This is a genomic window from Haemophilus sp. UMB1048 (assembly GCF_030218125.1).
Classification (GTDB): domain Bacteria; phylum Pseudomonadota; class Gammaproteobacteria; order Enterobacterales; family Pasteurellaceae; genus Haemophilus_D.
In genome coordinates this window covers 1-57,671 of record NZ_JASOPB010000001.1, presented here as the reverse complement: position 1 = coordinate 57,671, position 57,671 = coordinate 1, and the positions used below count along the sequence as shown (strand labels likewise).

The following is a 57,671-nucleotide window of genomic DNA, read 5'->3' as shown; positions in this document are numbered from 1 at the left end:
TAAGCTACAAGGCGACTCTATCGGCACGAAGATCGCTCAATTATTCGTATTAGATTTGATTTACGCTTTATTAGTACAGGCATCACAGGAAAGTGCGGTCAAAATAAAGCAAAAAACATTAAATGTCATTTTAGAACAACGTATCAAATAGGAGAGAAAAATGCGTAACTTAAAAGGTATTTTTAGTGCGTTATTAGTATCATTCAATGAAGATGGCTCTATCAATGAAAAAGGTTTGCGTGAAATTATTCGCTATAACATTGATAAGATGAAAATTGATGGTTTATATGTAGGTGGTTCAACAGGTGAAAACTTCATGCTTTCTACGGAAGAGAAAAAACAAATTTTCCGTATCGCGAAAGATGAAGCAAAAGACCAAGTTGCGCTAATCGCACAAGTGGGTAGTGTGAACTTACATGAAGCAGTGGAATTAGGTAAATATGCAACGGAATTAGGCTATGACAGTCTTTCTGCAGTAACCCCGTTCTACTATAAATTTAGCTTCCCTGAAATCAAACATTACTATGACACTATCATTGCTGAAACAGGCAATAACATGATTGTGTACTCAATTCCGTTCTTAACAGGCGTGAATATGGGGATTGAGCAATTCGGCGAACTTTATAAAAACCCGAAAGTGCTAGGTGTGAAATTTACCGCAGGGGATTTCTATCTATTAGAACGCTTGAAAAAAGCTTATCCAAATCACCTCATTTGGGCTGGTTTTGATGAAATGATGGTGCCGGCAGTATCTCTTGGTGTAGATGGTGCTATCGGTAGTACATTCAACGTAAATGGTGTGCGTGCAAGACAAATCTTTGAATTAACCAAACAAGGTAAATTGGCTGATGCGCTTCAAGTTCAACACGTGACCAATGACCTTATCGAAGGCATTTTAGCAAATGGCTTATATCTCACTATCAAAGAGTTATTGAAACTAGATGGTGTGGATGCAGGTTATTGCCGTGAGCCAATGACAGCGAAAGCAACACCAGAGCAATTAGCGAAAGCGAAAGAGTTAAAAGCAAAATATTTATAAATTAATGGAAAAGTGACCGCACTTACTTCTTTCCTCCCTCTTCAATGGGGGAGGAAAAAATGTCGGTGTAGTACTGATAAGGAAGGTTATTATGCGTCTCATTCCTCTGAACAATGAACAACAAGTCAGCCGTTGGGCGGCGCGTCATATTGCTGATCGAATTAATCATTTTAAACCTACAGCAGAACGTCCTTTTGTATTAGGTTTACCAACAGGCAGTACACCACTTAAGACCTATCAAGAATTGATTAAATTAAATCAAGCCGGAGAAGTGAGTTTTAAACATGTGGTGACCTTTAATATGGATGAATATGTGGGTTTGCCAAAAGAACATCCAGAAAGCTATCACAGTTTTATGCATAATAATTTCTTCAAACATATTGATATTCAACCGCAAAATATCAATATTTTGAATGGTAACACCGATGACCATGATGAAGAATGTCGTCGTTATGAAGAAAAAATTAAATCTTACGGTAAAATTCATTTATTTATGGGCGGCGTAGGTGTTGATGGCCATATTGCCTTTAACGAACCTGCTTCTTCTTTAAGTTCGCGTACCCGTATTAAAACCTTAACGCCTGATACCATTATCGCGAATTCTCGTTTCTTTAATAACGATGTAAATCAAGTACCAAAATATGCTTTAACAATCGGCGTGGGTACATTACTTGATGCAGAAGAAGTGATGATTTTAGCTACGGGCCATAATAAAGCCTTAGCCGTACAAGCTGCAGTAGAAGGCGGTATTAATCACCTTTGGACGGTAAGTGCCTTACAGCTCCATCGCCATTTTGTTTTAGTATGTGATGAGCCTGCTCTGCAAGAATTAAAAGTGAAAACAGTGAAATATTTTACCGAATTGGAAGGTCGCGCGATTCATAGTGTGTTATAAGTGCGGTTAATTTTAATTTGATTTTAGGAAGGTATGATGAAGTATGCATTAATTAACAGCGTAATCTACACCAAAAATGAGGTGTTAAGAGATTATGCGGTGGTTATTGAAGGGGAATATATTCAATCCGTTATTCCACAAAGCGAATTAGAGAGTGGGATTAAAACCATTGATTTAAAAGGGCATAATCTCACAGCGGGCTTTATTGATCTGCAGTTAAATGGCTGCGGTGGCGTGATGTTTAACGATCAAACAAGCGTAGAAACATTAGAAATTATGCAAGCGACTAATTTGAAATCAGGCTGTACTAGTTTCTTACCAACGTTTATTACTGCACCAGATGAAGATATCAAACGCGCAGTAAATATTATGCGTGAGTATTTGAATAAGCATAAAAATCAAGCGCTTGGCTTACACATCGAAGGGCCTTATTTGAGCTTAGAGAAAAAAGGCGTGCACCGCCCGGAATATATCCGTGAAGCGACGCCAGAGATGAAAGATTTCTTATGTGATAATGCGGATGTTATCACTAAACTGACCATTGCCGCTGAAAACTCAACGGTGCAATATATTCCTGACTTTGTAAAAGCGGGTATTATCGTATCTATAGGTCATTCTAATGCGACTTATGAAGTAGCAAAAGCCGCCTTTCATAAAGGGGCAACCTTTGCGACACACTTGCATAATGCGATGTCGCCGATCAGTTCTGGACGTGCAATGGGCGTAGTTGGTGCAGTGTTAGACTCCGATGTTTACACCGGCATTATTGTAGATGGCGTGCATGTGAATTTTGGTAACGTTCGCTTAGATAAAAAAGCGAAAGGTGACAAACTTTGCATTGTAACCGATTCTCTTGCTGCTGCAGGTGCGCCACCAGAATTGGAAACGTTTACTTTTGTAGGTAAACCGATTTATGTGAAAGAAGGTCGTTGCTACGATGCAAATGGCACGATCGCAGGTGCATCAATTACCATGATTGAATCCATCAAAAATGCCGTGGAATATGTGGAAATTCCATTAGCAGAAGCGATTCGTATGAGTAACCTTTACCCTGCGAGAGCAATCGGTGTAGATGATCGTTTAGGCTCAGTTGAAGCGGGTAAAGTAGCAAACTTGGCGGTGTTCACAAAAGATTATGATGTGATTGGTACCGTATTGAATGGTGAATGGAAACCCAACTAAAGTGCGGTCAAAAATAGTATTATTTTAAACGTAATCCGATCCTTAAGCAGATCGGATTATTTTTTATAGTTGCAATTCTGTGATCTTACCGGTATCTACTTGGAATAACTTTCCTTTTCCCACTTGCATTTCTTTCAGTTGGCCTTGAGTAATAGTCGTGACAAAAACTTGAGAACCACTTTGTTGTAAGCGTTCAGCAAGCAGGACGCGTTTATGTTGATCCAATTCAGAGGCAAAGTCATCAATTAAAAAGATACAATGACGTTGCTTTTGAATCATTAAGTGTTCACCTTGTGCTAAACGGAGTGCACACATCAATAATTTCAATTGACCACGAGAGAGTACATCTTCTACGGGGAGTCCATTGGCTTTAAAGCGGAAATCCGCTTTTTGTGGACCAGAAACCGTATAACCAATGGCTTTGTCTCGCTCAAAGTTTTGCGCCAGTAATTCACCATATTCTGTCTCTTTCTCCCAACCTTGATGAAAGCTGACAGTAATTTCTAATTCAGGTAAAAATAACTGGCAGGTCTTTTCAATTTCTGGGCGCAAGGCTTCGGCATATTCAGCCCGCCAATCACTCACTTGGTTGGCTAATTTAGCTAATTCAATATCCCATATTTTTATTGCAGAATAAGGCTGATTTTGACTTAATGCGGCATTTCGTTGTTTTAATAAGCGGTTTAATGCGACCCAAGAGGAATGAAAACTGTTATGGTGGTGGAATAAGCCCCAATCTAAAAATGCGCGTCGAAAACTTGGCCCACCATTTAGTAGGGTCAGCCCTTCAGGCGTAATTAATTGCATCGGTAAAAGGTGAGCGAGATCGGCAATTTTATTGCCGTCTTCACCGTTTATTTTTGCAATGGTATTACCTTGACGAAGTTTTTGTAAGCCAACAGACCATTGATGCTGACTTTCTTGAATTTGGCCAAAAAGCGTGAAATGAGGTTCGTCGTAAGAAATGATGCGATTTGCGACCGCACTTTTGAAAGAGCGTCCATGCCCGAGATAAAAAATTGCTTCTAATAAGCTCGTTTTTCCGCTGCCGTTGTTGCCGACTAAAAAGTTAAAGCCGTGATCAAATTCAAGATCCACGGCATTTAAATTTCTAAATTTTTCAACAATTAAGCGAGAAATGGCCATTATTCTTAGAGGCGCATTGGCATAATGACGTATTCTGCGCTTGCATCTTCGCTGTTTTCAATTAAGCAGCTTGATGACGCATCAGTGAGGCGAATACGTACTTGTTGGCATTTTAAGGCGTTCAATACATCTAAAATGTAAGTCACATTAAAGCCCACTTCCATTTCTTCGCCTTGATAATTCACATCCACGATTTCTTCTGCCACTTCGTGTTCTGGGTTAGATGCGGTAATTTTAAGTTGGTTTTCACTTAAGTTTAAACGCACGCTACGTACACGTTCATTTGAAAGAATAGATGCACGTACAAAGGCTTGTTTTAAGGTTTCCCAGTTACCTTCTACGATACGAGTTGCATTACGTGGTAATACACGACGGTAATCCGGGAAGCGACCATCAATGAGTTTTGAGGTAAACACAATGTGGTTTAAGTGGATACGAAGATTATTCGTGCCGATTTGCAAACGAGCAAGTTCGTCACTGCTTTCTAATAAACGATTCAGTTCTAATACACCTTTGCGAGGGAGAATAACTGAATGGGTTTGCAGATCTTGATCTAATTCGATCGTACAAACGGCAAGACGGTGACCGTCAGTTGCAACAGTACGTAATAAATTACCTTCCGTTTCAAATTTCATGCCGTTTAAGAAATAGCGGGCATCCTGGTTTGCCATTGAAAATTGGGTGGCTTCAATTAAGCGACGCAAGGTGCTTTGCGGTAACGCAAAATCCACTTCAGATTGCCAATCCGTTAGATTTGGATATTCTTCAGCGGGCAGAGTAGTGAGATTAAATTTACTGCGACCTGATTCTACAATGGCGCGATCTTCTTCAAAGGTAACTGTAATTTCAAATTCATCTGATAATGTACGGCAAATATCTAAGAATTTTTTAGCCGGAATGGTGAACGCGCCATCTGCCGTTGAAGAAGAAAGTTGAGTATAGCTAGAAAGCTCAACTTCAAGGTCTGTACCTGTAATAGTCAAACGGTTATCTTCAATTTGTAATAACACGTTATTTAATACAGGAATATTCGGACGATTGCTCAATACGCCACAAACTTGCTGTAAGGGTTTTAATAGATTTTCTCTTGAAATGCTAAATTGCATCATTGGCTCCTTATGCAGATAATGTGCGAATTAAATTCGCCCAATCTTCTTGAATACTACTGTCTTTTTCACGGAATTTTGGCACTTCACGACAAGCATTTAAGACTGTTGTATGGTCGCGTTCAAAGGCACGGCCAATTTCCGGTAAGCTTTTATTGGTTAATTCTTTTGCTAATGCCATCGCAACTTGGCGTGGGCGAGTGACTGATCTCGCTCTGCTTTTTGATTTTAAATCCGCCACTTTAATTCGATAGTATTCTGCCACGACTTTTTGAATGTTTTCAATGGTGACCAAACGTTCTTGTAAGGCGAGAATATCTTTTAATGTGTCACGCACAAAATCAATATCAATGTGACCACCTTTGAAGTCTTGCATCGCTTTCACACGGTTTAACGCACCTTCTAATTCACGAACATTGGTGCGTAAGCGTTGGGCAATAAAGAATGCCACTTCTTCCGGCAGCTCCATATTATGTTCTTCTGCTTTTTTCAGCAAAATCGCAACACGAGTTTCTAAATCAGGTGGTTCAATCGCAGTGGTTAAACCCCAGCCGAAACGAGATTTTAGGCGTTCTTCAATTTTCTCAATTTCTTTTGGATAGCGGTCAGAGGTCAAAATAATTTGACGACTAGTTTCAAATAAACTATTGAAAATATGGAAAAACTCTTCTTGTGTTTTTTCTTTCTCTGCAAAGAATTGAATATCATCCACTAATAATGCATCAAGAGAACGATAGAATTTTTTGAATTGATCCATTTTATTATCACGCATTGCTTTTACCATGTGCTGCATAAAATTATTAGCATGGATATAAAGCACGCGGGCATTCGGTTTATTCGCTAAAATGCCATTACCGATTGCGTGTAATAAGTGTGTTTTACCTAAACCTGTACCCCCATATAAAAAGAATGGGTTTGCCGTTGGTTCACCTGGTGCAAGAGCAAGTTTTTGACCTACAGCACGGGCGAGTTGGTTTGATTTACCTTCAACAAAGTTTTCAAATAAATGCTTACGATTTAGATGTGATTCAAATTTAGTTGGCGCATCAGATTCTTGCTGAAAACTCACCGCACTTTTTTGATGATTAGCTGTTTGAGTTGAGGACGGTTCAACAGCTTTTGGAGCTGGTTTTACCCCTTCTTTTACGATAATTTGTAAATTTGGATTTTTAGCGAGGACTTGGCAAATTTGATGAATTTGAGCCAAGTAATGATTTTCCACCCAGCTTTTCACAAACATATTGGACGCATATAACACTACTTGATCTTGCGAGATGACATCCGCTTGTAATGGGCGTAACCAAGTGCTGAGATCCATCGGAGAAACCTGATCTTGTAGTTGAGATAAGCAATCTTGCCATAGGGTAGAAAGGCTCACGATAAATTATCCTTATGTTATATGCGTATAAAATAAAAGCCGCAAAAGTGCGGTTAAAAATCGAAGAGAATTTTACAATAATTTAGGTAAAAGATCTTCTGTTGCTCATCAAAAAAAGACAAAAAGGTTGCTTGAGATTTTGCCCAAAATCCGTATAATCCCCACGATTTTAGAAGAAACGGAAGATTATTTCGGAATTTTCTCTTTTCTTATTTGACGAAAGCCCAATTTATGATTAAAATTGCGGTCTATTTTTTATAACCCTTGTTGTGTTTTGAATATCAAAACAGTAAACCATTTTGATTTAGGTAGATTACAATGAAACGTACATTTCAACCTTCTGTATTAAAACGTAGCCGTACTCACGGTTTCCGTGCTCGTATGGCAACTAAAAACGGCCGTCAAGTTTTAGCTCGTCGTCGTGCTAAAGGTCGTAAGAGTTTATCTGCATAATCACCTCTTTTAGTGATTAAGCTAAACTTCTCTCGGGAGTTACGATTGTTAACTCCCACTCAATTCAAAAATGTCTTCGAACAACCGTTTCGAGCAAGCACCCCTGAAATTACCGTTCTCGCACGCAAAAATAATCTTGAGCATCCACGCTTAGGTTTAACCGTGGCTAAAAAACATCTTAAACGAGCGCATGATCGTAATCGTATCAAACGTTTAGTTCGTGAAAGTTTTCGTTTATCCCAACATAATTTGCCTTCTTGTGACTTTGTCTTTGTAGCGAAACGTGGCATTGGTCAGCTTGATAATAAAACGTTTTTACAAACTTTGGATAAATTATGGGCACGTCACATTCGTTTGGCACAAAAATTCTCATCGCTTTAATTAAGTTTTATCAAGTAGCGATTAGCCCTTTAATCGGGCCCCGTTGTCGTTTTGTGCCAACCTGTTCTTGTTATGGTGTTGAGGCGTTAAAAACACATGGATTGTTAAAAGGTAGTTGGCTTACGCTAAAACGTGTATTAAAATGTCACCCCTTAAGCGCCGGTGGATTCGATCCTGTTCCGCCGAAAAAGATTAATAATAACGATGAGAAAAAATAATGGACTCAAGACGTAGCCTATTAGTGCTTGCACTACTCTTTATTTCTTTCCTTGTTTATCAGCAATGGCAACTTGATAAAAATCCACCGGTTCAACAACAGACCACGGAACAAACCACAACCGCCTCTTCTGATGTACCGGCAAGTTCTTCTTCATCTGCCGAAGTAGTGGCAGACTCACAAACCAAAGGTCACATTATTACATTAGAAAATGATGTATTCCGTTTGAAAGTGGATACATTAGGTGGTGATGTAATCAGTTCTGAATTATTAAAATATGATGCAGAATTAAATTCAAAAGAACCTTTCGTTTTATTAAAATATACAAACGAGTATGTTTACATTGCACAAAGCGGCTTAATCGGTAAAAACGGGATCGATACAAAAGCAGGTCGCGCGCAATATCAAGTTACGGGTGATAATTTCAAATTAGCAGAAGGTCAAAATGAACTTTCTGTACCACTAACATTTGAAAAAGATGGTGTCACTTATCGTAAAATCTTTGTATTAAAACGCGATAGCTATGATGTAGGGGTTAACTTTGAAATTGTGAACCAAAGTGGTAGTACAATTGAAGTTGAACCTTACGGCCAATTAAAGCATACATTAGTTGAAAGCAGCGGTAACGTGGCAATGCCTACTTATACCGGTGGTGCATATTCTTCTTCTGAAACAAATTACAAAAAATATAGCTTCAGCGATATGAAAGACAAAAATCTTTCTATCGATACCAAAGCAGGTTGGGTTGCTATTTTACAGCACTATTTCGTATCAGCTTGGATCCCAAATCAAGATGTAAATAACCAACTTTATAGTATTACAGACAGCAAAAATAACGTTGCGTCTATTGGTTATCGTGGTCCAGTAGTGTCAGTACCAGCAGGTGCAACAGAAACAATTACCAGCTCATTATGGACAGGTCCAAAATTACAAAACAAAATGGCTGAAGTGGCTAACCACTTAGACTTGACTGTAGATTACGGTTGGGCATGGTTTATCGCGAAACCATTATTCTGGTTATTAACTTTTATTCAAAGTATTGTATCTAACTGGGGTGTGGCAATTATTTGTGTCACCTTAGTGGTGAAAGCGATTTTATATCCGCTCACAAAAGCACAATACACTTCTATGGCGAAAATGCGTATGTTGCAACCGAAAATGCAAGAAATGCGCGAACGTTTTGGTGATGATCGCCAACGTATGAGCCAAGAAATGATGAAACTTTACAAAGAAGAAAAAGTAAATCCACTTGGCGGTTGCTTACCATTAATCCTTCAGATGCCAATTTTCATCGCATTATACTGGACGTTTATGGAAGCGGTTGAACTTCGTCATGCGCCATTCTTTGGTTGGATTCAAGATTTATCGGCACAAGACCCTTACTACATTCTCCCAATCTTAATGGGCGGATCAATGTTCTTGTTACAAAAAATGTCACCGACACCAGTTGCAGATCCAATGCAACAAAAGGTGATGAACTTTATGCCGTTGATCTTCACGTTCTTCTTCCTCTGGTTCCCAGCAGGTCTAGTACTTTACTGGTTAGTGTCTAACTTAATCACTATCGTACAACAACAAATGATCTACCGTGGTTTAGAGAAAAAAGGGTTACATACCCGTAAAAAATAATCACTAACCGCACCTTTGGGTGCGGTTTTTACATATGTTAATAATGTTCAATACAAGACTAAAAGTCATTTCGTTATTTATTTTAATTGGGTTAATTATATATCCTACGTTTTCGGATAAGACCCTACTTCCTGGTGCACGTCTTGATGTTTATGTTTCCCTTGTATTAAGCATTCTTCTTTTTTTTGTCGTGATTTATTGGGAAGTGGAAAATGTCCTTTTACAAAGAAAGGCAAAGCCTAAAAGAGCTTCCAATAAAAAGAAACCCAAAGAAAATATTTTTTATCACATACTCATGAAAGTATTGGGGTATATTATTATGTGTAGTGGTTTTTTTTGTTGCTTTTTCTTACTTTCAAACACTTTCTTAACGTTCTATGTTTCCATTTGGGGACAAGAAGAAAACTATATAGCCGAGGTTACTTATAAGCGTAAAAACAAATCGATATATAGTATTAATATTTCATCTAATCAATATGGAAATGAAAGATTCACTTCTAAAAAGGTTTATAATTCGGTAGAGAATGGGCAAATACTCCAAATTTATAAAAAAAGAACGAGCTCGCTCTCCTATATTGATGCATCTGAAGTAATGAAACTTAATGCTCTTTCCAATTAATTTTTCCTCAAGATAACCGCAATATTAGAGCGGTCAATTTTTAGTGAGTTTTTATGAAAGAAACAATCGTCGCACAAGCGACAGCGCCAGGACGTGGCGGTATTGGTATTTTGCGTGTATCCGGCCCAAAAGCGGTTGAAGTAGCACAAGCGGTACTAGGTAAATGTCCTAAACCACGCATGGCAGATTATCTACCTTTTAAAGATGCTGATGGCACAGTATTAGATCAAGGCATTGCGCTTTATTTTAAATCGCCGAATTCCTTTACCGGTGAAGACGTATTGGAATTGCAAGGCCATGGTGGACAAGTGGTATTAGATTTATTGCTAAAACGAATCTTACAACTTGATGGCGTTCGTCTTGCGCGTCCAGGTGAATTTTCTGAACAGGCTTTTTTAAACGATAAATTAGATTTAGCCCAAGCTGAAGCCATTGCCGATTTGATTGATGCCACTTCGGAGCAAGCTGCTCGTTCAGCATTAAAATCATTACAAGGTGAATTTTCTAATAAAGTGAATCAGTTAGTGGATTCTGTGATTTATCTGCGTACTTATGTGGAAGCGTCGATTGATTTCCCCGATGAAGAAATTGACTTTTTGGCAGACGGTAAAATCGAAGCAAAATTACGAGAAATTATTGATCAACTTGATTTAGTTCGTAGCGAAGCGAAACAAGGCTCGATTTTGCGTGAAGGGATGAGAGTGGTGATTGCCGGTCGTCCAAATGCGGGTAAATCCAGCTTACTGAATGCTTTAGCGGGCAGAGAAGCAGCCATTGTGACAGATATTGCAGGAACCACTCGTGATGTGTTGCGTGAGCATATTCATATTGATGGCATGCCTTTACATATTATTGATACCGCAGGCCTTCGAGAAGCGACAGATGAAGTTGAACGTATCGGGATCTCGCGTGCCTGGACGGAGATTGAGCAAGCTGATCGTATTATCTTAATGTTAGACAGTAGCGATCCTGATAGCCAAAATATCGAAAAAGTGCGGTCAGAATTTTTATCAAAATTGCCAAATAATATGCCAGTGACCATTGTTCGCAATAAAGTAGATTTAAGCGGCGAGGCAGTTGGGCTAAAAGAAGAAAATGGAACAACGACCGTTTGTTTATCCGCCCAAACACATCAGGGTGTAGATTTATTGCGTGAGCATTTAAAACAGGCTATGGGCTTCCAAACAGGGATGGAAGGTGGTTTCTTAGCACGCCGTCGTCATCTTGATGCCTTAGAAAAAGCGGCCGAACATTTACAAATTGGGTTAGTCCAATTAACTGAATTTCATGCAGGTGAATTATTGGCGGAAGAACTTCGTTTAGTACAAGCTAACCTAAGTGAAATTACGGGGCAATTTACTTCGGATGATTTGCTCGGCAATATTTTCAGTTCTTTCTGTATTGGAAAATAAACTTTAGTTTATGACTTTTCATATGGTGTGGGTCATTGCTCTTGGTCTTTCGATGGATGCCTTTGCAGTTTCCATCTCTAAAGGCTTAGCAATGCGCGCTTTTCGATGGAAACAAGCATTAGCTATTGCATGCTGCTTTGGGTTATTTCAAGGCATTATGCCTGTTATAGGCTATGTTGTCGGGCTGCAATTTAGTCAGATGATTCAAAATTGGGATCATTGGATTGCCTTTGTTTTGCTTGCGCTCATCGGTGTGAATATGATTCGAGAAGGGCTTAGCTCGGATGATGAACCCGCTCCCTCATTGATTAGTTTAAAACACTTGCTAACACTTGGTGTGGCAACGAGTATTGATGCATTAGCCGTCGGTATCTCTTTTGCTTTTCTTTCCGTGGACATTTTATTGGCTGTCTTCATCATAAGTTTAACAACCTTCGTCATCTCTTTTATTGGTGTAAAGAGCGGTCATTTTTGAGGGAAAAAATTCAAAAGCAAAGCAGAGATTTTTGGCGGTTTAGTGTTATTAGTCATGGCTGTGAAAATCCTACACGAACATGGTGTTTTTTAAGTGCGAATTTTCGCCTTTTAGATTATAATCTTACGAACTTTGTCTTTTTTAAAAGGGTAATAATTGAATGTTAATTGAAAAAATGCATGGCATCGCCCATAGCTTTATCGGAAAAGCGATCTTTGCTTTAATTCCAGTTTCATTTTTGATTGGTGGGATGTCAGGTTATCTGTATAGCAGCAACGATAGTTTTGCGGCAAAAGTAAATGGCGAGACTATCTCTCAACAAGATTTCTTAAATCGTTATAACCAAGAGTTTGAAGCGCGAGCTCAACAAGAAGGCGAGAGCTTCCTAGCAAAAACTGACTCTGTGGAATTTGTGACTGCACTTCGTCAAAATTTAATTCAACGTTTGGTGGATCAAGAATTAATCCGTCAATATGCGAAAGAATTAAAATTAGGTGTAAGTGATGAGATGATCAAACGTGCGATTGTAAGCGATCCTAACTTACAATCTAACGGTAAATTTGATAACGCGCGCTATCAACAATTATTGACTCAAAATGGTCTAACGTCAGATACTTATGCGGCTATTTTACGTAATGCATTAACACTTGAACAAATGCAAAACGGTTTGGCTGACAGTGAATTTGTTGTGCCGGCTCAAGTAAAAGATAGTGCACAAACCTTTTTCCAAAAACGTATCGCTCGTCTTGCAACCCTTCCATTAGCCGATGAAGTGGCAAAACAAAAGGTGACAGAAGAAGAAATTAAAGCGTATTACGATGCGAATGCGAAATCACTTGTTCAACCTGAACAGGCGAAAGTGCAATATATTCGCGTTTCAGCGAACGAATTAGGTAAATTACAACCTGTCACTGAAACACAAATTGCACAATATTATCAAGAAAATAAAGCGCAATTCATTAGCCAAAAATTAGCGCATATCCAATTAGCCACTGAGAAAGAAGCGGATGCAGTTTATCAAGAACTGCAAAAAGGCGCTGATTTTGCTGAGTTAGCAAAAGCGAAATCTGTGGATAAACTTTCTGGTGCACAAGGCGGCGAATTAGGTTGGGTAAAAGACAACGAATTACCGAAAAACTTTGAAGATGCCGCATTATTATTAAATGTTGGTCAATATAGCACACCAGTTAATGTAGATGGGGCTTACCATATTATTTTAGTGCAAGATCGTAAAGAACGTACGTTAGATGAAGTAAAAGAGCAAATCGCGGATACCGTACGTAAAAACTTAGCAGGAAGTCGTTTCCAAGCGGTAGAAAAAGCGGTTCGTGCAAAAGCAGCAGAAAGCAGTGATTCTTTAGCTGCGGTAGCAGAAGCAGCAGGCGTGAAAATGGAAGAAACAGATTATTTCGGTAAAAATAATGTCCCTGCGGCATTAAATTTCCCAAATGTGACTTCTGCCATTTTTGAATCAGATATTGCAAACGGCGGTGCAAATTCTGAGCCATTAACGGTTGGTGAAAATGAATTTGTTGTGGTACGTGTCGTGGATCATAAAGCTGAAGGTTTACAAAGCCTTGATGAAGCGAAATCAACGATTGAGCAGTTCTTAAAACGTGAAAAAGCCGATAAAGTATTAGCTGAAAAAGCAGAGCAAGCGGTCAAAGCGCTATCTGCCGATCCAACCAAATTACCTGCCGGTATTAGTTTTAGTGAGCCACAAACCTTTACGTTAGTGGATAATAAAGATCCAGTGCTTTATGAAGGTGTATTTGCCATTGGAAAACCACAAGATGGTAAAGTGGCTTATCAAGTTGCTCGTAACAGCAAAGGTGATGTGGTTGTGGTTGCCCTTGAACGTGTAGAAGAACCTACTTTAAATGAGCAAGAGTTAGCGAAATTTAGCACTCAACTTGTTCGTGCACGTCAAGGCGAATTGCAAGGACAGTTAATGCAAGCATTACGTGAAAAAGCACAAATCGAGATTAATACCAGCTTTATTAATCAAGATGATTCAGAAGAAGGTGCGGCTCACTAAGCTGATTGAAATGTCATTCATCATCAATTTCTGATGGAAAATAAAAGCAAAGTGCGGTAAATTTTGACCGCACTTTTTTATATAAAACAAGGAGAAGACTATGGCTCAAGAAACTATTTTCAGCAAAATTATTCGTAAAGAAATTCCGGCCAATATTGTTTATCAAGATGAATTAGTGACCGCATTCCGAGATATTTCACCTCAAGCGAAAACCCATATTTTGATTATCCCAAATAAAGTCATTCCAACGGTTAATGATGTGACAGAACAAGATGAAGTTACCTTGGGTCGCTTATTTACTGTCGCGGCTAAAATTGCTAAAGAAGAAGGCATTGCCGAAGACGGTTACCGTTTAATTGTGAACTGTAATAAACACGGTGGACAAGAAGTATTCCATATTCATATGCATCTTGTTGGTGGTGAACCTTTAGGTAGAATGTTGGCGAAATAATGAAAAAGATCCTAATTACAGCAACGGTATTATTTTTAACGGCTTGTTCATCTGCACCAAATATTGTAGGAACCAATAAGCCAATTTTAAATATGGCGGCAAATTTAGAACCGGCTTTAGATGTTGATTTGTCTGATAATACCGCAGCCTTAAAAAATAAAACTACGCAACAACTCAATGTGCTTTACCATCTTTATTGGTATAACACACAAGGTGTAACGCAAGTTTGGCCTAATCAGCAAGAAAGCCAATCAGGCAATATTTTATTGCAACCACAAGAAAAGAAAGTGTTTGAGATACTAAAACCAAGCACAGAAAGTAGCAATTATCGTCTTTACTTACAATAGTTTATGTCCACATTATTAATTGACCTTGAAGGTCATGAGCTCAAACAAGAAGAAGTTGAATTACTGGAACATCCTTTAGTTGCTGGTTTGATTTTATTTACCCGCAATTTTTATGATCGTCAGCAAGTTCAAGCGCTAATTAAATCCATTCGTCAACGAGTGAAAAAGCCTTTATTGATTACAGTCGATCAGGAAGGTGGTCGCGTGCAACGTTTCCGTGAAGGTTTCACTCAGCTCCCTGCGATGCAGGCTTTTGCTGCATTAGTTGAGGACTCAGCTCAGCAACAGCAAATAGCAAAAGAAGCGGGTTGGCAAATGGCGGCTGAAATGGTGGCGTTAGATATTGATTTGAGTTTTGCTCCGGTGTTGGATTTAGGTCACGAATGTCGTGCGATTGGTGATCGTAGTTTTGGCTGTGATGTAAAAAGTGCGGTCAATTTAGCAGCAGCTTTTATTGATGGTATGCACCAGGCGGGCATGGCAACAACAGGAAAACACTTCCCGGGACACGGCCATGTTTTAGCTGATTCTCATCTTGAAACCCCTTATGATGAGCGCGCAAAAGAAGTGATTTTTAATCATGATATTTTGCCATTCCAGCAATTAATTCAACAGAGTAAGCTTGATGCGATTATGCCGGCTCACGTGATTTATACACAATGTGATAGCCAGCCAGCAAGCGGTTCGAGTTATTGGTTAAAAGAGATTTTGCGTAAACAGTTAGGCTTCCAAGGAGCGATTTTCTCTGATGATTTAGGCATGAAAGGCGCAGGCTTTATGGGCGATTTTGTGGCTCGCAGTGAAAAAGCCTTGAAGGCTGGTTGTGACTTATTATTGCTTTGTAATGAACGTGAAGGTGTTATTCAAGTGCTTGATAATCTGAAGTTAGAGGAAGCAACAGAGCATTTCGCAGCACGCCAAGCTCGCTTGAAATCGCTCTTTAAACAAAAATCCTTTGATTGGTCAGAACTCACAAAAACTTCGCGTTGGATTGAAAATCATCAAAAACTGACCGCACTTCAACAAGAGTGGCTTGCTTCTAAATGATTGATTGCCATCATTATCAAAAAGGCGATTGCCGTTCTTGTCAATGGCTTGAAATGCCTTATGAACAGCAACTCGCCAAGAAAGAAGAGCATCTAAAACAACAACTTGCCAAATTAGATTGTGATAATTTAATTTGGCATCCGCCTTTTTATTCCTCCGAGACTGCCTTTCGTAATAAAGCGAAAATGGTTGTAAGTGGCGCGGTGGAACGTCCCATTCTAGGTATTTTACAAGACCCGAATGATCCACAAAGTGCGGTGGATTTATGTGATTGCCCGCTTTATCCACAACGCTTTGCTGAACTCTTTCCGATTCTAAAAGATTTTATTGGACGTGCGGGTTTAGTCCCTTATAACGTGGCTAAGCAAAAAGGTGAGCTCAAATATATTCTGCTTACAGAAAGCCAACATACAAAAAAATTGATGTTGCGTTTTGTATTACGTTCAGAAACTAAACTATCGTTAATTCAACGTGAATTTGCAGGGTTATTGGAAAAATTACCACAACTTGAAGTGGTGAGCGTGAATATCCAACCTCAACATGCGGCGATCTTAGAAGGTGAGAAAGAAATCTTTTTAACGGACCAGCACACCTTATCAGAGAGCTTTAACGGTATTCCGCTATTTATTCGCCCTCAAGGTTTCTTCCAAACGAATCCACTTGTAGCACAAGGGCTATATGCAACGGCACAAGATTGGGTGCAAGATTTGCCGATTACTAAACTTTGGGATCTCTTTTGTGGCGTTGGAGGTTTTGGACTGCATTGCGCTAAAGCTTTACAGGATAAACATCAGCAAGAAGTGGAATTGACCGGGATTGAAATTTCCCCATCAGCTATTCAAGCGGCGACTCTATCTGCCCAGGTGTTAGGGTTAAACAACGTTAAATTCCAATCTTTGGATGCGGCTAATTTTGCTTTAACACAAGATGAAAACAAACCCGATTTGGTGATCGTCAACCCGCCTCGTCGAGGTATCGGAAGGGAACTCGCTGAGTTTCTCAATGAAATGCAACCGCACTTTATTCTTTATTCCAGCTGTAACGCGATTTCCATGGGAAAAGATTTGCAGCACCTAACCAGTTATAAGCTTACTCAAATTCAATTATTTGATATGTTCCCGCATACAGCGCATTATGAAGCACTGATATTATTAAAACGCAATGGTTAACAAAAAAGCTAACAGAAATGTTAGCTTTTTTATTTAGAAATTTAACCGGACTTTTATTTTGCTATAAATTAATGCTATTAAGAAGAATGCTGCTTGTAGCAAAATAATACACGCACCCGTAGACGCATCAAAATGATAGCTAAGTAGCACGCCTAGTAGACTTGCAGTTACAGCGCTGATGATTGCGATAATAAGCATCTTATCGAAGCGATTGGTCAGTGTTAGCGCAGTGATGCCCGGTGCAATTAGCATCGCTACGACCAAAATAACTCCAACGACTTGCATCGTACTCACAATAGTGAGCGCGAGTAATGTGAGTAAGCCATAATGTAATAATTTAGGCGAGAGACCTGCAACGCGAGCATGGCTAGGATCAAAGCAATAAAGCAGAAAATCACGACGCTTTAATCCAAGTAAAATAAAAATGATTAAGGCGATGATTGCCGTTTGAATCAGCTCTTGTCGGCTTACACCCAATACGTTTCCAAATAAGATATGTGTGAGATGTTGTGAGGTTTGGATTTTAGTGAACAGCACCAAACCAATGGCAAACATCCCCGAAAATACAATCCCCATCGCGGTATCTTCTTTGATACGGCTATTCTCTTTTAAATAACCCACCCCTAAGGCACAGGCAATACCTGAGACAAAGGCTCCAATGACTAATGGAATACCAGCTAAAAAAGCTAAGACAATGCCAGGTAGGACAGCATGAGAAATGGCATCCCCCATCAATGACCATCCTTTCAACACCAAATAGCAAGAGAGTAGTGCACAGATGACGGCAACCACTAATGCCGTGAGTAACGCATTTTGCATGAAGGCAAATTGAAATGGCTCAACGAAAATGGCGAACATCTCAGTCATAATCCACCACCTTACGTCGTTTTTGACTGATTAATCCGTATTTGGGCGAGAATAGAAAAGCCAATAAAAATAACAAGGTTTGTAATGTTACGATGACACCACCTGTTGCGCCATCCAGATAATAGCTTAAATAAACGCCGACGAAACCAGTGATTGCGCCCAATGCTACGGCAATTTTGATAAGAGTTTTGAACTTGTCAGTAAGTAAATAGGCGGTTGCACCTGGCGTGATTACCATCGCAATCACTAAAATCGCTCCGACAGTTTGCAATGCGGCAACAACACAAGCACTCAAGAGTGTAAAAAAGAGAACTTTGTAAAACAGTGGTGAAAGTCCAACTGTAATTGCTTGCGTTTCATCAAAGAAAATCAGTAATAGATCCTTCCAAAAAATCAGTAATAAAACTAAGCAGATCAGCATAATAATTGCGACTTGATAAATATCTTCATCAGCAATACCAAGGATATTACCGAGAATGATGTTTTGCACATTTATTGAAGTTGGATTCAGAGAAATAATCAACAATCCCAAGGCAAAGAATGTGCTGAAAATAAAGCCGATAACAGCATCTTCTTTGAGTTTAGAAATGGATTTGATCCATAAAATGGAAAGTGCGGCCAAAATGCCGGCAAAAAAAGCACCTAAAGCATAGGGGAGTGAAAAGGCATAAGCTATCGCCACACCCGGAACCACGGAATGAGAGAGCGCGTCGCCAATTAATGACCAACCTTTCAACATTAAATAGGCAGAAAGAAAGGCACAAATGCCACCAACTGCGGCACTTATCCACATGGCTTTTTGCATATATTCATAGGAGAAAGGTTCCAGTAAATATTCAAGCATGACTTATTCCTTGTCAGACGGAGGCAGACGACAGGATTTTACAGCCGTTGCAGGCGGATCATTTTTGGTTTCGCCATAGAAGACAACAGGGCGTTCATCATCTGTGAGAACGGTTACCGCACGTTTATCTTCATCATTATGCAGATCTTCACCTAATAATTTGATGTGTCGTAATACACCACCAAAGACTTTTTCCAAATTATGCTGATTGAATGTATCTTCCGTTTTACCGGCAGCAATCACAGTACGGTTAATCATCACCACTTGATCACAGAAATCTGGTACAGAGCCTAAGTTATGAGTAGAAACTAAAATTAAATGGCCTTCAGCACGTAATTGTCGAAGGAGTTCCACAATCGCATTTTCAGTTTTAACATCCACACCCGTAAAAGGCTCATCGAGTAAGATAATTTTACTTTGTTGTGCTAACGCGCGAGCTAAAAATACGCGTTTTTTCTGCCCACCAGAAAGCTCACCGATTTGTCGTTCAGCTAAATGCTCGATGTTTACTCGCTGCATCGCTTCGAGCACTTTTTGTTTGTCTTCAGCCTTTGGAATGCGTAGGAAATTCATATAGCCGTAGCGTCCCATCATGACAACATCATAAACGGAGACGGGAAATTGCCAATCGACTTCTTCCGCTTGCGGCACATAGGCAACCAAATTTTGTTTCAACGCTCGATTAATTGGCAAACCACAAAGCGCAATATTGCCTTGTTGTGGTTTAATTAAGCCCATGATGCTTTTGAATAGCGTTGATTTTCCGCTCCCATTTACGCCAACAAGAGCACAGATTGTTCCCCCTTGTAATGCAAAGGTAACATCATAAATTGCAGTGTGCCCGTTGTTGTAACGCACGGTTACGTCATTAACGGAAATAGAAGCGGAAAGTGCGGTCATTATTTTTCAAATCCTTTGACTATGGTGGATACAGTGACATTCAGTAAGTCAATATAAGTCGGTACAGGGCCATCAGCAGCAGAAAGGGAATCGACATAAAGTACGCCGCCGTACTTAGCACCGCTTTCTTTCGCTACCTGTTGAGCAGGTTTGGCTGACACGGTACTTTCACTAAATACCACTGGAATATGATTTTTTTTCACTAAATCGATAAGTTTACGTACTTGTTGAGGCGTACCTTGTTGTTCAGCGTTAATTGGCCATAAATAGCCTTCTTTGAGATCGTAATCTTTCGCTAAATAACTAAAGGCGCCTTCACTAGTCACTAACCAACGTTGGTCGGCAGGAATCTGTGAGAGTTTTTCACGTAAAGGTTTATCGAGCTGTTTGATTTTTTCTGCATACGCCGCTGCATTTTTTTGATAAGTATCAGCATTTTGCGGATCGTATTTAACTAATGCATTTTTGATATTTTCGACATAAATCAACGCATTAGATGGCGACATCCAAGCGTGTGGGTTAGGGGCATCTTTATAAGGGCCTTCATAAATAGAAAGTGGCGTGACGCCTTCGGTTACCACAACGGCTGGTTTATCTTTGATATTTTGGAAGAAACGCTCAAACCAACGCTCTAAATTTAATCCGTTCCATAAAATTAAATCAGCAGATTGAGCTTTTACAATATCTTTAGGGGTCGGTTCATACTCGTGAATTTCTGCACCAGGTTTGGTGATAGATTCCACCGTCGCGGCATCGCCCGCAACATTTTGTGCGATATCCTGAATAACCGTAAATGTGGTCACCACTTTAAATTTCGCTTCGGCTTGTAAAGCTGCTAAACCTAGAGCGATAACAGATAGGCTTTTAAATAAATGCTTCATGAGATCTCCTTAAAAATAATGATTAATTAGCATTCTGCATAATAATATCATTTTTTACAAGCTTTTTAAATGAAAATAATTATCAAATCGATAGGTGATTAAAATTAAAAAGCGGAAAATTTTGTGCAAAATTGACCGCTCTTTTTGAAATGATTAACCACCAACTTGTTGAATTAGGCGATCCATACCAGCTTCATCATAGCCTTCTTCATATTGGGCTTCATCAACAGTAAAGTTGTGCATGCTACGCCCTGCGATACAACCGTATTGTTCCAATTTTCCTTTGGTAAAGTTAGTACGAAACGCAGATGAATGGTTATTTAAACTAATCACCCCAATGGTAGCGCGATTACACGGATTTTTATTCACAAAGACTAAATTATAGCCAGATTCGCGAATGTAACCGGTTTTATTAATTGCTGCATCAAATACTTCTTCACGCACTAATTTATTGGTGTTTTTAACAAAAACGCTACGTCCGCCTGCTTGAATGAAAGCACTTGGCATATTCGAGATGTTTTTGATTTGTGCTTTGTTAAGAGAGTATTTAGCCAATTTAACCAGATCCATCACACTTGAAATGTTACTGTCAGATAAACCTGAGCTATCTGAAAAGCGAGTAGAGCGCATACCTAATTCTCTCGCTTTCTCATTCATTTTTTGAATAAATTGCAAACGACTCATGCCTGCAGAGCGAGAAAGGGCATGAGCAGCATAGTTATCAGAATGGACAAGCATCGCTTTTAATAATTCATTACAAGAAATCGGCGTGTATTTTGGTAATTTTGTATGTGTGCCTTTAATGTAATCGTAATCGTCGTCAGTAATCGATGCAGTACAATTTGCGTTTCGATTATTTTCAAGAAACACATTTGCAGTCATTAACTTGGTAACGGATGCGATAGGTTGAACATGATTCGGTGAGCTACTTTCGAGCACTCGATCATGGGTGAAATCATACACGACATAAGATTGTGCCGTTGCCATTGCTGGCACTAAACACAATACAGAAAGCACTTTTTTTAACATATCTTTTAATATAGCCAACTTAGAGAATAAAACAAAGCTAGTATTCTATCAGTTTTTGTAAGGGTTTGGGATGTGTGAAAGAGAAAAAATTTAAAGTTTTTTAACCGCACTTTTTTCTTTTGTTTTTTGATTTTTGCGATAGAGATCGCAAAGAAGTGCGATCAAAATTTTCTTTGTTTTTCAAATCTGCTAGCTTATCCGTCGGTAAATCTGTAAAATCTCGGCTCATTTTTAATATGCGAATTTTTTGTTGCTCAATTCTGAGTAACATCATCGCCGTAATGTGTAATAACGAGGCTTTATGTTAGAACAACCCCTTTCATCCGAAACGAATACAAAAAAGATTAACTTAATGGATTTAACGCGTCAGCAGATGCGTGAGTTTTTAGCTGAATTAGGCGAGAAACCATTTCGTGCGGATCAATTAGTGAAATGGATTTATCATTTTGGCGAAGATAACTTCGACAATATGACCAATATTAATAAAAAATTACGAGAAAAATTAAAAGCAGTCGCTGAAATTAAAGCGCCAGAAGTGGCGGTTGAACAACGCTCTTCGGATGGCACCATTAAATGGGCGATGCAGGTAGGTGAACAGCAAGTTGAAACGGTCTATATTCCTGAAGCGGATCGCGCGACACTTTGTGTCTCTTCTCAAGTAGGCTGTGCCTTAGCTTGTACTTTCTGTTCAACAGCACAGCAAGGCTTTAACCGTAATTTAACGGTGTCTGAAATTATCGGTCAGGTTTGGCGTGCATCAAAAATTATCGGTAATTTTGGTGTGACGGGTGTACGTCCTATTACCAATGTGGTAATGATGGGCATGGGTGAACCATTGTTAAATGTAGCTAATGTTGTACCTGCAATGGAAATTATGCTCGATGATTTCGCATATGGATTATCTAAACGACGCGTGACGTTATCCACTTCAGGTGTTGTGCCAGCGCTCGATATGTTACGTGATAAGATTGATGTAGCATTAGCGATTTCACTTCACGCACCGAACGATGAATTGCGTGATGAAATCATGCCGATCAATAAAAAATATAACATCAAAATGTTGATGGATTCGGTACACAGATACTTAGAAGTATCAAATGCTAACCATGGTAAAGTGACAATTGAATATGTGTTATTAGATCACGTGAATGATGGTACAGAGCATGCGCATCAATTAGCTCAAGTGTTAAAAAATACCCCGTGTAAAATTAACTTGATCCCATGGAACCCGTTCCCAGAAGCGCCTTATGGTAAAAGCTCAAATAGCCGTGTCGATCGTTTCCAAAAAACCTTAATGGAATACGGCTTTACGGTGATTGTGCGCAAAACCCGTGGTGATGATATTGATGCCGCTTGTGGTCAGTTGGCTGGCGATGTAATCGACCGAACCAAACGTACAGCAATGAAACGTAAGTTTGGTGAAGGTATTGACGTAAAAGCGGTTAACTAAGCTAAATATAGCAATACTTGTAAAGGGAAAATGGCCTGGAGAAGAGTGATAAGATAGAGGAGTGATAAGATGAAATTAATCCCAATTAACATTCTAAGTGCGGTCATTTTTCCTTTTGTTTTTTCTGCTTGCGTTTCTCAATCTTCAGTCGATTTTAATAAACAACAAGCAGCCAAAGCGCGCGTTGAGTTGGCATTAGGCTATCTGCAACAAGAGGATTTTGTTCAAGCAAAACTTAATTTAGATAAAGCCTTTGAACATGATGACCGCTATTATCTTGTGCACTCGGCACTTGCGCATTTTTATCAATTACAAGGCGATACGGAAAAAGCGAAGCAAGCTTATTTACAGGCAATTAAGTTAGATGATAAGCAAGGCGATGTGTATAACAACTTTGGTGCATTTTTATGTGGGCAAGGTGAGTTTGAACAAGCTTATTCACAATTTAATGCGGCACTTGCAGCACCGAATTATTATCATCAAGCCGATACTTACGAAAACATAGCACTTTGTGCTTTTGCTGGAAAACAAACCGACGTTTATCAACAAGCGTTGGAGAAATTGCGCCAAGTTGATCCTTCCAGAGTGGAAAAGCTCCGCACACTCAAATAATCATTGCCAAAAGCCCCTTTCGACTTTAAAATTTGGTATTTAGTTTTTTATTTCTATTTCTCTATTTTTATCCCTATGAATACAATCGTCGAACAAACTGAAACAACTGAAATCTCCTTTGGGGATAAACTTCGCCAAACACGCGAAGCATTAAATCTTTCTTTAGAAGATGTGGCAAAGGCCATTTCTTTACGTCCAAGCATTTTGGCAAAATTAGAAAATAATGAATTTGTCCAAAAAGATGTACCATCAACCTTTTTGAGAGGTTACGTTCGCAGTTATGCGAAATTTTTACGTATTCCTGATGCTGAATGGACACATTTAACTTTTGGTGAAGCACATAAAAATGATTTAAGTAAAAATTCACGTGCGACGCGTTCAGTAAACCAATATTCATCTCACAGCCGTTGGGTAGGCACACTCACAACGATTATTTTACTCGCTGCTGTTGGAATGACTGGCTTATGGTGGTGGCAAAATTATCAAAAATCAAATGAAGAACGAGATAATTTAGTGCAAACCTACGTTGAAAAAGAAAAAACAGCAGAGCTACCGGCTACTCATTCGAATGAAATTCCAGTAACAGTAAATAGTCAGCCTGCGGTGTCAAGCAATGAAACTACGTCTGTAGCGGAAACAACAAATAATGCCGCTGCTGAACCTGCTGTTTCAACGACTCAAGAAAATCAAGCTCAAACAGCAAGCGCAGAAGTTTCAACCACTGCAACTTCAGCACCTACTATTGGACAAGCTCAAGCACCTGTTGTGGAACAAACGTTACCTAACACTGAACCAACAACAGAGCAAACTGTGCCAGATACACAAAGTGCGGTTGAAAACCCCGCTATTTCTGAAGCACCAACTACAGCGAAAGGCGATCTCGTTATTGAGATCACGAAAAATTCAAGCTGGATTAGTGTGAAAGACCAAAACCGTAAAGTATTAGCGCAAAAAGAATATAAACAAGGTGAAACCTTAACCTTTAATGGTGATGAATATGCCTTGATTATCGGTGCGCCAGGTAACGTTCGCATTACTTATAAAGGCGAAGCGTATCCGCTTACAGTTGATGGCCGTGTGGCTAAATTTAAATTACCAAAACCTTAACGAATAATTTACGAAAGAATGTCAGCAGTAAAACCTACTATCAAACGTCGTGAATCGACAAAAATTTATGTGGGCAATGTACCAATCGGTGGTGATGCACCGATTGCCGTGCAATCCATGACAAATACTCGCACAACTGATGTTGAAGCGACCGTTGCACAGATTAAATCTTTGGAACGTGTGGGCGCAGATATCGTGCGTGTTTCTGTGCCGACCATGGATGCAGCCGAAGCCTTTAAAATCATTAAACAGCAAGTGAATGTGCCCTTGGTGGCGGATATTCATTTTGACTATCGCATTGCGTTAAAAGTGGCTGAATATGGGGTAGATTGCTTACGTATTAATCCAGGCAATATCGGTCGTGAGGATCGTATTCGTGCAGTGGTGGATTGCGCGCGTGATAAAAATATCCCGATTCGCATCGGTGTCAATGCTGGCTCATTAGAAAAAGACATTCAAGAGAAATTTGGTGAACCAACACCAGAAGCCTTGTTAGAATCAGCGTTACGTCATGTTGAGATCTTGGATCGTTTAAACTTCGATCAATTCAAAGTGAGCGTAAAAGCATCTGATGTTTTCCTTGCAGTGGAATCTTACCGTTTACTGGCAAAAGCGATTAAACAGCCGTTGCATTTAGGCATTACGGAAGCAGGTGGCGCGCGAGCAGGCTCTGTGAAGTCAGCGATTGGTTTAGGAATGTTGTTAGCAGAAGGCATTGGTGATACCTTGCGTGTTTCTTTAGCCGCCGATCCTGTAGAAGAAATCAAAGTTGGTTTTGATATTTTGAAATCATTACGTATTCGTTCTCGCGGGATTAACTTTATTGCTTGTCCAACTTGCTCTCGTCAAGAGTTTGATGTGATCGGCACGGTGAATGCACTAGAACAACGTTTAGAAGATATTATCACCCCAATGGATGTATCTATTATTGGTTGTGTGGTAAATGGCCCGGGAGAAGCATTAGTGTCTGACCTAGGTGTTACCGGTGGTAATAAGAAAAGTGGCTATTATTTAGATGGCGAGCGTCAAAAAGAACGTTTTGATAACGACGCGATTATTGACCAATTAGAAGCAAAAATTCGTGCCAAAGTTGCACAACAAGATCCAAAAAATCGAATTATTTAAGGAAAACTCGTGGCAAAAAATATTCAAGCAATTCGTGGGATGAATGACTGTTCCCCAACTGAATCTCCACTTTGGCAATGGATTGAAGGACAGGTTCGCCAAATTTTAAGTAGCTACGGCTATTCAGAAGTGCGTATGCCAATCGTGGAAAGTACGCCATTATTTGCTCGTGCAATCGGTGAAGTCACAGATGTTGTCTCAAAAGAAATGTACACATTCTGGGATAATGATGAACAATTAACACTTCGTCCAGAAGGTACGGCAGGATGCGTGCGTGCTGCGATTGAACACGGTTGGATTTACAACAATGAACAACGTTTATGGTATATGGGACCGATGTTCCGTCATGAACGTCCACAAAAAGGGCGTTACCGTCAATTCCATCAAGCGGGTGTCGAAGTATTTGGTATCGCAACCCCTGAAATTGATGCGGAGTTAATTATTTTAACTGCACGTTTATGGAAAGCGTTAGGTATTGATCAACATGTTTTACTTCAATTAAATTCGATTGGTTCACTAGAAGCACGTGCAAACTATCGTTCTGCATTAGTGGCCTTCTTAGAAAATCACCAAGATTTAATGAGTGAAGAAGAGAAAGAACGTCTTGTAAAAAATCCATTACGTATTTTGGATACTAAAAATCAAGCATTACAAGATGTATTGGATGGCGCGCCAAAATTATTGGATTATTTAGATGATGAAAGTCGCGAGCATTTTGCGCAGTTATGCGGTCTATTAGATGCGGTTGGTATTCAATATGAAATTAATCCCAAATTGGTTCGTGGTTTAGATTATTATAATAAAACTGTATTTGAATGGGTGACATCAGCATTAGGTGCGCAAGGTACTGTATGTGGTGGTGGACGCTATGACGGCTTAGTTGAACAACTCGGTGGCCACGCAACAAGTGGTGTCGGTTTCGCAATGGGCTTAGAGCGTTTAGTGCTACTCGTTCAAGAAGTGAATAAATCGATTCCAGTAAAAAGTGCGGTAGATATTTACGTTGTTTATCAAGGTGAAGGCACAACATTAGCCGCATTCCAGCTCGCGGAAAAACTTCGCTCAGAATTACCGCACTTAAGTACAATGTTGCATTGCAGCGGCGGTAACTTTAAAAAACAATTTAAACGCGCAGATAAGTCTGGTGCGACTCTAGCTCTTGTGCTTGGCGAAAGTGAAGTGCAAAATAATCAAGTTGTGGTAAAACACTTACTTGGCGCAGCAGAGCAGCAAACCATTGATGTGGCCAATTTAATTGAACACGTGAAAGCCCAATTTTAATTTTAGAAGGATAGGAAAATGGCATATACCATTGAAGAAGAACAAGAACTGAACCAGTTAAAAGAATGGTGGAAAGACAATGGCAAAACCATTATTGCCGCTTTTATTCTTGGTGTAGGCGGGATGTTGGGCTGGCGTTATTGGCAGTCTTATCAAGCCAATCAAATTATGCAAGCGTCTGCTGAATATGATGCGTTAGTTTATACAGCAAACAAAGATGCCGCCGCACAACAAGCTAAAGTAGCTGAATTTGTGAAAGCGCATGATAAAACTAGCTATGCGGTATTTAGCTTATTAGATGAAGCAAAAGGTTTTGTTGCAAAACAAGATTACGCCTCTGCAGAAAATAGCTTAAAACAAGCGATTGCTCAATCACAAGATGATATCTTAACGTCTCTTGCAGCGCTTCGTTTGTCTGCCGTGCAATTCCAACAAGGTCAATTTGATGCAGCACTAGCAAGTCTAAATCAAGTGAAAAGCCAAGGCTTTAGTGCACGTAAAGATCTTTTAGCGGGCGATATTCAAGTCGCAAAAGGCGATGTGAATGGTGCTAAAGCAAGCTTTGAGAATGCACAAAAAAGCGGTAACCCGTTAGAAAAACAAATGGCGCAGATGAAATTAAATAATCTGTAATATTTTAATTAGCCCGAATTGCTCGGGCTTTTTTATTGGATTTTTGATCTTATGATTCAGAAACCTATTGTGCCGCCACCCGTCATTTTTATTGGCTGTGCACTTATCATGATATGCTTACCTAATCCTTACCCTCTTACAATCAATATCGTGATTACTTATCTGATTGCGTTGGCTTCATCTTTTGTTGGTTTTTTCAGTGTTTGGCAATTCTACAAAAATAAAGCTAATATTCATCCCATCCATTTAGAGAAAAGCAAAGTATTTGTGGTAAGTGGTATCTATCGCTTTAGTCGTAACCCAATGTATTTAAGCTTAGCGGGTTTGTTAGTGGCATGGGCGGTTTATTTGCAAAATGCGGTCAGTTTTCTCGGTGTTTTTCTGTTTATTTACTTCATCACACAATGGCAAATTAAACCTGAAGAATACTGGCTAGAGAAGAAGTTTGGTGAGTCTTATTTGGCTTATAAGAAAAAAGTCAGACGTTGGATTTAACCAATAAAAAAATCGCCTAAAAATAGGCGATTTTTTATATATTTTGAGAAGCTATTATTTAGCTGCACATCCGCAATCTGCTAATTTTTTAGCTAAACGCTCCGCAACGAAATCCCAGTTTACGACGTTCCAGAATTCTTTGATGTAGTCTGGACGACGGTTTTGGAATTTCAAGTAGTAAGCGTGTTCCCAAACATCTAAACCTAAAAGTGGGAAACCTTCACAACCTGCGATTTCTTTACCCATTAATGGAGAATCTTGGTTTGCTGTTGATACAACAGATAATTTACCTTGGTTGATCACTAACCACGCCCAGCCTGAACCAAAACGAGTTGCTGCTGCTTTTTCAAATTCAGCTTTGAAGTTTTCTACAGAACCGAAATCACGTTCGATAGCTGCTTTTAAATCACCCTGTAAAGTGGTGCCTTTTTTCAATGATTTCCAGAATAAGCTGTGGTTTGCGTGACCGCCTGCGTTGTTACGTAATGCAGTACGTTTTTCAGCTGGGATTTTGCCTAATTGGCTGATTAATTGACCTGAGCACATTTCAGAAAATTCAGCAGGTAAAGTTTCTAACACCGCGTTTGCATTGTTTACATAAGCTTGGTGGTGCTTAGTGTGGTGAATTTCCATTGTTTGCGCATCAAAATGTGGTTCTAACGCATCATAAGCGTAACCTAATTCAGGTAGAGTATAAGACATAATATGTTCCTTTTTTAAATAAAGTTAAGGTAATGTTTTTGATAAAACAACATCAAAAAGTAGCTAAATGGTAGCAGAAAATTTGATTTAGATCAGTAAATCTTTTAATTATTTGATTATCCGATGAATAGGCTAGAAAAGCTTAATTTGTTTTAAATCAATAAATACACCGATCTACTTCTAAATAGTTATACCTTTTAGCCCTTAAAATCTCGTCAAAATTTCCCCTTGTGGTAGAATACCTGCTGATTTTTCACAAGATTTTATTTTTAAGGCTGAGACTATGTTTCCTGCTCATCAACTTCAATTAGAACAATTAGCGTGCCAACGGGGCGATCGCGTGTTGTTCACTGATCTTTCATTGCAATTTCAAAGCGGTGATTTCGTGCAAATTGAAGGGCACAATGGTATCGGTAAAACAAGTTTATTGCGGATTTTAGCTGGCCTTGCACAGCCTGTAGAAGGTAAAGTGCGGTGGAATTCAGACGAGATTACAAAGCAACGGGAAGAATACCATCATCAGCTACTTTATCTCGGCCACCATTCTGGCGTAAAGCCTGAATTAACGGCATGGGAAAATTTAAAATTTTATCAGCAGATTAGTCAAAGTCAGCAAGGCACTGATATTTTATGGGATGTACTTGAAACTGTAGGCTTACTTGGACGTGAAGATTTACCGGCTGCCCAACTTTCAGCTGGTCAGCAAAAGCGCATTGCCTTGGCGAGATTATGGATCTCAGAAGCACCTCTTTGGATTTTGGATGAACCTTTTACAGCAATAGACAAAAAAGGGGTTGAAGTTTTGACCGCTCTTTTTGAAAATCATGCTAAAAAAGGTGGGATGGTGATTTTAACGAGCCACCAAGAAGTGCCTAGTACGTTATTGAAAAAAATCAATCTTGCTGATTATAAATATAACTCTTAGATTTTTATGATATTTTTACAGATTATAAAGCGTGAGCTGAAGATTGCGACCCGTAAACAAGCGGAAATATTGAACCCACTTTGGTTCTTTTTGATCGTGATCACGCTGTTTCCATTGGTGATTGGACCGGATCCTAAGTTACTTTCTCGTATTGCACCAGGGGTTGCTTGGGTAGCGGCATTGCTTTCTGCGTTGCTGTCTTTTGAACGCTTATTCCGAGATGATTTTATTGATGGCTCTTTAGAACAATTGATGCTTACGGCTCAACCTTTAGCGCTAACGGCACTTGCAAAAGTTGTTGCGCACTGGTTATTAACAGGTTTGCCGTTGATTTTACTTTCACCTATTGCGGCTTTATTGCTTTCGTTGGAAGTGAATATTTGGTGGGCACTGGTGGTCACCTTGCTAGTGGGAACACCAATTTTAAGCTGCATTGGCGCGATTGGCGTGGCATTGACGGTAGGATTACGTAAAGGTGGCGTATTGCTGAGTTTACTTGTGGTACCATTATTTATTCCGGTTTTAATTTTTGCTTCAGCAATTTTAGATGCCGCCGCATTAAATCTCCCTTATGGTGGACAGCTTGCTATTTTAGGTGCAATTTTGGCTGGTGCGATAACTTTATCGCCTTTTGCTATTGCAGCGGCACTACGAATTAGTTTAGATAATTAATCATCATTACGGTGAAAGTGCGGTCAGATTTTTAACTGTTTTTTATTTTTTGGAATTAAGGATCTTTTATGTGGAAGTGGTTACATCCTTACGCAAAACATGAAACCCAATATCATTTATGTGGCAAATTAAGCCCATTTTTTGGTGCGATTGCGGTTTTATTATTGGCTGTTGGCATTGTGTGGGGCTTAGCTTATGCACCGGCAGATTATCAGCAAGGCAATAGTTTCCGAATTATGTATGTGCATGTGCCGGCGGCGATTTGGTCAATGGGCGTGTATGGTTCGATGGCGATTGCAGCGATTATTGCGTTAGTTTGGCAGATTAAAGCCGCACACCTTTCGATGGTTGCCATGGCACCAATTGGTGCGATGTTTACCTTTATCGCGCTGGTCACTGGCGCAATTTGGGGTAAACCAATGTGGGGAACCTGGTGGGTGTGGGATGCGCGTTTAACCGCGGAACTCATTCTTTTCTTCTTATATATCGGTGTATTAGCCCTTTATTCTGCATTTTCTGATCGTGCGGTGGGCGCAAAATCAGCTGGTATCTTGTGTATTGTTGGTGTGGTGAATTTACCAATCATTCACTTTTCCGTAGAGTGGTGGAATACTTTACATCAAGGGGCCAGTATCACGAAGTTTGAAAAACCGTCTATTGCAACGCCGATGTTAATTCCACTGATTTTATGTATTTTTGGATTTTTATTTTTATCCATTTGGTTTACGCTCGTGCGTTATCGTGTTGAATTGCTAAAAGAAGATAGCAAACGTCCATGGGTAAAAGAGTTAGCAAGTAAGCTAAAATAGTTTTTCATTTTTATTTTAGGATTTTAGGGAGCGGAAAATGTTTTTCCAAAGTTGGAGTGATTTTATCAATATGGGAGGCTACGGTTTTTATGTGTGGCTTTCCTACGGCATTAGCCTTGTGGCAATGATTATTTTGGCGATACAAAGCGTCAAGGGACGTAAAGTGGTGTTAAAAGAAGTGTTACGCGAGCAACAACGTGAAGCTCGTTTAAACCAAGCAAATAAAGGAAATACACTATGAATCCAAGACGTAAATCAAGACTCTCTATCATTATCTTTGTGATTTTAGGTATTTCGATTGCAACAGGTTTAGTCCTTTATGCACTTCGCCAAAATATCGATTTATTTTATACGCCATCAGAAGTTATTGAAGGTAAAGAAGGCAAAGCAGATCAAAAACCTGAAGTGGGGCAACGCATCCGTGTAGGTGGCATGGTTGTGGAAGGCACAGTAAAACGTGATCCAAAAAGCTTAAAAGTCCGCTTTGACTTAAATGATATTGGTCCATCGATCACTGTAGAATACGAAGGTATTCTTCCAGATCTTTTCCGTGAAGGGCAAGGTATCGTTGCGCAAGGCGTATTAAAAGAGCCTACTTTATTAGAGGCGACAGAAGTACTTGCTAAACATGATGAAAATTATGTACCACCAGAATTAGGCGATAAAATGCAGAAAGTACATAAGCCAATGGGCGCAGAGTTAAAAGGCGAGAGTGAAGCTGATCGTCGTTATAAAGAAACCCAGCAAAAACCGCAAGAAGGTCAATAATGATTGCTGAACTAGGAAATTATGCGCTTGCTTTAAGTCTTGCCGTTTCATTCTTTTTAGCGATTTTCCCATTATGGGGCGCAGAAAAAGGTCACCCTCAATTAATGTCATTGGCTCGTCCAATGACTTATGGTTTATTTTTCAGTTTAACCATTGCTTTTGCAGCATTATTCTATCTGTTTGCTGTTAATGATTTCAGTGTGCAATATGTGGTAAATAACTCTAACAGCAGTTTACCGATTTATTATCGTTTATCTGCAGTGTGGGGTTCACATGAGGGTTCATTGTTACTTTGGATTTGGTTATTAACCCTTTGGGGCGCAGCGGTTGCCTTATTTAGCAAACACTTACCACAAGAAGCCGTGGCTCGCGTGTTGGGTATTATGGGGATTATTAGCATCGGCTTCTTACTCTTCGTATTATTTACCTCAAATCCATTTACTCGTACATTCCCTGATTTCCCAGTAGATGGTCGAGAATTAAACCCAATGTTGCAAGATGTGGGCTTGATTTTCCATCCTCCATTGCTTTATATGGGATATGTTGGTTTTTCTGTGGCTTTTGCCTTTGCGATTGCATCATTAATGACAGGGAAATTAGACTCCGCTTGGGCAAGATGGTCTCGCCCTTGGACGATGGCGGCTTGGGTCTTTTTAACACTCGGGATTGTGCTCGGTTCGTGGTGGGCCTATTATGAGCTAGGCTGGGGTGGCTGGTGGTTCTGGGATCCAGTAGAAAACTCTTCTTTAATGCCTTGGCTTGCAGGAACCGCATTAATCCACTCTTTAGCAGTTACTGAAAAACGTGGCTCTTTTAAAGCTTGGACTGTACTTTTAGCGATCCTTGCTTTCTCACTTTGCTTACTGGGTACGTTCTTAGTTCGTTCCGGTATCTTAGTATCAGTACATGCGTTTGCTTCAGATCCAACACGTGGTTTATATATTCTTGCTTATTTGGTTGTGGTGATTGGTGGTTCTTTAACCTTGTACGCTTACAAAGGCAACCAAATTCGTTCGCGTGATAATGCAGAACGCTATTCTCGCGAAACCTTATTGTTATTAAATAACATCCTATTAATGACCGCACTTTGTGTGGTGTTCTTAGGGACGTTATTGCCATTAGTTCATAAGCAATTAGGTCTGGGCTCTATTTCAATTGGTGCGCCGTTCTTTGATCAAATGTTCCTGATTATTATGACCCCATTTGCCTTATTACTAGGTATTGGGCCATTAGTTAAATGGCGTCGAGATCAGTTCTCTGAAATTCGTACACCGGTTGTAGTGAGTGTGATTGTAATGGCGATTGCAGGCTTTACCTTGCCATATTTCTTACACAATAAACTCACCGTCAGTGTTGTGCTTGGCACCATGATGTCCGTCATTATTGTGTTATTAAGCCTTTATGAAATGAAACAACGCGCAACATACCGTGAATCTTTCTTTAAAGGTATTACCAAACTTTCCCGTTCCCATTGGGGGATGATTTTGGCTCACCTTGGTGTGGCAATGACGGTTTGGGGAATTGCGTTTAGCCAAAACTTTAGTGTAGAGCGCGATGTGCGAATGACCGTTGGCGATACTGTGCAGATCGCTGACTATGACTTCAAATTTACCGGCGTGAGTGATGCAAATGGTCCAAACTATATGGGTGGCAAAGCACAAATTGATATTTCAAAAGACGGTAAACCGGAAGTAACGTTATTTGCTGAAAAACGTTTTTATACCGTCAGTAAAATGCCAATGACTGAAGCGGCAATTGATTGGGGTTTTACCCGCGATCTTTATGTTGCCTTGGGTGAAAAAATAGAAGATAACTCATGGGCGCTTCGCCTTTACTATAAACCGTTTATCCGCTGGATTTGGATTGGTGGATTGTTTATGGCGCTAGGTGGCTTGCTCTGTATGTTTGACCGTCGTTATCGTTTTAGTCGTTTGGTAAAACAGTCTTAATCGTGATGAGGGGCTAAATTAAGCTCCTAAAAATAGATGTAAATTGATCGTGTTATGAATAAAAAACTACTTATCCCACTTATTATTTTTCTAGCTGTCGTTGTGGCATTTTTAGTTCAACTTGGACGCAATGCACAAGGTGATGATCCGAAAGCGTTAGAGTCTGCCCTAGTAGGAAAACCTGTGCCGCAGAAAACATTAACGGATTTATTGGAAAATAAAACCTACGGTAATGAAATTTTCCAACAAGGTAAACCAATTCTCTTAAATGTGTGGGCGACTTGGTGTCCAACTTGTTATGCAGAACATCAATATTTGAATCAATTAGCTAAACAAGGCGTGACAATCATAGGTTTAGACTATAAAGATGAATCGCCAAAAGCGATGAAATGGCTGAAAGATTTAGGTAACCCTTACAGTCTTGTGCTTAAAGATGAAAAAGGCTCTTTTGCATTAGATTTAGGTGTTTATGGCGCACCGGAAACATTTATTGTAGATGGTAAAGGTGTGATTCATTATCGCTTAGCGGGGGATGTGAATGAACGCGTTTGGACTGAGACCTTAAAACCGATTTATGACAAACTCGCGGAGAAACCATAATGAAAAAATCATGGCTTTTTTTAACCGCACTTTTGGTGAGTATCTCGGCGACGGCTTCTATTGATGCATTGAATTTTGCTTCACCAGAGCAAGAAAAGGACTATCATCAATTAACGCAAGAATTGCGTTGTCCACAATGTCAAAATAATAATATTGCCGATTCTAATGCAACCATTGCCGTAGATATGCGTGGCAAAGTGTTTGAATTGTTGCAAGAAGGCAAAAATCGACATGAAGTTGTCGATTATATGATTCAACGTTATGGCAATTTTGTGACTTATGATCCACCAATGACGACATCAACAATCGTATTATGGATTGCCCCAATTTTGTTAGTGTTGATTGGCATTTTATTTATATTTAAACGTAAATCAAAAAGCCCAAGTGCGGTCAATTCTGACGCGATTTTAGATGATGAAGAGAATGCACGTTTATCGGCTTTACTCAAAGAAAAGGATAAATAATGAATTTTGCATTAAGTATTATTGTGCTCACTTTAGTGGTGGCATTGATTTGTTTTTATCCATTGTTGCGTTCTGTTAAAGCAAAAGAAGATAAAAAGCGTGATGAGTTAAATAAAGCCCTGTATTTTTCTCGCTTAAAAGAGATAGAGCAAGATAATCAGCAAGGCTTAGTAGAGAACGTTGAACAACTTAAACAAGAGCTACAAAAGACATTATTAGAAGATATTCCTCAACAAGAAACACAAACGATCGATAATAATGCCAAAAATTACGGTAAGTTATGGTTTGTTTCTGGTTTATTAGGTTTGGCCATTATTGCAGCAGGAGCTTATTTTCCTTTGGGATCTTGGAAAGCCGAGGATATGATGGAAAAAACATTGGCAAAATTACCTTACTTCTTTGAACGAATTAAAGAAGAAGACACAAACCCAATGACGGATGCAGAAATGCAGCAATTTTCGACCGCACTTCGTTTGGATTTACAAAAAACACCAAAGGATGCTAAAAAATGGTGGTTATTAGGTCAGGTAGGGATGAATTTAGGTAATGGAAAATTAGCCTTTGATAGTTACCAACAAGCGAATAAACTTGAGCCGGATAATTTAGATTATAAGCTTTCTTATGCGCGTATGTTAATGTCTTCTGAAGATCAAACGGATAAACTGAAAGGTAATCAACTTTTACGTGAAATTATTCGTCAAGATCATTCTAATCCAGAAGCATTAAGTTTACTAGCTTTCAGTTATTTTGAGGGTGAGGATTATAAAATGGCTGCCGTCACCTGGGCTATGATGCTACGTTTATTGGAGCCAGATGATCCTCGCGTGCCAATGCTTGAGAAAAGTATTCGTGCAGCACGTGATGCGCTCGCTTTACAGGAAGAAGAAAAAGCAAAAAGTATCACACCGGAGAAATAATGAAACCTCAATTATTAGGTTTTCACCATATTGCGATTATTGCTTCGAACTATGCACGTTCGAAGTATTTTTATATGGAGATTTTAGGGGCGAAACAGCTAAATGAAACTTATCGGGCAGAACGAGATAGTTATAAATTAGATTTAAGTTTTCCTGATGGGAGTCTAATTGAGTTATTTTCATTTCCAAATCCGCCTCAAAGAGTAACAAATTCTGAAGCTTGTGGTTTACGGCATTTAGCATTCAAAGTAGAAAGTATTGATGAATATGTCGCTTATCTTTTAGAAAAAGGCGTCTCTTGTGAGTCAATTCGGGTTGATGAATTAACCGGAATGAAGTACACTTTCTTCCGAGACCCGGATTATTTACCCATCGAATTATACGAAAACAATTATTAACTTAGGGAATCGCATTAGTATTATGAGTCATATTAAGAAAAAAATTGGGATTTACTCATTTTGTATTTTGGCATCATCAGCTGTTTTAGCCGAAGGTAGTAGTGTTGTATATGCAACGAAAATGAAGACACCTGAAAATAATGTTTCTGAAAGTAATGTTTCTGAAACCGTGAAATATATTGATGGGAAAGGACAGCGAAGTTTAGATCCTAAATCTGAAAAAGATATGGAAGAACTGGCTAATAGTGTTGAATTTGAGGTATATAAATTTAATGAAGCTGCGGCATCAAAAACAACGTTTCTTTCACCCGCGGGGATTTGTAGCGGTTTTAAAAGTGATGATGGCGTAGATGTCACTAATACCAGTAATTATTACATCAAACCTAATGATGCCAGTGAGTATTATGGTAGTGTGTTAGGGGCAACGATTTATAAAAAAGGTGAGACAAAACATTCACAGTATGTGCCTGTTTATGCAATCCGAAATGCGAATGTAGCGAAATACATTGAGCAAAATGAAGATCCAAACATTAGAAAAAAAGCAAATGCGCGGATTAAAGAAGGCAGAGAAACACTCAATAAAGTAGTTTGTGATAAAAGGTAACGTTATGAAAAAATTAATTTCTATTGCAGCATTATCTGTTTTAACAGCTTGTACAGCACCTCAGGAAGCTTCAAGTATTGGTAATGGTGCAGCGATGTATGATATGAATTCCGTACAAGATTACAATGCTCGAGTAACAAGTGGTAATACTGTCACTGCTCGAGAAAAAGCTAAAGTTGCACAAAGAGATAGCGTTCCAAATGAAATGAATGCGAGTGATCATCGTTCTAAACATACAGGTTATTCTCGCATTCCTGTAGCAATAATGCCGAGTGTCGGTGTTGGTTATTGCCATCACTGCTGGTAATTAAATGACTAAAAAATTAACCGTACTTGAAAAAGTGCGGTTATTTTTTTATCTGTTTATAAGCCTAAAATATATTTCACAAAAGGAATTGTCAGATTTCGTTTAGCTTGCAACGAGGCTTTATCGAGTTGAACTAATGCCTCTTTTAATGTCGCCATATCTCGCTCTAAACGAGTAAATATAAAATTGGCAGTATCATCTGAAAGCATAATGCCTCGCTGATGGGCATTTTGTTTCAATACAGCGAGTTTTTGTTCATCGCTGAGTGGAATCAATTGATAACTTTCTCCCCATTTTAAGCGAGAAGCCAGATCTGGTAATTTAACGGGGAGAGCAGTAGGAGATTGCTCTGCACTGACAACCAATAAGGTTTTACCATTAGCTTTAATACGATTAAAGAGATCAAACAAAGCTATTTCCCATTCTGAATTTCCAATAACTGCTTGTAAATCATCCAGGCAAACCAACTCTTGCTGTTCTAAATGTTCAAAAACCGCAGTGGAGAAATATTGTGATTTGCTCAATGGAACATAAATCGCACTACGTTGTTGCTGAATATATTCATTACAGAGTGCGCGTAACAGATGAGTTTTTCCGACGCTTTGGCTGCCCCAGAGATAGAAGAATTGCTGTTGTAAATCAGCCATATTTTGACGCAAAGAATTGAGCAATAATGCATTATTATCGCTATAAAAATTCTCAAGCGTTTCATCATCAATTTGATGAATAGGTAAAGAAAGTTGCTGATTCACGGATTAACGAGTTGATTTAAAATAAAAAAAAGAAAGGGCTAAATTTTCATTTAACCCTTTTGTTTGGGAAGTTTTATTCTACTTCATTTTTTGCTTTTGGCAAAATCAAGTTCAGTACAATCGCGACGATAGCACAAAGACTGATACCTTTTAGGGAAACAGCATCGCCAACGTTGACAAACATATTACCGATCCCGAAAGTCATCACCACAGAAATGATGCAAAGGTTGCGAGGTTCAGTTACATCCACTTTACCTTTAATTAAGGTACTCATCCCGACAACGGCAATCGAACCGAATACTAACATCATAATACCACCCATTACGATGGTTGGGATAGTAGAAAGGAATGCACCTACTTTACCACAGAAGGAAATTGCAATTGCCCATACTGCAGCCCAAGTCATAATATTTGGATTAAAGTTGCGAGTTAGCATTACAGCACCCGTTACTTCAGCATAAGTGGTATTTGGTGGACCACCTACTAATGACGCTGCAGCCGTTGCAACACCATCGCCTAATAAGGTGCGGTGTAAGCCTGGTTTTTTAAGGAAATCTTTACCTGTTACAGAACTGATTGCCATAATCCCACCAACGTGTTCAACGGCTGGTGCGATAGCAATGGGGAGCATATAAAGAATGGCTTCTAAATTAAATTCTGGTTTGGTTAACTGAGGTAATTCAAACCATTTTGCGTCTAAAACAGGTTGGAAGTTAATTAATCCTAGGAATAAACAAACCACATAGCCAGCAACGATACCAAACATAATTGGAATCAGTTTCATCATACCTTTAGCAAATACCGCAACAGAAAGGGTAGTGACTAAGGTAATCATCGAAACCAATACCGAATGCTCATAGCTATATGCACTGTTTTTACCTAATGCCATATCCACAGCAACAGGTGCAAGTCCCATACCAATAATGATAATTACGGGACCGACAACAACAGGCGGGAAGATACGCTCAAGCGCAGCACTACCACGTAATTTTACTAAGGTTGATAGTGCGAAATAGACTAAACCCGCACAAGCAAGTCCGCCCATTGTGGTTGGAATGCCCCAAGTTTGTACGCCATATTGAATAGGCGCAATAAAGGCAAAAGAGGAGGCTAAAAAAATAGGAACCTGTTTACCGGTACAAAGTTGGAAAAGTAGTGTACCAATACCTGCGGTAAGAAGGGCTGTATTAGAATTTAATCCAGTGATTAAAGGAACTAATACTAAGGCGCCAAAGGCAACAAATAACATCTGTAAACCGACAAACGCTTGTTTGCCCATGCTTTGCACCTCAACAGGTGCGGTTGTAGTTTGATTACTCATTTAGTTTCAACTCTCGGTTTGAATTAACTGAAAGTGCGGTCGGTTTTAATGCTTTTTAGCTTTTGTGTTTTCACGCACGGAAAAAAGACGGCTATAAATGCCGTCTTATTAAAAGGGAATTATTTCGTCCCAAAAATCTTATCGCCTGCATCCCCCAAGCCTGGAATGATGTAGCCTTGTTCATTTAAGTGATCATCAATCGATGCGCAATAAAGTTCGATATCCGGATGTGCTTTTTCTAATGCTTTAATCCCTTCTGGTGCCGCGACTAATACTAATACTTTGATATGTTGGCAACCTTTTGCTTTTAATAGATCAATTGTAGAGATCATTGAACCACCCGTTGCAAGCATTGGATCCACAACGATAGCTAAACGTTCTTCTAAGTCACTGGCTAGTTTTTGGAAATAAGGGACGGGTTCAAGAGTTTCTTCATTACGATAAATCCCGACTACACTGATGCGAGCACTAGGAACATGTTCTAAAACGCCATCCATCATGCCGAGGCCTGCACGTAAAATTGGTACAACAGTAACTTTTTTACCTTTGATACGGTCGATTTCAACAGGACCGTTCCAACCTTCGATAATCACTTTTTCTGTTTCGAGATCGGCTGTCGCTTCATAGGTGAGTAAGCTGCCCACTTCTGTTGCAAGTTCACGGAATTTTTTAGTATCAATATCAGCTTCGCGCATCACGCCTAATTTATGTTTAACAAGCGGATGTTTTACTTCAACGAGTTTCATCTTTTTTCTCCCTTTAAAAAACAAATCGGAGAATTTTATATCAGAAATATTCAATTGCCTAGTATTTTTATTATGACAGTTGGGTATAAAAACAATTAAAAAATTAATCGCACTTTGATGAAATACATTCTCAACACTGGTCATAAAGCTAATGGCTCTCTTATTCACTCTCTTATAAATATTCACATTATTTTCCCCGCTAAAGGAAATCATTTAATGAAAATAAAAATGCGGTCAAAAAAGATAATGGATTTTTTATAAATAAAAAGCGGCTAATTACTTAGCCGCTTTTGCATGATAATAAACCTAGTTAAGCTGTTTTTTTCGGTTTGAAGAAAATCATCGTAAAGATTTGCCAGAAGAAGGCTAGTGCACCGAAGATGAATACCACATCACCACCTAAACGAACCCAACGTAAGGTATCGAATAATGGTTGTTGCATAAATTCTTCACTACGCGCATACCATAAGCCTTCAGAGATACTTGCATAACCTTGAATAATACCGATTGGTAATAAGCTTGATACGATCATTAATACTAAACCGCCATTTAATAACCAGAAGCCCCATTTCATTAACTTATCGTTAAATGGTGTATCTGGACGTAAATAACGAGCAATTAAGAACACGAAACCTAATGCTAAGAAACCATACACACCGAATAATGCTGCGTGAGCGTGAACGGCAGTGGTGTTCAAGCCTTGGATATAGTAAAGCGAAATTGGTGGATTGATTAAGAAACCAAATACGCCAGCACCTAACATATTCCAGAACGCTACGGCTACGAAGCAGTAAAGAGGCCATTTTAAGCGTTCCATCCAAGGTGTTTTTTGTTGCATTTCCCAGTGTTCCCAAGCTTCATGACCTAATAACACTAATGGAACCACTTCAAGTGCAGAGAATGACGCACCTACTGCGATAATTGGTGTAGTTGCACCTGCGAAGTATAGGTGGTGGAACGTACCAGGGATACCACCGATTAAGAATAATGCCGCTTCAGTAATAGTTGCTACAGTCGCAGTACGACGAGAAACTAAACCTAAACTTACGAAGATGAATGAGAGTGCCGCTACAGAGAATACTTCAAAGAAGCCTTCTACCCATAGGTGAACGACCCACCAACGCCAGTATTCCATCACAGAAATGTGAGTGTGCTCGCCGTAGAATAATGCAGGGCCATAGAATAAGCCGATTGCAATGACAGAAGCGAAGAATAACGCTAATAAGTTTTTGTCTCCTGGTTGTTTAAATGCGTTCACTGTACCGCGAAGCATTAAGACTAACCAGAATAAGATACCAGCGAATTTCACCGCTTGCCAGAAACGACCTAAGTCAATGAACTCATAGCCTTGGTGGCCGAACATGAAGCTCCATTCTTCTGGAAGAATATGTGCAATTGCTAAATAACTTCCGGTGAATGAACCGACGACTAATACCACTAATGCCCAGAATAAAACATCTACGCCCAATTTTTGGAATTTCGGATCTTTACCACCATTGATGATCGGTGCCAGGAATAAACCGCCAGCTAAGAATGCCATTGCAATCCAGAATAATGCCGCTTGAATATGCCATGTACGCACTAATGAATAAGGTAAGTATTGAGAGATATCAATACCATAGAATTCTTGACCTTCAACAGTATAGTGAGCAACAATCGCCCCTAAATTCACTTGCAGTAAGAATAATGCAAGCACCGTAAAGAGATATTTACCTAATGCGCGTTGAGAAGGGGTTAACTGTAGTTTTGTGAGGGGATCAACTTCCGGAATCGGTGGATCTTGTTCATCTTCACGTTTTTTGAATGACCAAATCCATACCACGAAACCAATACCAGCAATGAGGAATACCACACTCGCAATAGACCAAACCACGTTTTCTGGTGTTGGTACATTGTTGATTAACGGCTCATGTGGCCAGTTGTTGGTATAACTTGCATTTGTATTTGGACGTTCTGCAGAGGCAGTCCATGCTGTCCAGAAGAAGAATTTAGTTAAGTCTTTACGTGCTTGTAAGTCAGGAAGGGTATTATCCTTCATCGCAAAGTGTTCACGAGTCACTTTGGTTGCAGGATCATCACCATATAAAGAAATGTAGTATTGTGCTGTTTTTTCCATTGCCGCTAAACGGGTGTTTGAAAGCACAACAGTACCGTTTTCAACTTTGCTACCACGATATTCTTTGGTTAAACGCGCTTTTAATAACGTTTGCTGTTCATCATTTAAATCAGCAAAGTTTTTACCAAATTCTTGGTTCGCTGTAATATCCAACCAGTTAGTTAATTCACGGTGAAGCCAATCTGCTGTCCAGTCTGGTGCTTGGTATGCCCCATGACCCCAAACAGATCCCACTTGCATACCACCAGTGGTTTGCCAAGCGGTTTGACCATGTAAAATTTCATCGTGAGTAATCACTTTTTCACCTGATTCTGAAACATATTGTTGCGGAATTGGTGGTGCTTCACGATAAACTTCGAACCCATAGTAACCGAGAATGGAGAATGCTCCAATTAATACGGCGACTAATAGGTACCAGAACTTTTTATACTGTCCCATTTTATCACTCCTAGATGATTAAAAAATATGATGCCATGATGGTTAACTTTCCGAGAATAGCCATCAAGGGCTAGATTTTACGCGAAGTAAAATACCTGAGCAATTATATCGACTATCAAGTGATGAAAATATTACCTAAAACTGAGTAATTTAATCGGGTAATAGGAAATGCTAACTAAAAAGATAAAAAAAACGGCCAAAAACCTATTGATTTTGACCGCACTTTATTTGAAGAGGGGATTAACGTTTAAACATGCCGCCTAAACCGCCAAGGCCACCTAAGCCGCCTCCGCCCATTAAGCCTTGCATGCCACGCATCATCTTCGCCATGCCGCCTTTGCGCATTTTCTTCATCATACGTTGCATTTCATCAAATTGTTTCAGCAACTTATTCACATCTTGAACTTGTGTACCAGAACCTAATGCAATGCGACGACGGCGAGATCCTTTGATAATGTCTGGATTGGCACGTTCTTTTAAGGTCATGGAATTAATGATGGCTTCCATTTTGATAAACATTTTGTCATCTACTTGATTTTTGACATGATCTGGTAAGTTTTTCGCACCCGGTAATTTTTCAAGCATCGACATCATGCCGCCCATTTTTTTCATCTCACGGAGCTGTTCACGGAAATCGTCTAGGGTGAAATCATCACCTTTCTTGAATTTCTGTGCCATTTTTTCCGCTTTTTCGCGATCCACCGAACGTTCAAGATCTTCGATAAGGGAAAGCACATCACCCATACCTAAAATACGCGACGCTACGCGATCAGGATGGAATGGCTCGAGGGCTTCTGTTTTTTCGCCCACACCAAGGAATTTAATCGGTTTACCCGTAATTTGACGAATAGATAAGGCCGCACCACCACGCGCATCACCATCCACTTTGGTTAAGATAACCCCAGTAAGTGGCAAGGCTTCATTGAAGGCTTTTGCTGTATTTGCTGCATCTTGACCGGTCATTGCATCAACCGTGAAAAGAGTCTCGATTGGATTTAATGTTGCGTGAACTTGCTTGATTTCATCCATCATCTCGCTATCAACGTGTAAGCGACCCGCCGTATCCACGATTAATACATCGTAGAATTTGAGTTTAGCGTCAGCAAGTGCCGCTTTGGCAATCTCTACCGGTTTTTGTTTAACATCAGATGGAAAGAAATCCACACCAACAGATTGTGCTAAGGTCTCAAGCTGTTTGATTGCTGCAGGACGATATACGTCGGCAGATACTACAAGCACTTTCTTTTTATGACGTTCGCGTAAGAATTTTGCTAATTTACCCACGCTGGTGGTTTTACCCGCACCTTGTAAACCCGCCATTAAAATAACTGCAGGTGGCTGTGTTGCTAGGTTTAAGCTCTCATTGGCTTCACCCATGGCTTTTTCGAGTTCACGTTGAACGATTTTTAAGAACTCTTGGCCTGGTGTTAAGCTTTTATTAACTTCTTCGCCTAATGCGCTTTCTTTTACTTTAGCAATAAATTCACGTACGACAGGCAAAGCAACGTCTGCTTCTAATAATGCCATGCGTACTTCGCGTAGGGTTTCTTTAATATTATCTTCAGTTAAACGCCCTTTACCGCTAATGTTGCGTAGCGTTTTGGAAAGGCGATCCGATAAATTCTCAAACATTTTAAATCCTGTTTTTTCTTAAAAAAATTGCCGTGATTATACCGAAATTTGGGCGTTTTTCATCATTTCAAATAAAATTATGGCGATCTAGAGAAAAGATCCGTTAAAATAAGAATAATTCCTAGTAAAGAGAAAGCATTATGTGGTTTGCCCTTTTTTCGATTATTTTTTACATTCTTAGTTTATTGTTGATCGCCCCATTTTTGATGAACTCATCAGAAGGGAAGTTGAGTCAAAGTAAAATCCCGTTTTTTCTGACCGCACTTACAGCAATTGTTCTGCATGCAGTCAGCACGTTCCCTCTGTTAGAGGATCTTGCCTCAGGGCAGAGTTTTACGCTAATGCAAATCGCTTCCTTAATGAGCGTAACTATTGCGGCATTGGCGACACTTTCAATGTTTCTCGTTTCCACGATGTGGTTTGTTTTACCGATAGTGTATGCGTTTTCGATCATTAGCTTGATCTTTGCGACATTCTTATCAAGCCACATTATTCAAATGCTTAATCAAAATACATTGATGTTATTCCATATTGGTTTGTCGCTCTTTACCTATGCGGTTTGTTTTATTGCAACACTTTATGTGATCCAGTTGGTATGGTTAGATCGCAATTTGAAAAAACGTAAAATCCAATTTTCACCAGCAATTCCGCCATTGATGGCGGTAGAACGTCATTTCTTCTGTTTATTTACGATGGGGGAAGCATTACTGACACTCACTTTAATTTCTGGTACTTATCATGTGTTGCAAGCAGTGACCCCAGAAAATCTGCACAAAGCGATTTTTTCTTTCCTTGCTTGGATTAGTTTTGGTATTGCTTGTTTTGGTCATTGGCGATTAGGCTGGCGTGGAAAAAGGATGATTATTTACGCAATTTCAGGTATCATTCTGCTCACGATTGGCTATTTTGGTAGCCGCTTGATTTAGTAAGAATCAAAGAACAAGTAAAAAGTGCGGTAAAAAATGACCGCACTTTTTGTTGATTAACGAACAAAAGGACTTTCCCTTGGACAGTATTCCCCTTAGTACTTTATTTATTACACTGATTATCTGTTTAATTTTATCTGCCTATTTTTCCGGCTCAGAAACTGGCTTACTCTCTCTCAATAAATATCGTCTTCGCTTTCTGGCGGAACAAGGCAATAAAGGTGCGCAAAAAGCAGAAAAACTGCTTGAAAAGCCGGATACCTTGTTAAGTTTCATTTTGATCTTTAATAACCTTGTGAATATCAGCGCTTCCGCTATTGCAACCATGATTGGTATGCGTTTATATGGTGATGCGGGGGTAGCAATCGCAACGGGTTTATTAACCTTTGCAATGCTTGTTTTTTCTGAAATTTTCCCTAAAACGGTTGCGGCGATGCACCCAGAGAAAGTGGGATTATTTTCAAGTCACATTTTGTCGCTATTGTTAAAAGTGTTCTATCCATTAGTTTGGTTGATGAATATTTTTACGAAAACCTTAATGCGAATGGTCGGCTTAAAACCTGATTTACAAAAACAAGTGATTAGCCGTGAAGAACTTCGTAGTATTGTATCGGAAGCGGGAGAAGCTACTCCAGATGAACAGCATCCACAAATGTTGCTCTCTATTTTAGATATGGAAACGGTGACTGTCGACGATATCATGGTACCACGTAATGAAATTGCTGGGATTGATATCGATGATGATTGGAAAGCCATTATGCGCCAACTTAATCATGCACCACATAACCGAATTGTGTTGTATAAAGGCAGCCTTGATGAGCAAGTATTAGGGATTTTGCGTGTGCGTGAAGCGTTTCGTTTGTTATTAGAAAAAAATGAATTTACCAAAGAAACCTTATTACGCGCCGTCGATGAAGTGTATTTCATTCCTGAAGGTACTCCGCTTAAAACACAATTAGATAATTTCCGTACGAAAAAAGAACGTATTGGTTTAGTGGTGGATGAATATGGTGATATTAAAGGGTTAGTCACACTTGAAGATATTTTGGAAGAAATTGTAGGTGATTTCACCACTTCCATGGCACCATCTATTGAGCAAGAAGTGGTGCATCAATCTGATGGTTCAATGATTATTGACGGTTCGGCGAATCTTCGTGATTTAAATAAAATGTTTGGTTGGGAATTAGATACGGAAGATGCACGCACCTTTAATGGTTTGATTCTTGAGCATCTTGAAGATATTCCTGATGAAGGGACGGTTTGTGAAATTGATGGCTTGAAAATTACGATTTTGGAAGTCAGCGATAATATGATTAAACAAGCGAAAGTGGAGAAGTTAGCGTCATAAACGCCAGATTTTCTGACCACACTTTTAGCTTAAAGGGTATGTGATTTTAGCAAGGATTTAGCATGACGGATGAGATTCGTTTAACACAATATAGCCACGGCGCAGGTTGAGGCTGTAAAATTTCGCCTAAGGTGTTAGGGACAATTTTACAGACAGAAATCGAAAAATTTACCGACCCTAATTTATTGGTCGGGAACGAAACAGCGGATGATGCAGCGGTTTATGATCTTGGTAATGGTACTGCAATTATCAGTACCACAGATTTCTTTATGCCGATTGTGGACGATCCTTTTGATTTTGGCCGTATTGCGGCAACCAACGCCATTAGTGACATTTTCGCAATGGGCGGTAAGCCGATTATGGCAATTGCCATTTTAGGTTTCCCCATCAATAAATTGCCGGCAGAAGTGGCACAGAAAATAGTTGATGGTGGTCGTTTTGCTTGTCATCAAGCGGGGATTTCGCTAGCTGGCGGACACTCGATTGATGCGCCAGAACCCATTTTTGGTTTAGCCGTAACAGGCGTGATTGCTACCGATCGTGTAAAACGTAATGCCTCAGCAGAAGCAAATTGTAAGCTTTATTTAACCAAGCCATTAGGTATCGGTGTACTGACTACCGCAGAGAAAAAAGGCAAATTAAAACCAGAACATCAAGGGTTGGCAACGGCAGCCATGTGCCAAATGAATCTGATTGGTAGCCAATTTGCGGAAGTGGCAGGTGTCACTGCCATGACAGATGTAACTGGCTTTGGTTTGTTAGGGCACTTGGCTGAAATCTGTGAAGGCTCAAATCTTAATGCGGTTGTGCATTTTGATAAAATCAAATTATTAGATGGCGTAGCGGATTATATTGCTGAAGGTTGTGTACCAGGTGGAACCAACCGTAACTTTGAAAGCTATGGTCATAAAATCAGTCCTCTTACGGATTATCAAAAGGCAGTACTTTGCGATCCTCAAACTTCAGGTGGCTTGTTGATTGCGGTTAAGCCTGAAAGTGAAGCAGAAATCTTAGAGATTGCGAAAAAAGCCGGTATCGAGCTTAGCGAGGTTGGTGTATTGAAACCTCACCAAGAAGGTGTGCTGGTAGAAGTCGAATAAATCATTTTCGTCAAAATAAAAAGTGCGGTGAAATTCACCGCACTTTTTTATTCTTTATTTTCCTTGTTTTCTTTGTTGTTGGAATACATCGAGTCAATAATATGACGATAACGTTCCATAATCACTTTTCGGCGTAATTTTAGCGTAGGCGTGATTTCACCAAGTTTGACGCTAAACGCTTGAGAGAGTAGCGTAAATTTCTTCACTTGCTCGAAGTGCGCCAATTCTTTTTGAAGACTTTCGATACGTTGTTCAAACATCTTGATAATTTCAGAGTGTTTGAGTAATTCCATGCGATCTTGATACTTAATATTCAGTTTTTTCGCATATTCTTCTACGCTATCAAAACAAGGCACGATCAACGCTGAAACATATTTTTTGGCATCAGCAATAATCGCAATTTGTTCGATAAATTTATCTTTGCCAATTTTACCTTCGATGTATTGTGGCGCAATGTATTTGCCGTTAGAGGTTTTCATCAATTCTTTAATACGATCGGTAATAAATAAATTACCTTCAGCATCAAATTCACCCGCATCTCCCGTTTTCAAGAAGCCATCTTCGGTTAAAGCTTGAGCCGTTTCTTCTGGCTTTTTATAGTAACCTTTCATCACCATGCCGCCACGCACCAGAATCTCGTTATTTTCACCAATTTTAACTTCGGTATTTGGCATCAATTTACCGATAGAATTCGGATTAAAATGATGGTCATCCCAGCAAGAAACGGTTGCCGTGGTTTCTGTCATACCGTAACCGAGTTTGATATTAATCCCAATGCTATGGAAGAAAAGGCCAATGCTTGGTTCTAATTTTGCGCCACCGCAAGGCATCATTTTAATACGTCCGCCTAACAATGAACGTAGCTTAGAAAGTACCATTTTATCGGCCAATGCATAGCGTTTTTGCAAGAAGAACGGGACTTTTTTATTTTGAGAGAGAAGATCAAAACGTTTTTGTCCCACTGCAATTGCCCAGTGGAAAATCATCTGACGAATAAAAGGGGCTTTTTGGACTTTATCCAGTACAGCAGAATAAATTTTTTCATAGAAACGCGGTACCGCACACATAAAGGTTGGGCGCACTTCCGTTAATGCTTCACGTACTTGATTGGTGTCTTCGAGATAACAAAGGATTGCTCCGCGATGTAACACATAGGCAACCCAAGCACGCTCAAAAATATGGCTAAATGGTAAAAAAGAAAGTGAAACCTCATCTTGATTAACATCTAAGGCAATATCATGGGCTTCAAGTTGATGTGCCAAGTTACTGTAATCAAGCATGACGCCTTTCGGTTCACCCGTTGTACCAGAGGTATAGATGATCGTGAATAAATCATCCATCGTTTTACTTGCTAAGCGAGTTTCAAATTCAGTTTGGAATTCTTCTGTACCTAATTGAATTAAATCGTCCCAATGGCAAGAAAGAGTGTTTTCACTCAATTGAATTTGTTCTTTCATGGCCACAATTTTTTGTAATTGTGGACACTGATGCGCAATTTCTAACGCTTGATCATATTGTTCTTGATCACCGACAAACAGAATTTTGACATCGGCATGATTTAAAATAAATTCAGCTTGTTGTGCGGTATTTGTTGCATAAATTGGAACGGTGATGGCACGGACTTGAAGCGCCGCAATATCTGCGATTGTCCAACGTGACATATTGTTCGCAAAAATTGCAATTTTATCTTGTACTTGAATATTGCAAGCAAGAAAAGCTAATGAAAGCTGATCAAGCTGTTGTTGAAATGCGTTCCATGAAATATCTTTCCATAAGCCATTAATTTTATGGCGAAGTGCGGTTGCATTTTGACGAGTTTTTGCCTGTTGGCGAATTCGATTGACGAAATGACGTTCTAAATTCATATAAGCCTTATTTGAGCGAACAACTGTACGCTAATATAAACGAAATAAATTTAAAATCTAGTGAAATGTTGTTATTTTGTGAATATAGAATAAATAATAGACATATTTATTTTTCTATTTTTATCTCCGGATGAGAAATAAAGAATTTAAAAATATTGATTAAGTGAAATGGATAGGAAATAAAAAAACCGCTCTGAAAGAGCGGTTAATTTTTTAGGTATTTTGATTAGCCTTTGTAGTTGTAAACGTGTGCAACTAAGTCTAATACTTTGTTTGAGTAACCAGTTTCGTTATCGTACCAAGATACTAATTTAACGAAAGAATCAGTTAATGCGATACCTGCATCAGCATCAAATACAGAAGTTAAAGCACAACCGTTGAAGTCTGTAGAAACTACTGCATCTTCAGTGTAACCTAAAACGCCTTTTAATTCGCCGTTGAAAGTTTTACCTTCAGCTGCATCTTTGATTGCTTGTTTGATTTGTTCGTAAGTTGCTGGTTTTTCTAAGTTTACAGTTAAGTCAACTACAGAAACGTTTGGAGTAGGAACACGGAACGCCATACCAGTTAATTTACCGTTTAATGCTGGTAATACTTTACCCACTGCTTTCGCTGCACCGGTAGATGAAGGGATGATGTTTTGTGCCGCACCACGACCACCGCGCCAGTCTTTAGCTGATGGACCATCAACAGTTTTTTGAGTTGCTGTGGTTGCGTGAACTGTAGTCATTAAACCATCTTTGATACCGAAAGTTTCGTGAACAACACGTGCTAAAGGTGCTAAACAGTTTGTAGTACAAGAAGCGTTAGACACGATGTCTTGACCTGCGTATGCACCGAAGTTTACACCACGTACGAACATTGGTGTGCTATCTTTAGAAGGACCTGTTAATACGACTTTTTTCGCACCAGCAGTGATGTGTTTGCGTGCTGTTTCATCAGTTAAGAATAAACCTGTTGCTTCAACTGCAACATCAACGCCAATCGCACCCCAGTTAAGGTTTGCAGGATCACGTTCAGAAGTAACACGGATAGTTTTACCGTTTACTACTAAGTTACCGTCTTTAACTTCAACAGTACCGTCAAAACGACCGTGAGTTGAATCGTATTTCAACATGTAAGCCATGTATTCAACGTCGATTAAGTCGTTGATACCTACAACTTCGATGTCATCGCGATGTTGTGCTGCACGGAATACGATACGACCGATACGGCCGAAACCGTTGATACCAATTTTAATAGCCATAAGATTTTCACCTTCTATTTTTCTAAGTTAAACAAAATCGTTGCTCTAACGAGTTCCCGTGGATTATAGCATGGGCATTTTGATAAAAAAAAGGGTATATACCACTTTTTTGTGATCTCGATCACTTTTTAACAATTTGGTAAAACAAATGAAAATTTGACCGCACTTTTCATTTTCTTTTTGTATAATAAAAACAAACAACAAGAAGAGGTTTCAATTATGTCTCAAGGTAATTTATATATTCTTTCTGCACCAAGTGGGGCAGGCAAGTCATCATTAATTTCGGCATTATTAGAAAAAAATCAAGGCACGAAAAAAATGGTGTCTATTTCACACACAACGCGTTCACCTCGTCCAGGCGAAAGCCATGGTGTGCATTACTATTTTGTTTCAGTAGACGAATTTGAAACCTTAATTGAAAAAGGCCACTTCTTAGAATATGCAAAAGTGTTTGGCGGTAATTATTACGGCACTTCATTGCCAGCAATTGAAGAAAACTTAGCAAAAGGCATTGATGTGTTTTTAGATATTGACTGGCAAGGTGCGCAGCAAATTCGTCAAAAAGTACCGTCTGTAAAAAGCATTTTCATTTTGCCACCGTCATTGCCAGAATTAGAGCGTCGCTTGGTTGGACGCGGACAGGATAGCAAAGAGGTCATTGCTGAGCGAATGTCAAAAGCAATCAGCGAAATTTCGCATTATGATGAATATGATTATGTTATTGTGAACGATAATTTTGAACAGGCATTGGCAGATTTACAAAGCATTTTGCAGGCAGAACGCTTGACCAAAGCTTATCAACAGACAGAAAATGCAGACTTAATTCAACAGCTACTAGCAAAATAAGCTTGAATTGAGTACAATATTTTCCCTTTATAGACATTATTTTTAACATCGGAGTAAAACATGGCTCGAGTGACTGTGCAAGATGCAGTAGAAAAAATTGGTAACCGTTTTGATTTAATTTTAACCGCCGCTCGTCGTGCGAGACAATTAGAGTTACATCAAAGTGAGCCGTTAGTGCCGGAAGATAACGATAAACCAACTGTAATCGCATTACGTGAAATCGAAAAAGGGTTAATCAACCAAGAAATCATGGATGCAAAAGAGTATTTAGATGCGGCAGCTTATCAACGTAACGAAGAAGTGGCAGTAGCGTTAATCGCAGAATAATCTCATTAAAGTGCGGTCAAAATTAAAGTATTTTGATCGCCTAGTCTTTCTCTCTACAAAAAGTCAGGTGTCCTTTGGAATTGTTTGCAGATTTAGATCGAATTATTCAGGGGTATTTGCCCACCGATAAAATTGAATTAATCAAACGTGCATTCGTCATTGCGCGAGATGCTCACGAAGGACAATTTCGCTCAAGCGGCGAACCTTACATTACTCACCCTGTTGCGGTAGCCTCAATCATTGCAGAAATGCATTTAGACCATGAAGCAATCATGGCTGCGTTGTTGCATGATGTTATCGAAGATACCCCTTATACCGAATCCCAGTTAAAAGATGAATTTGGTGCTAGCGTAGCTGAAATTGTTGACGGCGTATCTAAACTAGATAAATTGAAATTCCGTACCCGCCAAGAAGCACAGGTTGAAAACTTCCGCAAAATGATTTTAGCGATGACTCGAGATATTCGCGTTGTCTTAATCAAACTGGCTGACCGTACCCATAATATGCGAACATTGGGCTCATTACGTCCAGATAAACGTCGTCGTATCGCAAAAGAAACCTTAGAGATTTACTGTCCATTAGCCCACCGTTTAGGCATCGAGCATATCAAGAATGAATTAGAAGATTTATCTTTTGAAGCAATGCATCCTCGCCGTTATGAAGTACTTAAAAAGCTCGTCGAACAAGCGCGTGGTTCTCGTCAAGAATTGATTCAACGCATTTCTAATGATATTTCACAACGTCTTGATAATGTAGGCATTACAAATCGTATTTGGGGACGTGAAAAACATCTCTATAAAATCTATCAAAAAATGCGCATGAAAGATCAAAAATTCCATTCTATTATGGATATTTATGCTTTCCGCGTTATTGTGAATTCGGTTGATGATTGCTATCGAGGATTGGGGCAAATGCATAGTTTGTATAAGCCTCGCCCTGGTAAAGTGAAGGATTATATTGCTGTGCCACGTGCAAATGGCTACCAAGCACTACAAACCTCAATGATTGGCCCTCATGGGGTGCCCGTAGAAGTTCATCTTCAGACTGAAGAAATGGAACAGGTGGCTGAAATGGGCGTTACCGCTCATTGGGTGTATAAAGAAGGTGGTAAAAACGATAGCACCACAGCTCAAGTACGCGCACAACGTTGGTTGCAAAGCTTAGTGGATATTCAACAAAACGTAGGTAACTCCTTTGAGTTTATTGAGAACGTAAAATCTGAGTTTTTCCCGAAAGAAATCTATGTCTTTACGCCGAAAGGTCGTATCGTTGAATTACCAATGGGCGCAACAGCTGTTGATTTTGCTTATGCAGTGCATTCTGATGTGGGAAATCATTGTGTTGCTGCAGTAGTAGAGCATAAACCTTATCCGTTATCACAAGCTTTAGAATCTGGTCAAACCGTTGAGATTGTGACCAGTGAAAATACTCATCCAAGCGTTAGCTGGTTAAACTTTGTAGTGACGGCTCGCGCAAGAACCCGTATTCGTCATTTCTTAAAATTATTGCGTGCAGATGATGCGGTTCAGATGGGCAAAAAACAGCTAGAAATGGCTTTGAAACCTCATTATCTCTCTGAAGTTTCTGAAGATAAAATCCAAGCGTTACTAAATGAATTGAACCTCTCAAGTCTCAATGAGCTTTTTGAGGAAATTGGTGTGGGTAATCAAATGTCGAGTGTCATTGCCCATCAATTAATGGATGAGGCCATTGAAATTGATGTGGATGGTGTGTCTGAAAATACGCAAAGCACACTAACATTGAGCCGAGATGGCGAAATGAAAGCATCTTTCGCTCAATGTTGTCATCCAATTCCGGGTGATCCGATCGTGGCATTAAGTACTGCGAAGAAAGGTGTGGTTGTACATCATCAAGCTTGTTCTAATTTAACGTCAGGTAATGCCAAAGATTTCACCGCGGCAAAATGGGAAGAGGCTGAAAGTGCGGTCAATTTTGATGCCGAATTACACATTGAAATGCTTAATGAACAAAATGTATTAGGTAGCCTCATGACAGCAGTCGCGACTTGTGAAAGTAATATTCAAAGTATTTGGACTGAAGAATTAGAGAATAATGTGTTATTAGTCATTATCCAAGTTGGCGCAAGAGATATCTATCATTTAGAAAACATTATGCGAAAAATCAAACAAATTACCAGTGTGACTCGTCTGAAGCGCAATATTAATGAAGCATAATGAGCACACAACTTCTTGATGCCGTTCCTTTAACTACTTTGTCTGGTGTGGGAGCGGCAATTTCCGATAAATTAAGCCGTATTGGAATTCATAATCTCCAAGACTTACTTTTTCATTTACCTATCCGTTATGAAGATCGCACGAGAATTACTCCTATTGCCGATCTTCGCCCTGAACAATATGCCACCATTGAAGGGGTTGTCCAAACCTGTGAAGTTGCCTTTGGGCGCCGTCCTATTTTAACCGTTAGTCTCTCTGATGGAACGAGCAAGATTATGCTCCGTTTCTTCAATTTTAATGCGGGGATGAAAAACAGTTTTCAGATTGGTACGCGCGTCAAAGCGTTTGGCGAAATTAAACGTGGACGCTTTATGGCGGAAATTCATCATCCTGAATATCAAATCATACGAGATAATGCGCCATTGGTTTTAGAGGAAACGCTCACGCCTATCTATTCCACAACGGAAGGTTTAAAACAAAATTCATTACGTAAGCTAACCGATCAAGCATTGGCTTTACTCGATAAAATCCAATTAACGGAAATTTTACCTAATGAATTTAATCCACATCCTTTTAGCCTAAAAGAGGCTATTCGATTTTTGCATCGTCCACCGCCAGATATCTCATTAGATATTTTGGAGAAAGGACAACATCCCGCACAACAACGACTTATCTTTGAAGAGCTCCTTGCACATAATCTTGCGATGCAAAAAGTGCGGTTGGGTACGCAGCAGTTTTTAGCGTTGCCATTGCATTATCAAACCGATTTGAAGCAACGTTTTCTTGCATCTTTGCCTTTTCAACCAACGAATGCCCAAAATAGAGTCGTGGCGGATATTGAACAGGATTTAGCGAAAGATTATCCGATGATGCGACTTGTTCAGGGCGACGTAGGTTCAGGAAAAACATTGGTAGCAGCATTAGCCGCCTTATTAGCGATTGATAATGGCAAACAAGTGGCTTTAATGGCACCAACGGAAATTTTAGCTGAACAGCATGCGAATAATTTCCGCCGTTGGTTAGAGCCTTTGGGTATTGAAGTAGGCTGGTTAGCAGGTAAGGTGAAAGGGAAAGCTCGTCAAGCCGAATTGGAAAAGATTAAATCGGGTGCGGTACAAATGGTGGTCGGCACGCATGCTTTGTTCCAAGAGGAAGTGGAATTTGCGGATTTAGCCTTGGTGATTATTGACGAACAGCATCGTTTTGGTGTACATCAACGTTTGATGTTGAGAGAAAAAGGCGAAAAAGCAGGATTCTATCCACACCAACTGATTATGACAGCAACGCCAATCCCAAGAACCTTAGCAATGACGGTTTATGCTGATCTTGATACTTCTATTATTGATGAATTACCTCCAGGTAGAACACCGATTACGACAGTGGTTATTTCAGAAGAGCGTCGAGATGAAATCGTTGCTCGAGTTAAAAATGCCTGTATTAATGAAAAGCGTCAGGCTTATTGGGTTTGTACGTTAATTGATGAATCTGAAGTATTAGAAGCGCAAGCAGCAGAGGCAATTTGGGAAGATTTAACGAAAGCGTTACCGATGCTTAAAATTGGTCTTGTACATGGGCGAATGAAACCGCAAGAAAAACAAGATATTATGACTGATTTTAAAAAAGCAGAACTCGATTTACTTGTGGCTACAACCGTGATCGAAGTGGGCGTGGATGTGCCGAATGCCAGTCTAATGATCATTGAAAATGCAGAGCGTTTGGGCTTATCACAACTCCATCAGTTACGTGGACGCGTAGGGCGTGGCAGTACGGCGTCTTTTTGTGTCTTAATGTATAAACCGCCATTGGGTAAAATTTCACAAAAACGTTTACAGGTATTACGCGATAGCCAAGATGGTTTTGTGATTTCAGAAAAAGATTTAGAAATTCGTGGTCCTGGTGAAGTGTTGGGCACAAAACAGACAGGGATTGCTGAATTTAAAGTAGCTAATTTAATGCGCGATCGCAAAATGATCCCAACAGTTCAACATTATGCTAAAGCATTAATTGTTAAATATCCGGATGTGGCAGAAAGTTTAATCCGTCGTTGGCTCAGCAATCGAGAAATTTATTCGAATGCCTAAAGAGCGGCTATTTTTGAAAGAGTTTTATAAATGAACAAATCAACGGTACTTTTCTTTGATTCAGGAATGGGGGGCTTGAGTGTTTATCGGGAAGCGAAAAAGCTCATGCCAGATAACCATTATTTGTATTGCTTTGACAATGCGGGTTTCCCCTATTCAGAAAAATCAGAAGAAACAATCATTCAGCGAACATTGGATATTTGTAAAAAAATTAATAAGGATTATCCACTTGATGCCATTGTGATTGCTTGCAATACCGCGAGTACGGTGGTGTTACCACCTTTGCGTGAACAATTTTCTATTCCAATTGTAGGAACCGTACCAGCTATTAAGCCTGCAGCAGAAATTTCACAAACGAAACATATTGGGCTGTTGGCGACAAAGGGTACGGTTAAACGCCCTTATGTTAATGATCTTATTCATCAGTTTGCCTCTCATTGTATAGTTGAACGATTAGGCTCAACTAAACTGGTTGAAATCGCAGAGCATAAAATCCAAGGGAAATCGGTCGATTTGATTGCATTGAAAAATGAATTAAGTCCTTGGGCTTCAATAGAGAACTTAGATACGATTTGTTTAGGCTGTACCCATTTCCCTTTAATAAAAGATGAAATACAAATTTGCTTACCTCAAGTGAAGAATTTTATGGATCCAGGATTCGCCATTGCCAAGCGATTGCAGTTCTTACTTAATAAATTAGAAGTGCGGTCACAATCAGAGGTAAAAAATCAGGTTTTTTGTACGCAAGATGTAGAGAATAAACACCAATTAGAACAAGCGTTGGCTCTCTGGGGATTTGATGGTATTACCGTTTTAAAATGATTTTTTCTCGTCATGTTGGTGCGTTTGTAAGCAAATAGCAAAAAAATTTACATTTTTTTACAAAAAGATCTTGCAAAGGCGTCTGAAATGCCTATAATACGCCCCACACAACGACGCGCCGTTGTGAATCTTAAGAAAAACCGGTGCGTCGTTATTTTTTGCTCTTTAACAATATATCAGACAATCTGTGTGGGCACTTGTTGATTGACTTGTTTTAAAAATATTTTTTAATTTTGAAGTCTTAATAGGTGCTAACTAGAAATTCATTATACTTTTTTAAGTAGTGACATTTTATGTCAGCAGTATTGAGCGATTGAACTTGAATTGAAGAGTTTGATCATGGCTCAGATTGAACGCTGGCGGCAGGCTTAACACATGCAAGTCGAACGGTAACATAAAGAAGCTTGCTTCTTTGATGACGAGTGGCGGACGGGTGAGTAATGCTTGGGAATCTAGCTTATGGAGGGGGATAACTACGGGAAACTGTAGCTAATACCGCGTAATATCGAAAGATTAAAGTGTGGGACCTTCGGGCCACATGCCATAGGATGAGCCCAAGTGGGATTAGGTAGTTGGTGAGGTAAAGG

At 39.5% G+C, this 57,671-nt stretch carries 59 protein-coding genes, 1 rRNA gene and 1 pseudogene (1 of these 61 running past the window's edge); 44 read left to right on the top strand and 17 right to left on the bottom strand.

Translation table 11 applies throughout. The annotated features are described in order from the left end of the window. The 4 genes from QP437_RS00305 to nagA all read left to right on the top strand — a co-directional run. On the top strand, positions 1–151 hold the 3' portion of the coding sequence (locus tag QP437_RS00305; protein WP_049381594.1) for a MurR/RpiR family transcriptional regulator. It extends 716 nt beyond the left edge of the window; 151 of the gene's 867 nt are visible here — the last part of the coding sequence; the start codon falls outside the window, past its left edge; it ends in the stop codon at positions 149–151. Between the two features lie 9 nt (positions 152–160). Continuing rightward, positions 161–1,039, top strand: coding sequence for an N-acetylneuraminate lyase (gene nanA / locus QP437_RS00300; protein WP_005695560.1), 879 nt, complete (start codon positions 161–163; stop codon positions 1,037–1,039). Between the two features lie 91 nt (positions 1,040–1,130). Further along, on the top strand, positions 1,131–1,934 hold the full coding sequence (gene nagB / locus QP437_RS00295) for a glucosamine-6-phosphate deaminase (RefSeq protein ID WP_285266562.1): 804 nt from the start codon (positions 1,131–1,133) through the stop codon (positions 1,932–1,934). 36 nt (positions 1,935–1,970) lie between these two features. Beyond that, the gene (nagA, locus tag QP437_RS00290) at positions 1,971–3,116 is read left to right on the top strand and encodes an N-acetylglucosamine-6-phosphate deacetylase (RefSeq protein ID WP_285266730.1); all 1,146 of its coding nucleotides are present in this window, start codon (positions 1,971–1,973) and stop codon (positions 3,114–3,116) included. A 63-nt stretch (positions 3,117–3,179) separates the two neighbouring features. Here nagA and recF read toward each other — a convergent pair whose 3' ends face one another. Genes recF through dnaA form a run of 3 tightly spaced genes read right to left on the bottom strand, consistent with a single transcriptional unit; the run spans position 3,180 to position 6,746 of the window. Continuing rightward, a complete protein-coding gene (recF, locus tag QP437_RS00285; protein WP_285266561.1) occupies positions 3,180–4,262 on the bottom strand; it encodes a DNA replication/repair protein RecF in 1,083 nt (360 codons plus the stop codon). Between the two features lie 5 nt (positions 4,263–4,267). Then, complete coding sequence (gene dnaN, locus QP437_RS00280; protein WP_014064018.1) at positions 4,268–5,368, bottom strand: DNA polymerase III subunit beta; 1,101 nt, start codon at positions 5,366–5,368, stop codon at positions 4,268–4,270. 10 nt (positions 5,369–5,378) lie between these two features. Next, positions 5,379–6,746: a chromosomal replication initiator protein DnaA gene (gene dnaA, locus QP437_RS00275; protein ID WP_285266560.1), complete on the bottom strand. Its 1,368-nt coding sequence runs from the start codon at positions 6,744–6,746 to the stop codon at positions 5,379–5,381. Positions 6,747–7,064: 318 nt separating this feature from the next. On the opposite strand from dnaA, the gene rpmH reads away from it, so the two are divergent. The 12 genes and pseudogenes from rpmH to rlmC all read left to right on the top strand — a co-directional run bounded on the left by rpmH (position 7,065) and on the right by rlmC (position 16,984). Continuing rightward, positions 7,065–7,199, top strand: a complete 135-nt coding sequence (rpmH, locus tag QP437_RS00270) for a 50S ribosomal protein L34 (RefSeq protein WP_005539760.1) — start codon at positions 7,065–7,067, stop codon at positions 7,197–7,199. Positions 7,200–7,211: 12 nt separating this feature from the next. Further along, positions 7,212–7,580, top strand: a complete 369-nt coding sequence (gene rnpA / locus QP437_RS00265) for a ribonuclease P protein component (RefSeq protein WP_285266559.1) — start codon at positions 7,212–7,214, stop codon at positions 7,578–7,580. Next, a complete protein-coding gene (gene yidD / locus QP437_RS00260) occupies positions 7,535–7,798 on the top strand; it encodes a membrane protein insertion efficiency factor YidD (RefSeq protein ID WP_126471950.1) in 264 nt (87 codons plus the stop codon). The genes rnpA and yidD overlap by 46 nt, the downstream gene beginning before the upstream one ends. Continuing rightward, on the top strand, positions 7,798–9,426 hold the full coding sequence (gene yidC / locus QP437_RS00255; protein WP_285266558.1) for a membrane protein insertase YidC: 1,629 nt from the start codon (positions 7,798–7,800) through the stop codon (positions 9,424–9,426). The genes yidD and yidC overlap by 1 nt, the downstream gene beginning before the upstream one ends. Before the next feature lie 43 nt (positions 9,427–9,469). Further along, positions 9,470–10,045 carry a hypothetical protein gene (locus QP437_RS00250; RefSeq protein WP_285266557.1) on the top strand — a complete coding sequence of 192 codons (576 nt, stop codon included), beginning with the start codon at positions 9,470–9,472 and terminating at the stop codon, positions 10,043–10,045. Positions 10,046–10,098: 53 nt separating this feature from the next. Further along, positions 10,099–11,457, top strand: coding sequence for a tRNA uridine-5-carboxymethylaminomethyl(34) synthesis GTPase MnmE (mnmE, locus tag QP437_RS00245; RefSeq protein WP_070590574.1), 1,359 nt, complete (start codon positions 10,099–10,101; stop codon positions 11,455–11,457). Positions 11,458–11,467: 10 nt separating this feature from the next. Then, a pseudogene (locus QP437_RS00240) lies at positions 11,468–12,025 on the top strand (manganese efflux pump MntP family protein). Between the two features lie 67 nt (positions 12,026–12,092). Then, positions 12,093–13,970 (top strand): peptidylprolyl isomerase, encoded by a 1,878-nt coding sequence (gene ppiD, locus QP437_RS00235; protein WP_285266556.1) that lies wholly within the window; start codon positions 12,093–12,095, stop codon positions 13,968–13,970. Positions 13,971–14,070: 100 nt separating this feature from the next. After that, positions 14,071–14,421, top strand: coding sequence for a purine nucleoside phosphoramidase (hinT, locus tag QP437_RS00230; protein WP_005695575.1), 351 nt, complete (start codon positions 14,071–14,073; stop codon positions 14,419–14,421). Next, a complete protein-coding gene (locus QP437_RS00225; RefSeq protein WP_285266555.1) occupies positions 14,421–14,768 on the top strand; it encodes a DUF1425 domain-containing protein in 348 nt (115 codons plus the stop codon). The genes hinT and QP437_RS00225 overlap by 1 nt, the downstream gene beginning before the upstream one ends. Positions 14,769–14,771: 3 nt before the next feature. Continuing rightward, the gene (gene nagZ / locus QP437_RS00220; protein ID WP_285266554.1) at positions 14,772–15,815 is read left to right on the top strand and encodes a beta-N-acetylhexosaminidase; all 1,044 of its coding nucleotides are present in this window, start codon (positions 14,772–14,774) and stop codon (positions 15,813–15,815) included. Continuing rightward, positions 15,812–16,984, top strand: a complete 1,173-nt coding sequence (gene rlmC, locus QP437_RS00215) for a 23S rRNA (uracil(747)-C(5))-methyltransferase RlmC (protein WP_285266553.1) — start codon at positions 15,812–15,814, stop codon at positions 16,982–16,984. The genes nagZ and rlmC overlap by 4 nt, the downstream gene beginning before the upstream one ends. Positions 16,985–17,017: 33 nt before the next feature. Here rlmC and QP437_RS00210 read toward each other — a convergent pair whose 3' ends face one another. From QP437_RS00210 to QP437_RS00185, 6 genes are all read right to left on the bottom strand, one after another. Next, entirely contained in the window at positions 17,018–17,842 is an 825-nt protein-coding gene (locus tag QP437_RS00210; protein ID WP_285266729.1) for a metal ABC transporter permease, read from the bottom strand. 1 nt (position 17,843) lies between these two features. Further along, complete coding sequence (locus tag QP437_RS00205) at positions 17,844–18,695, bottom strand: metal ABC transporter permease (protein WP_049369424.1); 852 nt, start codon at positions 18,693–18,695, stop codon at positions 17,844–17,846. 3 nt (positions 18,696–18,698) lie between these two features. Further along, on the bottom strand, positions 18,699–19,595 hold the full coding sequence (locus tag QP437_RS00200) for a manganese/iron ABC transporter ATP-binding protein (RefSeq protein ID WP_285266552.1): 897 nt from the start codon (positions 19,593–19,595) through the stop codon (positions 18,699–18,701). Next, positions 19,595–20,476 (bottom strand): metal ABC transporter substrate-binding protein, encoded by an 882-nt coding sequence (locus tag QP437_RS00195; RefSeq protein ID WP_049364985.1) that lies wholly within the window; start codon positions 20,474–20,476, stop codon positions 19,595–19,597. The genes QP437_RS00200 and QP437_RS00195 overlap by 1 nt, the downstream gene beginning before the upstream one ends. 153 nt (positions 20,477–20,629) lie before the next feature. Continuing rightward, positions 20,630–21,505: a D-alanyl-D-alanine carboxypeptidase family protein gene (locus QP437_RS00190; protein WP_197543618.1), complete on the bottom strand. Its 876-nt coding sequence runs from the start codon at positions 21,503–21,505 to the stop codon at positions 20,630–20,632. 100 nt (positions 21,506–21,605) lie between these two features. Continuing rightward, positions 21,606–21,779 carry a hypothetical protein gene (locus tag QP437_RS00185; protein ID WP_186821522.1) on the bottom strand — a complete coding sequence of 58 codons (174 nt, stop codon included), beginning with the start codon at positions 21,777–21,779 and terminating at the stop codon, positions 21,606–21,608. 27 nt (positions 21,780–21,806) lie between these two features. Here QP437_RS00185 and QP437_RS00180 point away from each other — a divergent pair, with 27 nt between their 5' ends. The 7 genes from QP437_RS00180 to QP437_RS00150 all read left to right on the top strand — a co-directional run bounded on the left by QP437_RS00180 (position 21,807) and on the right by QP437_RS00150 (position 28,208). Continuing rightward, positions 21,807–22,955: a bifunctional tRNA (adenosine(37)-C2)-methyltransferase TrmG/ribosomal RNA large subunit methyltransferase RlmN gene (locus QP437_RS00180; RefSeq protein WP_285266551.1), complete on the top strand. Its 1,149-nt coding sequence runs from the start codon at positions 21,807–21,809 to the stop codon at positions 22,953–22,955. A 69-nt stretch (positions 22,956–23,024) separates the two neighbouring features. Continuing rightward, complete coding sequence (gene pilW / locus QP437_RS00175) at positions 23,025–23,567, top strand: type IV pilus biogenesis/stability protein PilW (protein ID WP_285266550.1); 543 nt, start codon at positions 23,025–23,027, stop codon at positions 23,565–23,567. Positions 23,568–23,642: 75 nt separating this feature from the next. After that, the gene (locus tag QP437_RS00170) at positions 23,643–24,674 is read left to right on the top strand and encodes a RodZ family helix-turn-helix domain-containing protein (RefSeq protein WP_285266549.1); all 1,032 of its coding nucleotides are present in this window, start codon (positions 23,643–23,645) and stop codon (positions 24,672–24,674) included. A gap of 18 nt (positions 24,675–24,692) precedes the next feature. Next, positions 24,693–25,799 carry a flavodoxin-dependent (E)-4-hydroxy-3-methylbut-2-enyl-diphosphate synthase gene (gene ispG, locus QP437_RS00165; protein ID WP_005695590.1) on the top strand — a complete coding sequence of 369 codons (1,107 nt, stop codon included), beginning with the start codon at positions 24,693–24,695 and terminating at the stop codon, positions 25,797–25,799. A 9-nt stretch (positions 25,800–25,808) separates the two neighbouring features. Next, positions 25,809–27,080 carry a histidine--tRNA ligase gene (hisS, locus tag QP437_RS00160; RefSeq protein WP_285266548.1) on the top strand — a complete coding sequence of 424 codons (1,272 nt, stop codon included), beginning with the start codon at positions 25,809–25,811 and terminating at the stop codon, positions 27,078–27,080. 18 nt (positions 27,081–27,098) lie between these two features. Continuing rightward, positions 27,099–27,713, top strand: coding sequence for a YfgM family protein (locus QP437_RS00155; RefSeq protein ID WP_049356996.1), 615 nt, complete (start codon positions 27,099–27,101; stop codon positions 27,711–27,713). Positions 27,714–27,764: 51 nt separating this feature from the next. Beyond that, positions 27,765–28,208: an isoprenylcysteine carboxylmethyltransferase family protein gene (locus tag QP437_RS00150; RefSeq protein WP_285266547.1), complete on the top strand. Its 444-nt coding sequence runs from the start codon at positions 27,765–27,767 to the stop codon at positions 28,206–28,208. 54 nt (positions 28,209–28,262) lie between these two features. Here QP437_RS00150 and sodA read toward each other — a convergent pair whose 3' ends face one another. Next, on the bottom strand, positions 28,263–28,910 hold the full coding sequence (gene sodA, locus QP437_RS00145) for a superoxide dismutase [Mn] (RefSeq protein ID WP_285266546.1): 648 nt from the start codon (positions 28,908–28,910) through the stop codon (positions 28,263–28,265). 283 nt (positions 28,911–29,193) lie between these two features. Here sodA and ccmA point away from each other — a divergent pair, with 283 nt between their 5' ends. The 12 genes from ccmA (at position 29,194) to QP437_RS00085 (ending at position 37,323) form a co-directional block, all read left to right on the top strand. Beyond that, positions 29,194–29,835, top strand: coding sequence for a cytochrome c biogenesis heme-transporting ATPase CcmA (ccmA, locus tag QP437_RS00140; protein WP_014063993.1), 642 nt, complete (start codon positions 29,194–29,196; stop codon positions 29,833–29,835). Between the two features lie 6 nt (positions 29,836–29,841). Continuing rightward, positions 29,842–30,507: a heme exporter protein CcmB gene (gene ccmB, locus QP437_RS00135; RefSeq protein WP_014063992.1), complete on the top strand. Its 666-nt coding sequence runs from the start codon at positions 29,842–29,844 to the stop codon at positions 30,505–30,507. A 68-nt stretch (positions 30,508–30,575) separates the two neighbouring features. After that, entirely contained in the window at positions 30,576–31,316 is a 741-nt protein-coding gene (locus QP437_RS00130) for a heme ABC transporter permease (RefSeq protein WP_049369402.1), read from the top strand. Between the two features lie 37 nt (positions 31,317–31,353). Further along, positions 31,354–31,557 carry a heme exporter protein CcmD gene (gene ccmD, locus QP437_RS00125; RefSeq protein WP_285266545.1) on the top strand — a complete coding sequence of 68 codons (204 nt, stop codon included), beginning with the start codon at positions 31,354–31,356 and terminating at the stop codon, positions 31,555–31,557. Continuing rightward, complete coding sequence (gene ccmE, locus QP437_RS00120) at positions 31,554–32,084, top strand: cytochrome c maturation protein CcmE (protein ID WP_177991749.1); 531 nt, start codon at positions 31,554–31,556, stop codon at positions 32,082–32,084. The genes ccmD and ccmE overlap by 4 nt, the downstream gene beginning before the upstream one ends. Then, positions 32,084–34,033, top strand: coding sequence for a heme lyase CcmF/NrfE family subunit (locus QP437_RS00115; RefSeq protein ID WP_285266544.1), 1,950 nt, complete (start codon positions 32,084–32,086; stop codon positions 34,031–34,033). Before ccmE ends, QP437_RS00115 begins: the two co-directional genes overlap by 1 nt. A 54-nt stretch (positions 34,034–34,087) precedes the next feature. Next, the gene (locus tag QP437_RS00110) at positions 34,088–34,633 is read left to right on the top strand and encodes a DsbE family thiol:disulfide interchange protein (RefSeq protein WP_014063987.1); all 546 of its coding nucleotides are present in this window, start codon (positions 34,088–34,090) and stop codon (positions 34,631–34,633) included. Further along, on the top strand, positions 34,633–35,097 hold the full coding sequence (locus QP437_RS00105; protein WP_285266543.1) for a cytochrome c-type biogenesis protein: 465 nt from the start codon (positions 34,633–34,635) through the stop codon (positions 35,095–35,097). The genes QP437_RS00110 and QP437_RS00105 overlap by 1 nt, the downstream gene beginning before the upstream one ends. Continuing rightward, positions 35,097–36,014, top strand: coding sequence for a c-type cytochrome biogenesis protein CcmI (gene ccmI, locus QP437_RS00100; protein ID WP_285266542.1), 918 nt, complete (start codon positions 35,097–35,099; stop codon positions 36,012–36,014). The genes QP437_RS00105 and ccmI overlap by 1 nt, the downstream gene beginning before the upstream one ends. Beyond that, on the top strand, positions 36,014–36,412 hold the full coding sequence (locus tag QP437_RS00095) for a VOC family protein (RefSeq protein WP_285266541.1): 399 nt from the start codon (positions 36,014–36,016) through the stop codon (positions 36,410–36,412). The genes ccmI and QP437_RS00095 overlap by 1 nt, the downstream gene beginning before the upstream one ends. Positions 36,413–36,434: 22 nt before the next feature. Next, positions 36,435–37,016 (top strand): hypothetical protein, encoded by a 582-nt coding sequence (locus QP437_RS00090; protein ID WP_285266540.1) that lies wholly within the window; start codon positions 36,435–36,437, stop codon positions 37,014–37,016. Next, positions 37,003–37,323, top strand: a complete 321-nt coding sequence (locus tag QP437_RS00085) for a hypothetical protein (protein WP_285266539.1) — start codon at positions 37,003–37,005, stop codon at positions 37,321–37,323. The genes QP437_RS00090 and QP437_RS00085 overlap by 14 nt, the downstream gene beginning before the upstream one ends. A gap of 56 nt (positions 37,324–37,379) precedes the next feature. Here the strand turns inward: QP437_RS00085 and hda are convergent, their stop codons facing one another. The 5 genes from hda to ffh form a co-directional block, all read right to left on the bottom strand. Continuing rightward, positions 37,380–38,075, bottom strand: coding sequence for a DnaA regulatory inactivator Hda (hda, locus tag QP437_RS00080; RefSeq protein WP_285266538.1), 696 nt, complete (start codon positions 38,073–38,075; stop codon positions 37,380–37,382). A gap of 73 nt (positions 38,076–38,148) precedes the next feature. Then, a complete protein-coding gene (locus QP437_RS00075; protein ID WP_111314834.1) occupies positions 38,149–39,396 on the bottom strand; it encodes an NCS2 family protein in 1,248 nt (415 codons plus the stop codon). 119 nt (positions 39,397–39,515) lie between these two features. Then, positions 39,516–40,142 (bottom strand): uracil phosphoribosyltransferase, encoded by a 627-nt coding sequence (upp, locus tag QP437_RS00070; RefSeq protein ID WP_014063981.1) that lies wholly within the window; start codon positions 40,140–40,142, stop codon positions 39,516–39,518. Positions 40,143–40,452: 310 nt separating this feature from the next. Further along, a complete protein-coding gene (locus tag QP437_RS00065; protein WP_054419631.1) occupies positions 40,453–42,696 on the bottom strand; it encodes a nitric-oxide reductase large subunit in 2,244 nt (747 codons plus the stop codon). Between the two features lie 240 nt (positions 42,697–42,936). After that, a complete protein-coding gene (gene ffh / locus QP437_RS00060) occupies positions 42,937–44,328 on the bottom strand; it encodes a signal recognition particle protein (RefSeq protein ID WP_005698426.1) in 1,392 nt (463 codons plus the stop codon). A gap of 140 nt (positions 44,329–44,468) precedes the next feature. Here ffh and QP437_RS00055 point away from each other — a divergent pair, with 140 nt between their 5' ends. From QP437_RS00055 to selD, 3 genes are all read left to right on the top strand, one after another. Next, the gene (locus QP437_RS00055) at positions 44,469–45,254 is read left to right on the top strand and encodes an inner membrane protein YpjD (RefSeq protein ID WP_285266537.1); all 786 of its coding nucleotides are present in this window, start codon (positions 44,469–44,471) and stop codon (positions 45,252–45,254) included. 79 nt (positions 45,255–45,333) lie between these two features. Then, positions 45,334–46,602, top strand: coding sequence for an HlyC/CorC family transporter (locus tag QP437_RS00050; protein ID WP_285266536.1), 1,269 nt, complete (start codon positions 45,334–45,336; stop codon positions 46,600–46,602). A 62-nt stretch (positions 46,603–46,664) separates the two neighbouring features. Then, complete coding sequence (selD, locus tag QP437_RS00045; protein WP_285266535.1) at positions 46,665–47,702, top strand: selenide, water dikinase SelD; 1,038 nt, start codon at positions 46,665–46,667, stop codon at positions 47,700–47,702. Between the two features lie 47 nt (positions 47,703–47,749). Here the strand turns inward: selD and QP437_RS00040 are convergent, their stop codons facing one another. After that, positions 47,750–49,567, bottom strand: a complete 1,818-nt coding sequence (locus tag QP437_RS00040; protein ID WP_285266534.1) for a long-chain fatty acid--CoA ligase — start codon at positions 49,565–49,567, stop codon at positions 47,750–47,752. Between the two features lie 226 nt (positions 49,568–49,793). Then, on the bottom strand, positions 49,794–50,813 hold the full coding sequence (gap, locus tag QP437_RS00035) for a type I glyceraldehyde-3-phosphate dehydrogenase (protein WP_014063969.1): 1,020 nt from the start codon (positions 50,811–50,813) through the stop codon (positions 49,794–49,796). 219 nt (positions 50,814–51,032) lie between these two features. Here gap and gmk point away from each other — a divergent pair, with 219 nt between their 5' ends. The 6 genes from gmk to QP437_RS00005 form a co-directional block, all read left to right on the top strand. Further along, positions 51,033–51,659 carry a guanylate kinase gene (gmk, locus tag QP437_RS00030; protein ID WP_285266533.1) on the top strand — a complete coding sequence of 209 codons (627 nt, stop codon included), beginning with the start codon at positions 51,033–51,035 and terminating at the stop codon, positions 51,657–51,659. A gap of 60 nt (positions 51,660–51,719) precedes the next feature. Then, positions 51,720–51,986, top strand: coding sequence for a DNA-directed RNA polymerase subunit omega (gene rpoZ / locus QP437_RS00025; RefSeq protein WP_285266532.1), 267 nt, complete (start codon positions 51,720–51,722; stop codon positions 51,984–51,986). 74 nt (positions 51,987–52,060) lie between these two features. Next, entirely contained in the window at positions 52,061–54,181 is a 2,121-nt protein-coding gene (gene spoT, locus QP437_RS00020; protein ID WP_285266531.1) for a bifunctional GTP diphosphokinase/guanosine-3',5'-bis pyrophosphate 3'-pyrophosphohydrolase, read from the top strand. Next, the gene (recG, locus tag QP437_RS00015; protein ID WP_285266530.1) at positions 54,181–56,262 is read left to right on the top strand and encodes an ATP-dependent DNA helicase RecG; all 2,082 of its coding nucleotides are present in this window, start codon (positions 54,181–54,183) and stop codon (positions 56,260–56,262) included. Before spoT ends, recG begins: the two co-directional genes overlap by 1 nt. Before the next feature lie 30 nt (positions 56,263–56,292). After that, a complete protein-coding gene (gene murI, locus QP437_RS00010; protein ID WP_285266529.1) occupies positions 56,293–57,084 on the top strand; it encodes a glutamate racemase in 792 nt (263 codons plus the stop codon). A 321-nt stretch (positions 57,085–57,405) separates the two neighbouring features. Continuing rightward, positions 57,406–57,671: ribosomal RNA gene (locus QP437_RS00005) — 16S ribosomal RNA — on the top strand; the annotation flags it as partial.

Excerpts from the sequence above, each read along its gene's own strand:
- yidC (WP_285266558.1), top strand. The coding sequence starts at position 7,798 with ATGGACTCAAGACGTAGCCTATTAGTGCTTGCACTACTCTTTATTTCT.
- QP437_RS00105 (WP_285266543.1), top strand. The coding sequence starts at position 34,633 with ATGAAAAAATCATGGCTTTTTTTAACCGCACTTTTGGTGAGTATCTCG.
- ccmA (WP_014063993.1), top strand. The coding sequence starts at position 29,194 with ATGTTTCCTGCTCATCAACTTCAATTAGAACAATTAGCGTGCCAACGG.
- nanA (WP_005695560.1), top strand. The coding sequence starts at position 161 with ATGCGTAACTTAAAAGGTATTTTTAGTGCGTTATTAGTATCATTCAAT.
- QP437_RS00075 (WP_111314834.1), bottom strand. The coding sequence starts at position 39,396 with ATGAGTAATCAAACTACAACCGCACCTGTTGAGGTGCAAAGCATGGGC.
- hinT (WP_005695575.1), top strand. The coding sequence starts at position 14,071 with ATGGCTCAAGAAACTATTTTCAGCAAAATTATTCGTAAAGAAATTCCG.
- gmk (WP_285266533.1), top strand. The coding sequence starts at position 51,033 with ATGTCTCAAGGTAATTTATATATTCTTTCTGCACCAAGTGGGGCAGGC.
- QP437_RS00170 (WP_285266549.1), top strand. The coding sequence starts at position 23,643 with ATGAATACAATCGTCGAACAAACTGAAACAACTGAAATCTCCTTTGGG.
- upp (WP_014063981.1), bottom strand. The coding sequence starts at position 40,142 with ATGAAACTCGTTGAAGTAAAACATCCGCTTGTTAAACATAAATTAGGC.
- rpmH (WP_005539760.1), top strand. The coding sequence starts at position 7,065 with ATGAAACGTACATTTCAACCTTCTGTATTAAAACGTAGCCGTACTCAC.
- nagZ (WP_285266554.1), top strand. The coding sequence starts at position 14,772 with ATGTCCACATTATTAATTGACCTTGAAGGTCATGAGCTCAAACAAGAA.
- QP437_RS00225 (WP_285266555.1), top strand. The coding sequence starts at position 14,421 with ATGAAAAAGATCCTAATTACAGCAACGGTATTATTTTTAACGGCTTGT.
- QP437_RS00185 (WP_186821522.1), bottom strand. The coding sequence starts at position 21,779 with ATGATGTTACTCAGAATTGAGCAACAAAAAATTCGCATATTAAAAATG.
- QP437_RS00090 (WP_285266540.1), top strand. The coding sequence starts at position 36,435 with ATGAGTCATATTAAGAAAAAAATTGGGATTTACTCATTTTGTATTTTG.
- QP437_RS00155 (WP_049356996.1), top strand. The coding sequence starts at position 27,099 with ATGGCATATACCATTGAAGAAGAACAAGAACTGAACCAGTTAAAAGAA.
- QP437_RS00150 (WP_285266547.1), top strand. The coding sequence starts at position 27,765 with ATGATTCAGAAACCTATTGTGCCGCCACCCGTCATTTTTATTGGCTGT.
- QP437_RS00065 (WP_054419631.1), bottom strand. The coding sequence starts at position 42,696 with ATGGGACAGTATAAAAAGTTCTGGTACCTATTAGTCGCCGTATTAATT.
- recF (WP_285266561.1), bottom strand. The coding sequence starts at position 4,262 with ATGGCCATTTCTCGCTTAATTGTTGAAAAATTTAGAAATTTAAATGCC.
- QP437_RS00130 (WP_049369402.1), top strand. The coding sequence starts at position 30,576 with ATGTGGAAGTGGTTACATCCTTACGCAAAACATGAAACCCAATATCAT.
- nagA (WP_285266730.1), top strand. The coding sequence starts at position 1,971 with ATGAAGTATGCATTAATTAACAGCGTAATCTACACCAAAAATGAGGTG.
- yidD (WP_126471950.1), top strand. The coding sequence starts at position 7,535 with ATGGGCACGTCACATTCGTTTGGCACAAAAATTCTCATCGCTTTAATT.
- QP437_RS00210 (WP_285266729.1), bottom strand. The coding sequence starts at position 17,842 with ATGTTCGCCATTTTCGTTGAGCCATTTCAATTTGCCTTCATGCAAAAT.
- ccmB (WP_014063992.1), top strand. The coding sequence starts at position 29,842 with ATGATATTTTTACAGATTATAAAGCGTGAGCTGAAGATTGCGACCCGT.
- murI (WP_285266529.1), top strand. The coding sequence starts at position 56,293 with ATGAACAAATCAACGGTACTTTTCTTTGATTCAGGAATGGGGGGCTTG.
- rpoZ (WP_285266532.1), top strand. The coding sequence starts at position 51,720 with ATGGCTCGAGTGACTGTGCAAGATGCAGTAGAAAAAATTGGTAACCGT.
- rlmC (WP_285266553.1), top strand. The coding sequence starts at position 15,812 with ATGATTGATTGCCATCATTATCAAAAAGGCGATTGCCGTTCTTGTCAA.
- dnaN (WP_014064018.1), bottom strand. The coding sequence starts at position 5,368 with ATGCAATTTAGCATTTCAAGAGAAAATCTATTAAAACCCTTACAGCAA.
- QP437_RS00055 (WP_285266537.1), top strand. The coding sequence starts at position 44,469 with ATGTGGTTTGCCCTTTTTTCGATTATTTTTTACATTCTTAGTTTATTG.
- QP437_RS00095 (WP_285266541.1), top strand. The coding sequence starts at position 36,014 with ATGAAACCTCAATTATTAGGTTTTCACCATATTGCGATTATTGCTTCG.
- ppiD (WP_285266556.1), top strand. The coding sequence starts at position 12,093 with ATGTTAATTGAAAAAATGCATGGCATCGCCCATAGCTTTATCGGAAAA.
- QP437_RS00205 (WP_049369424.1), bottom strand. The coding sequence starts at position 18,695 with ATGCTTGAATATTTACTGGAACCTTTCTCCTATGAATATATGCAAAAA.
- ffh (WP_005698426.1), bottom strand. The coding sequence starts at position 44,328 with ATGTTTGAGAATTTATCGGATCGCCTTTCCAAAACGCTACGCAACATT.
- ccmE (WP_177991749.1), top strand. The coding sequence starts at position 31,554 with ATGAATCCAAGACGTAAATCAAGACTCTCTATCATTATCTTTGTGATT.
- QP437_RS00040 (WP_285266534.1), bottom strand. The coding sequence starts at position 49,567 with ATGAATTTAGAACGTCATTTCGTCAATCGAATTCGCCAACAGGCAAAA.
- ispG (WP_005695590.1), top strand. The coding sequence starts at position 24,693 with ATGTCAGCAGTAAAACCTACTATCAAACGTCGTGAATCGACAAAAATT.
- QP437_RS00110 (WP_014063987.1), top strand. The coding sequence starts at position 34,088 with ATGAATAAAAAACTACTTATCCCACTTATTATTTTTCTAGCTGTCGTT.
- QP437_RS00180 (WP_285266551.1), top strand. The coding sequence starts at position 21,807 with ATGTTAGAACAACCCCTTTCATCCGAAACGAATACAAAAAAGATTAAC.
- recG (WP_285266530.1), top strand. The coding sequence starts at position 54,181 with ATGAGCACACAACTTCTTGATGCCGTTCCTTTAACTACTTTGTCTGGT.
- gap (WP_014063969.1), bottom strand. The coding sequence starts at position 50,813 with ATGGCTATTAAAATTGGTATCAACGGTTTCGGCCGTATCGGTCGTATC.
- mnmE (WP_070590574.1), top strand. The coding sequence starts at position 10,099 with ATGAAAGAAACAATCGTCGCACAAGCGACAGCGCCAGGACGTGGCGGT.
- ccmD (WP_285266545.1), top strand. The coding sequence starts at position 31,354 with ATGTTTTTCCAAAGTTGGAGTGATTTTATCAATATGGGAGGCTACGGT.
- QP437_RS00190 (WP_197543618.1), bottom strand. The coding sequence starts at position 21,505 with ATGTTAAAAAAAGTGCTTTCTGTATTGTGTTTAGTGCCAGCAATGGCA.
- QP437_RS00115 (WP_285266544.1), top strand. The coding sequence starts at position 32,084 with ATGATTGCTGAACTAGGAAATTATGCGCTTGCTTTAAGTCTTGCCGTT.
- QP437_RS00195 (WP_049364985.1), bottom strand. The coding sequence starts at position 20,476 with ATGAAGCATTTATTTAAAAGCCTATCTGTTATCGCTCTAGGTTTAGCA.
- nagB (WP_285266562.1), top strand. The coding sequence starts at position 1,131 with ATGCGTCTCATTCCTCTGAACAATGAACAACAAGTCAGCCGTTGGGCG.
- sodA (WP_285266546.1), bottom strand. The coding sequence starts at position 28,910 with ATGTCTTATACTCTACCTGAATTAGGTTACGCTTATGATGCGTTAGAA.
- ccmI (WP_285266542.1), top strand. The coding sequence starts at position 35,097 with ATGAATTTTGCATTAAGTATTATTGTGCTCACTTTAGTGGTGGCATTG.
- QP437_RS00200 (WP_285266552.1), bottom strand. The coding sequence starts at position 19,595 with ATGACCGCACTTTCCGCTTCTATTTCCGTTAATGACGTAACCGTGCGT.
- QP437_RS00250 (WP_285266557.1), top strand. The coding sequence starts at position 9,470 with ATGTTCAATACAAGACTAAAAGTCATTTCGTTATTTATTTTAATTGGG.
- pilW (WP_285266550.1), top strand. The coding sequence starts at position 23,025 with ATGAAATTAATCCCAATTAACATTCTAAGTGCGGTCATTTTTCCTTTT.